This window comes from Streptomyces sp. NPDC046925, from assembly GCF_040644915.1.
Taxonomy (GTDB): Bacteria; Actinomycetota; Actinomycetes; order Streptomycetales; family Streptomycetaceae; genus Streptomyces.
The window spans coordinates 965,101-1,022,771 of sequence record NZ_JBEYWZ010000003.1; the positions used below are offsets into that span (position 1 = coordinate 965,101).

Sequence of the window (57,671 nt, forward strand, 5' to 3'; positions counted from 1 at the left end):
GCAGATCTCGTCCGGAGTGACCGCGTTCTTCAGGGACTTGCCCATCTTGCCCAGCTCGCGCTTGACCGGCTCGCCCTCGAAGAAGTACTGGCCGTCGCGCTCCTCGACCTCGGTGGCCTGCACCGGGAAGCCGCGGCTGTCGCGGTAGACGTAGGCCTGGATCATGCCCTGGTTGAACAGCTTGTGGAACGGCTCGCTGGACGAGATGTGCCCCAGGTCGAACAGGATCTTCGACCAGAAGCGGGCGTACAGCAGGTGCAGCACGGCGTGCTCGGCGCCGCCCACGTACAGGTCGACGCCGCCCGTCGGCTGGCCTTCGCGCGGGCCCATCCAGTACTGCTCGATGTCCGGGTCGACCAGCTTCTGGTCGTTGTGCGGGTCCACGTAGCGCAGCTCGTACCAGCATGAACCGGCCCAGTTGGGCATCGTGTTGGTCTCGCGGCGGTACTTCTTCGGCCCGTCACCCAGGTCCAGGGTGACGTTGACCCAGTCCTCGTTGCGGGACAGCGGCGTCTCCGGGGAGGTCTGCGCGTCGTTCGGGTCGAAGGTGCGCGGGGAGTAGTCGTCGACCTCCGGCAGCTCCAGGGGCAGCATCGACTCGGGCAGCGAGTGGGCGACGCCGTCCTCGTCGTAGACGATCGGGAAGGGCTCGCCCCAGTAGCGCTGGCGGCTGAACAGCCAGTCGCGCAGACGGAAGTTGACGGTGCCCTCGCCGATGCCGCGGGTGGCCAGCCAGCCGGTGATGCGCGCCTTGGCGCCGGCGACGTCCAGGCCGTCCAGCGAGATCTCCGGGTTCGCGGAGTTGACCAGCTTCGCCTCGTAGGAGGAGAAGGCGTCGTCCCACGTCGACGTGTCGGTGCCGCGGCCGTCGGACGGCTCGACCACGCACCGCATGGGCAGATTGAAGGCCCGCGCGAAGGCGAAGTCACGGCTGTCGTGGGCCGGGACGGCCATGATCGCGCCGGTGCCGTAGCCCATCAGGACGTAGTCGGCGATGAAGACGGGGACCTGCTCGCCGCTGACCGGGTTGGTGGCGTAGACGCCGGTGAAGACGCCGGTCTTCTCCTTGGCGTCGGCCTGGCGCTCCACGTCGGACTTGGAGGCGGCGAACGCGCGGTACTTGGCGACCGCCTCGGCCGGGGTGGCGTGCCCGCCGGTCCACACCTCGTGGGTGCCCTCGGGCCAGGCCTGGGGGATCAGCTTCTCGACCAGCTCGTGCTCGGGCGCCAGGACCATGTAGGTGGCGCCGAACAGGGTGTCCTGGCGGGTGGTGAAGACGGTGATCGCGTCGCCCTCGGAACCGGCGGGGAAGTCAACGCGCGCGCCTTCGGAGCGGCCGATCCAGTTGCGCTGCTGCAGCTTGATGGCCTCGGGCCAGTCCAGCCCGTCCAGGTCGTCCAGCAGGCGGTCGGCGTAGGCGGTGATGCGCATGTTCCACTGGCGCAGCTTGGCCTTGAAGACGGGGAAGTTGCCGCGCTCGGACCGGCCGTCCGCGGTGACCTCCTCGTTCGCCAGAACGGTGCCCAGTCCGGGACACCAGTTGACGGGGGCGTCGGAGGCGTACGCCAGGCGGTACTCGCCCAGGACCTCCGCACGCTCCGAGGCGTCCAGCTCGCTCCACGCGCGCGTGGTGCCCGGTACGGCGCGCTCACCGCTGTCGAACTGCGCGACCAGGTCGGCGATCGGGCGGGCCCTCTGCGCGTCGGCGTCGTACCAGGAGTTGAAGATCTGTACGAAGATCCACTGGGTCCACTTGTAGTAGTCCGGGTCGATCGTCGCGAAGGAGCGGCGCTTGTCGTGGCCCAGGCCCAGGGCCCGCAGCTGCGACTTCATGTTCTCCATGTTGGCCTCGGTGGAGGCCCGCGGGTGGGTGCCCGTCTGGACGGCGTACTGCTCGGCGGGCAGGCCGAAGGCGTCGAAGCCCAGGGTGTGCAGGACGTTGTGGCCCGTCATGCGCTGGAAGCGGGCGTAGACGTCCGTGGCGATGTACCCCAGCGGGTGACCGACGTGCAGGCCGGCACCGGAGGGGTAGGGGAACATGTCCATGATGAACTGCTTGGGCTTGGCGACCAGCGCGGCCTGCGCTTCGTCTTCCGCCGCCAGGTCACCGCTCGGGTTGGGCGCCTCGTACGTGCCCTCGGCGTCCCAGAAGTCCTGCCAGCGTGCCTCGATCTCGGCGGCCAGGGCGGCCGTGTAGCGGTGCGGTGCGGCCACCTCGGAGGCGGCAGCAGAATTCGTCTCGCTCATGATCCTCAAAGCTCCATCGATCGTCTCTGCCTGCGGAAATGACCGTCCTGGCCAAATGAAAAAGCCCCTCACACAGGAGGGGACGCCGCGCCGATGCCGACCGCGATTTTCCGGCGGTCGGGACTGATCAGCGCGGCCCGCTAAGCAGAAGGCGTACGGCACGCATGGCGTCAGGGTACCGCAGCGCTCGCGCGGCCCGCGACGAGGTTCCACCGCGCGGACCCCGGCTCACCGGAGGCCCGGAACCCTACCTTTGGCCAAAGGTTACTCCGCGTACCGACCGCTATCGGGGCAACACCAAGATCGAGTCGCTTTTAGATAACGACGCAATAACTCAAACCTCGTACTCACTGGTATGCGGCCACTTAGCATGCGGCGATCGAGCCATTTCGGAGTCGCCCCCATGAACCCTCTGAATCCTCATCGCAAGAGCCGCACCGACAGCTCCGCCCGCACCGACCGCAAGAGCCGTACGTTCGCAGCCTTCCCCGAACCGAGCAGAGCCACGCGCGGAGTCGTGACCACCGCCGCGCTGCTGCTGATACCCCTGATAGTCGTCCTCGGGAGCGACGCCTTCCGCGCCGCCCTCGACTTCACCACCGGCGTCCTGTCCCTGGTCTCCCTGACCGCCGCCGTCGTCTGGGGCCTGGTCGCCACGGACCGCCTCTTCCTGCACTCCCGTCAACGACTGCTCGCCCAGGCCGTGCACCGGGCCACCGCCGTCGCCTCCATCGGGTTCCTGCTGCTCCACGTCAGCGTCAAACTCGCGCTCGACCACGTGTCTCCGGTCGGCGCCCTCATCCCCTTCGGGCTCGGCTTCTCGGGCAGCGACGGCCTCATCGGCCTCGGCTCGCTCGCCGGGCTCCTGATGGTGGTCACGGCCGTCACGGGGGCCCTGCGCAGCGCCTTCGCGTCACCGGCCCAGGTCGCGTCGCGCTGGCGGGCGCTGCACATGCTCGCCTACCCCGCCTGGTGTTCGGCGCTGGTCCACGGCCTGTACGCGGGACGCGCGCCCAAGCCGTGGGTGATCGTCATGTACTGCCTCTGCCTGGTCGCCGTCGCGGGTGCGGTCGCGTTGCGCGCGGCTCCACTGCCGATCAAACGGAAGGTGGCCGCCCGGGTCCTGGCACTCCTCCAGCCGGAGAGCAGGGCGGGCGGCAGGGAGCCCGTCCGCCGGGACACCGCCCGCTCCCCGCTCCCCGGCACCGCCGCCGCTCCCGGCAGCGACCCCGACCCGACGCCGGACCCCCCGGTGGTCGGCATCGCCGCGGCCTACCGGGTCCTGGCCTCCACCGACCAGCCCACGCAGGTCGTGCAGAGCAGCGATCCCGCGCCCCGCTGGCCGTCCCCGTCCCCGCCTCCCCCGGCCGAGGCCCCGCACGTCCCGTACGACACCACCGCGTACGACACCACTGTTTACGACACCTCGTACGACACCCACAGCACGGCGTACGACTCCGAACCCGCCTCCTACCGCTCGCACGACACCGCGTACGACCCGCAGTACGACGCGGCCCACAACCCCCCGTACACCCCTCCGTACGAGGCCCCTTACCAAGCCCCGTACGACAGCGGCCCCGCCACTGAACCGCTGCCCCATACCTTCCAGGCGCCGAGCTCGGGCGAGCCCTGGAACGCCGCCACCGGAGGACCCAAGTGAACGCGTCGCTGCCCGACGTCCCCGAAGTCCGCGTCGTCGGGCTTCCGCTCCTGACCTCGGGCTTCGATCTGGTCGAGCGCCTCGATCTGGCGATGCACCTCAAGGTGCACGGCCCGCTCGAACCCATGGCGGGCGAGTCCCTCGCCGGCCTCTCCGAGGCGATCTCGCTGCGCGGCAGGGGCGGCGCGGGCTTCCCCTTCGCCAAGAAGCTGCGCTCGGTCGCCGACGCGGCGATACGCCGCGGCGTGCGCCCCGTGGTCGTCGTCAACGGCAGCGAGGACGAACCCGCCTGCCGCAAGGACACCGTCCTGATCAACCGCGCCCCGCACCTCATCCTCGACGGCGCCCTCCTCGCCGCCGAGGCGCTGGGCGCCCGCACGCTGGTCGTGGGCGTCACCCGGGACTCCACCGAGTCCTCGATGCTCGCGGCGCTCGCCGAGCGCGGACTGACCAACCGGCGCGGATCGAGCATCCGCGCGCGCGTGCAGCGCAATCCGGTGCGCATGGTGACCGGAGAGTCCTCGGCCCTGGTGCGCTCCGCGGACGGCGGCCCCCCGATGCCTCCGGGGCGCAAGGTGCGCACCTCCGACTCCGGAGTGGGCGGCGCCCCCACCCTCCTGTCCAACGCGGAGACCTTCGCCCAGCTCGCGATCGCCGCCCGGATCGGCCCCGACCGCTACTGCCGCACCGGCCTGCGGGAGGAGCCCGGCACGGTACTGCTCACCGTCTCCGGAGCCGTAGCACGCCCCATGGTCGTCGAGGTCCCCACGGGAGTGCCCCTGCGGTACGTCCTTCAGCTGGCCGGCGCCCCGCCACTCCCCCAGGGCGTCCTGACGGGCGGCTATCACGGCAAGTGGCTCGACGCGGTGACCGCTCATGACGCGGTCGTCTCACGCGCCTCCCTGGAGGCCTGCGGCGGCGCGCTCGGCGCGGGCGCGATCCTGCCGATCGGCCCGGCGACCTGCCCGCTCGGGGAGTCGCTGCACGTGGCGAACTGGCTGGCGTCCGAGAGCGCGGGCCAGTGCGGCCCCTGCTACCTGGGCCTCCCCGCGGCGGCCCGCGGCCTCGCGGACGTCCTGGACGGCGGCGGACCCACCGCCCTGGAGGCGCTGCGCGAGGTGACACGGGCCGTGAAGCGGCGCGGAGCCTGCAAGCACCCGGACGGCTCCGCGGCCTTCATCGAATCCAGCATCTCGGCGTTCACCGACGACCTCGCGGCGCATGTCCTGGGCGGCGGCTGCGGCCGCCCCGTGGAGGGCGTCCTGCCGCTCCAGGAGGAGGCACCGCAGGCCGAGGCCCCCAGCGGCCGCAGGCTCGCCGTCGACTGGACGCTCTGCCAGGGCCACGGCCTCTGCGCGGACATCGTCCCCGAGCTGATCCAGCTGGGCCCCGACGGCTTCCCCTCGGTGGCGGAAGCGTCCGTACCGCGCTACTCCGAAGCGCGTGCCGCACGTGCCGTACGCCGCTGCCCCGCGCTCGCGCTGCGCATCGAGGAGGACCCGTCCCGGCCCGCGCCGCGCACGGCGCTGCCCCTCGCCCTCCCGCCGGGCCGCGGCCGTGGCCGCAGGGCACTCGGCAGCGGACGGCAGTGACCTGCCGGGTCACCCGATAGAAGACACATGCAATTAGAAGACACACGAAAGCGGGCCACCCGATCCGGGTGGCCCGCTCTCATTTCCTGTGGAGCTAAGGAGAATTGAACTCCTGACCTCCTGCATGCCATGCAGGCGCTCTACCAACTGAGCTATAGCCCCTTGCTTGTCCGCCCGGTTCCCCCGGCGGCTTCGCCAACATTACACGGTCATCCCCATGCTCCACCAAATCGTTTCCGGTCTGTACGGATACGGCCGGTACTGTCAGCCTTCGTGACCGTGATCGCGCTTGCCGGCGCCCGCCGCCGCGTGCCCCTCGCCGCCGGGGCATGCCTGCTCTCCTTCACGGCCTTCTGGCTCGCACAGCGCGCCGCGGACGTCTCGATGATCGACCTGATGGTCTACCGGGCCGAGGGCGAGACCGTGCGCGCGGGCGGCGACCTCTACGCGCTGCGCACCACCGAGGCCCATCTGCCCACCACCTACCCGCCGTTCGCGGCCCTGCTGTTCACCCCGCTGACGCTCCTGGCCACGGCGGACATGCGCACACTGGCGACGCTCGGGAATCTGCTCCTCCTGGTGGCGTTCGCGCACCTCGCCCTCCGCCTCGCCGGGCCGGTCACACGTACCGGACCGCTTGCGGACACGGGGCACGCGCGCGTGGAGGCCGCCCTGTGGGTGTCAGCGCTCGCCGTCTGGGCGGAGCCGGTGTGGACGACCCTGCGGTACGGCCAGATCAATCTGCTGCTCGCCGTCCTGGTCCTGTGGGATCTCTCCCGGCGCCCCGGCCACCGCTGGGCGGGCATCGGCATCGGCATCGCCGCGGCGGTCAAGCTCACGCCCGCGCTCTTCGCGGTGTTCCTGCTGCTCACCGGGGCCGCCGAGGCGGCACGCGGCGGTCACTGGCGCGCGCCCGTCCGCCACGCGTGCGTGGCAGCCATGACGTTCGCCGGTGTGACGCTGGTCTCGGCCGCCGTCCTGCCGTACGACTCCTGGCGCTTCTGGACCCGGATGGTCTTCGAGGCGGGCCGGGTCGGGCTCACCGAGGACACCGCGAACCAGTCGCTGCGCGGGGTCCTCGCGCGGCTCCTGCACACCGGCGAACCCGGCGCCCCGTGGGTGGCGGCCGCGGCGGCGGCAGGCGTCCTCGGGCTCACGGCGGCGGTGCGCGCGGCGCTGCGCGGGGAGCACGCACGGGCCGCGGTGGCCTGTGCGGCGACGGCTCTCCTGGTCAGCCCGGTGTCGTGGTCGCACCACTGGGTGTGGTGCGTACCGATGGCGCTGCTCCTGTGGACGGAGGCGGTACGCCGGGGCGGCCGGGCGCGCTGGGCGGCCACCGGAGCCGTGGTGCTCGTCTTCTGTTCGTACGCCCTGTGGTGGGTTCCTCATGGCGAAGGAAGGCTTGAACTCGACCAGAACTTTGGCGAGATGACGCTGTCCGCCCTCTACGTAGGGACAGCTTTGGCGTTCCTGCTGCAAGAAATCGGACGAAAAGAAGCCGGACGACGGACCCGCCCGGCCGGGCTCAGGCCGTGGCGAAGGAGTAGAAGCGCTTGAGCGTGCAGTGTTCGTCGAGCAGCCGACCGTAGATCGGCTCCCCTTCGAGCTCGCGGTACGTCTCGATGGGGTCGCCCTTTATGATCAGCGCCCGCGCGCACTCCTCGCACCAGTACTGGTAGTCCGGGTTGACCGGTTCCATGTCGCGGACGATCGGCGTACCACTGCCGCACCAGTCGCACTTCCGCCTGTGTGCACCCATCGATCAGCTCCAGCTGCGGCCGCAGGCCGTGCACACGTACGAGACACCGCCGTTGTCGCCGAGTACTTGGGCGACATGGGACGAACCGCAGGACGGACAGGTGAGCAGAGGGGTGATCGCCTCGGAGGGAACAAAGAGAGCGGCAGCGCGGCGTGGCGCGGCCACTGCGACGAGGCCGGCGGCCTCATCGAGGATGCTCGCAGGCATCGCTCTCCCTCCCGTCGGGTCACATTCGGTGGTCTGGTGCGGTCCCCTTCCGGCTGTCCGATTCTGCCATGGTCCGAGCGACCCGGTCAGCGACGCAGTCGTACCAGTCCGGACACGGCACCCAGTGCGGCCGCCCCGGCCAGGGCGTATGCGCACACCAAGAGCGCGTCCGCCGATGAATACGCCCCCGGAGCCCCTTGAGACTCAAGTCGGTTGAGGAAAAGTGCGCCAAAACACGCGACGCCGATCAACTGGCCGAGCTGAGCGACCGTCGAGAGGAGCCCGCTGGCGTCGGCGGCGTCCTCGGGCCGCACCGTGGAGAGCGCCCGGGTGAGCGTCGGACTGAACCCGAGGGAGAGCCCCGCACCGATGCCCACGAAGGCCGCATAGAGCCACAGTCCGCCCTGGCCGCCGTCCCGCAGCAGCAGACCCACCGCGACCGACGACACCGCGGTGAGCACGAACCCGCCGGGGATCAGTGCCCGTTGGAGCGCCGCGGGCCAGCGCCGCCAGGTCAGGCCGACCGCGCCGAAGACCACGGCGGTCGGCGCGAACGTCAGACCGGCCCGCAGCGCGCTGTAGCCGAGCCCGCCCTGGACGTGCAGCGTGAGCACGAACAGGAAGCCCGCGTTGACGGCCATCACGGCGGCGATCCTGAAGACCGCGAGGCCCATGCCGGGGATGCGCAGGACCTGCGGCGCGATCAGCGGCGCGCCGCCGCTGCGGGCGAGCCGGGACTCGTATGCGCAGAAGAGCGCGAAGAGCACCGCCGCCGAGCCCAGCGAGAGCCAGGACCACAGCGGCCAGCCCTCCTGCTGGCCGAGCACCAGCGGCACGGTGAGCAGCGAGACGGCGGCACCGAGCAGCACGAGTCCCGGCAGATCGAGCCCACGCGCCCGCCGCCCCGGCTTCCCGGGCTCCCCCGACTCCGCACGCTCCCCTGACCTCCCGCGCTCCCCCGGCTGCCGGGAAGCGTCACGCGGCAGCACGCGCCCGGCCATGATCAGCAGGACCGCGCCGACCGGCACGTTCACCAGGAACACCGGACGCCATCCCGTGCCGAACAGATCGGCGCTGACCAGGATTCCGCCGATCACCTGCCCCGCTGCGGCGCCGACGGCGAGCACGGCCGCGTACGCGCCGAGCGCCCTGGTCCGCGCCTCGCCGGTGAAGTTGCGCTGGATCAGGCTGAGCACCTGCGGGATGAGCAGCGCGGAGCCCGCGCCCTGCAACAGCCGGAAGGCGATCAACTCTCCCGTGCCCTGGCTGAGTCCGCAGGCGAGCGAGGCGACGGTGAAGACGGCGAGGCCCGTGAGGTAGAGGCGGCGGTGCCCGAGGCGGTCGCCGAGCCGCGCGCCGGTGATCAGGAGCACGGCGTACGTGATGGTGTATCCGGCGATCACCAACTGCAACCCGGCGCCCGAAGCGCCCAGTTCGCTGCGGATGGTGGGCGCGGCGACATTGACGATGAAGACGTCGAGCAGCGCCATGAACTGCGCGGCGATGACGACCGCGAGCACACGGCCGGGGCGATTGTCAGTGCCGGGGGCTTTACTGAATGCGGGACGTGAGCCAGGGGGATCCGTGGCGGTGGACGGGGTTGTCGTTGTCATGGCACCGAGCGTGGCGGCGAGTTGGTACGGGTAACGAGAGCCCGCTGATGCTGGTACTGACAGCACCTGGCAAAGCCCGGGCGCCGGGCGGACGATGGGGGACGTGACCGTGACGGGGGATGACACGCGGATGGGGACGACGACGCAGCGACGCAGGCCGGAGCTCGCCGCCTTCCTGCGGGCCCGCAGAGCCAGGGTGACGCCCGCCGACGTGGGCATGCCGCCGGGCCTGCGCCGCCGTACCCCCGGCCTGCGCCGCGAGGAGGTCGCCCAGCTCTCCGGAGTCGGCGTGACCTGGTACACGTGGCTGGAGCAGGGCCGCCCGATCAACGCATCCGCGCAGGTCCTGGACGCCGTGGCGCGCACGCTGCGCCTCGACAGGGCGGAGCGCGAGCATCTGTACCACCTGGCCGAGGTGCCGTACGAGCCGGTGCGCAGGACCGTCTCTCCCGCGGCCGTCGGCCCGGAGATCCAGGGCATCATCGACGCCCTGGACCCGCATCCGGCGGTGGTCTACAACGCGCGGTACGACATCCTCGCCACCAACCCCGCCTACCGCGATCTCTTCTTCGTCCCCCAGCTGGAGTCCTTCGGGGCGCCGAACGTGCTGTGGACGCTGTTCATCGCGCCCGACCCCGTCTGCCCGCTGGTCTTCCGCGACGAGGAGCTGCCGGTGATGGTGGCGACGCTGCGCAGTGCGTACGGACGGCATGTGGGCGAGCCCGCCTGGGAGGACTTCATACGCCGCCTGTCCGCCGCGAGCGCGCACTTCGCCGAGCTGTGGGAGAGCGGCGACGTGGCGCCGCCGGGACCGCGCGTGAAGACCTTCCGACACGAGGCGGTCGGTGAGCTGCGGATGACGTCGGTCTCGCTGTCCATCAACGGCATGCCGGAGTGCCGGATCGTCGCCTACACCCCGGACGACGAGGTGAGCCGGCTGCGGGCGGCCGAGCTGCGCGCGCTCAGGCCCCCGGAAGCGGAAAGGTCTCCGGAAGCGGAAGGGTCCCCGGAAACGGAAGAATCCCGCCCTCTGATGAGGACGGGATCCTGATTGTGGAGCTAAGGAGAATTGAACTCCTGACCTCCTGCATGCCATGCAGGCGCTCTACCAACTGAGCTATAGCCCCGTGTGTTCTGTCCCGCTCGGCGGGCGAACAAGAAGAACTTTAGCCTGCGCCGGGCCGGAATGTGAAATCCGGGTGACGGAGCCTCCGGGGGACCCTCTCAGGCCCTCCGACCAGCGGCTCTCGCCACCCGCCCGGCCCCGGCTAATCGTCGTCGCCGAGCACCGGCTCGGGCAGCGTGCCGGCGTTGTGCTCGAGGAGGCGCCAGCCCCGCGCGCCCTGGCCGAGGACGGACCAGCAGCAGTTGGAGAGCCCGCCGAGGCCCTCCCAGTGGTGGGACTCCAGGCCGAGGAGACGGCCGATGGTGGTGCGGATCGTGCCGCCGTGGCTGACCACCACGAGCGTGCCGTTCTCCGGCAGCTTCTCGGCATGGCGCAGGACGATCGGCGCGGCCCGGTCGGCGACCTCGGTCTCCAGCTCGCCGCCGCCGCGACGCACCGCTTCGCCGCGCTTCCACGCGGCGTACTGGTCGCCGAAGCGCGCGATGATCTCGTCGTGCGTCAGGCCCTGCCACTCACCGGCGTAGGTCTCCTGGAGGCCCTGTTCGTACGTGACGTCCAGGCCGGTCAGGGCGGCGAGCTCGCCCGCTGTGGCCGCCGCCCGCTTGAGGTCGGACGCCACGATGGCGTCCGGCTTCAGCGAGGCGAGCAGCCGGGCGGCGCGCCTGGCCTGCGAGACGCCGGTGTCGGTCAGCTCGATGTCCGTGGAGCCCTGGAAGCGGCGCTCCAGGTTCCAGGACGTCTGGCCGTGCCGCCACAGGATGATCCGGCAGCCGCGGCTGGTCACCGAAGCTCACCGTCCAGGTCGGCTGCCTCCTCCGCGGCGCGCTGCTCGGCGTGCTCGGCGGCCTTGCCGCGGGTCGCGACGGCGTCCGCGGGGAGCTCGATCTCGGGGCAGTCCTTCCACAGGCGCTCAAGAGCGTAGAAAACGCGCTCCTCGCTGTGCTGGACGTGCACCACGATGTCCACGTAGTCCAGGAGGACCCAGCGGGCTTCGCGGTCGCCCTCGCGGCGCACCGGCTTGACGCCGAGGTCCTTGTTGAGCCGCTCCTCGATCTCGTCGACGATCGACTTGACCTGGCGGTCGTTGGGCGCGGAGGCGAGCAGGAAGGCGTCCGTGATCGACAGCACGTCGCTGACGTCGTACGCGATGATGTCGTGCGCGAGCTTGTCGGCGGCCGACTGCGCGGCGACCTTGATGAGCTCGATGGAGCGGTCCGTGGCGGTCACAGTTGAGCTTTCCTTCAGGTGGTCAAGACACACCAAGGGTCTCACGGACCGCCGACAGCACCCCCGGCGATCGTCCGATCGCCCTGTCTGCTGCGTCACCCCGGCCGGGAAGAGCCCCGGCCGGGGCGGGTGCGGTCATCCCGTCTTGTAGTCCTGGCCGAGGACGACCGAGACGTCCGCGTTGGCCGCGGTCTTGCCCTTGCGGACCGCGCTGTCCGGCAGGTCGAGGGTCTTGGCGACCTCGACGGCCTGCGCCTTCTTGTCCGCGTCGGCGTAGGTGACCTGCGACGTCGGCTGGGCGGACGAGCCCGCGCCGCTGTCGACGAAGGTGTAGCCGCCGTTGACCAGCGAGATCCGCGCTTCCTGCCCGGCGCCCTTGGTCCCGGACGCGTTCTTGACGCCGACCCGTACGGCCGCGCCCTTCTCCGGGTTCTTGACCGCGCCGCCCAGGACGCTCTTGACGACGCTCGCCCCGGCCTTCTCCGAGAGCGTCCCGTCCTGCTGGACCGGGAGCAGCTGCGTGGCGTAGTCGCCGCCCTTGGCACGGTCGGCGAGCTTGGCGAGGAAGGCGCCGAGGTCCTGCTCCTTGAGCGAGGGGTCCAGGATCTGGGCGAGGGACTGGACGGTGGTCGTCGCGGCCTGCGGGTCGGACGAGAGCTTGCGCAGGACACCCTGCATGACCTGCCCGAACCGGGTCAGCTGGGCCGTCTCGGACTCGCCGGACGCGCGGTAGGTGGCGTAGGCGACGGCCATCGGGCCGCTCAGGGTCTGCTGCTCGCCCTTCTTCACGAGGGGCGCCTGGCCCTTCTTGGCCTTGGGGTCGGGCACGTCGGCGTCCGTGTCGACGTCGATGTTGCCGACCAACTCGACGAGGTTGTTCAGGTACGGGGTGTCGAGCCGCCAGGTGCCCTCGACCTGCGTGCCGAGCAGGCTGTCGATCGATTCGCGGGTGCCGGTCGAGCCGTCGTCGTCGACGGACTTGCCGAGCGTCGTGCCCGCGCCCTCGTCGTTCGTCACGGAGAGGGAGTTGGGCAGCAGGACGGTGGTGCCGCGCTTGGCCGTGGTGTTGTTCACCAGGAGCGCCGTGGAGGTGCCGCCCCCCTTGGTGTTGTGCAGGTGGACGACGATCACGTCGCGGTTCTGCGGTCCGGCGGCCGCGGCGGCGTCGCCGGACGCGTCGTCCGACAGGCCGGGCAGCTTGCCCGCGTACCAGAGGTAGCCGACGCCGCCCGCGATCACGAGCGCGAACACCACGACGAGGGCGACCACCCGGGAACGCCCGCGCCGCTTGGCCTCCTCGCGCCGCTCGGTGCGGCTCTCGGTGAACTTCAGCCAGTCGATGACGTCTTCGGACTCTTCGTCCGGCTCTTCGATGAAGGAGAACTGCTGGGTCTCGTACGCCGGATCGCGCTCCGGCGCACGCCGGGGCTCGGCCTCGCGCTCGGGCCCCGACTCCGGCTCCGGCTCCGGCTGGCGCGACTGCTGCGGAATCCAGCCGGTCTCGGTCTGCTGGGCGGCCTGCGGCTGGTGCTGGGACTGCGGCTGGTGCTGCGGCTGGGACTGGGGCTGGGGCTGCGGGGCCTGCTGAGGCTGCTGCTGGCCGTAGGTGCCGTACGGGTCGGCGTCGTACGAAGGCTGCGAGGTGTGCGCCGGGTCGTACGGCGGAACGGGCGCCTGCTGCCCCGTCGCGTACGGGTCGTAGCCATACCCCTGAGGCTGCTGGGGCTGCTGATGCTGCTGCTGGGCCTGGGCCCCGTACTGGTCGTACGAAGCCGAGGGCTGCACCTGCTGGTACACCGGCTGGCCGTACTCGTCGTACCCGACGACCTGGTACTGGTCAGCCGCGTACTCGCCCGCGTACGGGTCGCCGCCCGCATACGGGTCGTACTGTCGGTCGTTCACCGGTGCCCCTCTCGGCTCAATCGCCGCGGTACAGCTCGCGCTTGTCGATATAACGCACCACACCGTCCGGCACCAGGTACCAGACGGGATCCCCCTTGGCGACCCGCGCACGGCAGTCCGTGGACGAGATGGCGAGGGCGGGGACCTCCACGAGGGAGACACCGCCTTCGGGAAGCCCGGGGTCGGTCAGCGTGTGGCCGGGCCGGGTGACCCCGATGAAGTGCGCAAGGGAGAACAGTTCATCGGTGTAGCGCCAGGTGAGGATCTGGCCGAGGGCGTCGGCGCCCGTGATGAAGAAGAGGTCCGTGTCGGGATTGAGCGTGCGCAGATCGCGCAGCGTGTCCGTCGTGTAGGTCGGGCCGCCGCGGTCGATGTCGATGCGGCTCACCGAGAACTGCGGGTTCTCGGCCGTCGCGATGACCGTCATCAGATAGCGGTCCTCGGCCGGGGACACCGTCTTGTCGCTCTTCTGCCAGGGCTGCCCGGTCGGCACGAACACCACCTCGTCGAGGTGGAACTGCGCGGCGACCTCCTGGGCCGCCACCAGGTGTCCGTGGTGGATCGGGTCAAACGTTCCGCCCATGACGCCCAGGCGGCGCTTGCCCTTGCTGGCCGGGCCGGTACCGGGACCGGTAGGCATGTCCTGCTCTCCCATGCGTGCAGACCCTACCGGCCCGGTGGACGGGCTCTGTTTCAGCGTCCGTTCGGCGGACGGGCTCAGCGGTCCCGGCGGACGGGCTCAGCGGTCGCGGCGGACGGGCTCAGCGGTCGCGGTTGAAGCGCGTGGTGAGCCACAGCAGCAGCATGAGCACGACGAACGCGCCACCGCCGGTGAGGAGAGGACTGAGGCTTTCGTGGCGGCCACCGTGCTCGCCGCCCTCGGAGGCGAGAGTGACCAGCTGGGCGGCGGTGCTGTGGAGGCTCATCGTCGGCAAGACCTATCCGGAGGTGGGCGGGACAAAGACTTCCGGGCCATCGTATGCGGGGGCACCGGCAGAGCTCACGCCGACTCAGCCGTTCCGGTCCGCGCGGTCGTCGTCGCCGCTCTTGCCGGGACGGTTCTCACCGCTCTCGGAGGCCTTGTGCCCGGCGTCCGCCCCCTGGCGGTAGCCCCGCAGCAGGAACCACGCGACCAGCACGCAGCCGACGACCATGACGATCAGCACGACACGCAGCAGATTGCCCGCCCCCTGCTCCTTGGCGGCCAGGGCGGCCGCCTCCGTGACCCAGTGGTGGGCTGCGGCGCTGTGCTCCATGACGGCCATGAGGGGCGACTCCATTCGCTGTGCTGCCCTGTCACGGTATCTCCGCCTAGGCTGGGACCCACCTCGGGGGCATGACTGGACGAGCATGGGGGATGGGGAATGACCGACGACAACGACCACGGCCGGCACGACGGTGGCCACGAGCGGGACGGCGGCCACGAGAACGTGCCGAGCAGGCAGCGCAGGCGCTTTCCCGGTATCTCGTCACGGGCGTACGAGCACCCGGCGGATCGTTCCGCCCTGGTGGCCCTGCGCAGGCTCAGCGGCTTCGACACCGTCTTCAAGGCGCTCAGCGGGCTGCTCCCCGAGCGGAGCCTGCGCCTCTTGTTCCTCTCGGACTCCGTACGGGTCTCCGACGCGCAGTTCGCGCACCTGAACACCATGCTGCGGGACGCCTGTTACATCCTGGACCTGGAGAAGGTCCCGCCGATGTACGTGAACATGGACCCGAACCCGAACGCGATGTGCATCGGCCTGGACGAGCCGATCATTGTGGTGACCACCGGCCTGGTCGAGCTGCTCGACGAGGAGGAGATGCGGGCGGTCGTCGGCCACGAGGTGGGCCACGCGCTCTCCGGCCACTCGGTGTACCGCACGATATTGCTCTTCCTCACCAGCCTCGCCCTCAAGGTGGCCTGGATCCCGCTCGGCAACCTCGCGATCATGGCGATCGTGACCGCTCTGCGCGAGTGGTTCCGCAAGTCCGAGCTCTCGGCGGACCGCGCCGGGCTCCTGGTGGGCCAGGACCTCAAGGCGTCGATGCGCGGCCTGATGAAGATCGCGGGCGGCAATCACCTGCACGAGATGAACGTGGACGCGTTCCTGGAGCAGGCCGAGGAGTACGAGGCCGGGGGCGACCTGCGCGACTCGGTCCTGAAGATCATGAACGTCCTGCCGCGTACGCACCCCTTCACCACCGTGCGCGCCGCCGAGCTGAAGAAGTGGGCCGCGACCCGCGACTACCAGCGGATCATGGACGGCCACTACCCCCGGCGCGACGAGGACCAGGACACCTCGGTGTCGGACTCCTTCCGCCAGTCGGCCTCCAGCTACGCGGACGACATGCGCACCAGCAAGGACCCGCTGATGAAGCTGGTCAACGACATCGCGGGCGGCGCGGGCGACCTGGGCGGCAAGCTGCGCGGGAAGTTCACCGGGCAGAACGGCCGGCCGGGCGGCGACCAGGGCAGCGGCCCCGCCGAGGAGAAGTAGCCCCGGCCGGGCAGACGCCTGGGAGCCGGGCAGACACCTCAGAGCGAAGGCTGGGCGGCCGCTAGAGCGAAGGCTGGGCGGCCGCCGCGAGCGAGCCGCAGAGCGCCGTGGCATTACCCGTCGCGTACGGGTCGGTGCCCGCGGGGCCGCCCGCCTTCGCCTTCTGGCCCGCGAGCAGCGGCCGCAGCTGGTTGACGGCGTCGGCGGAGCAGGCGAGCGGGCCCGCCTGCATGTACGACACGAGCAGCTCGGCCTGGCGCATGCGCAGGTCGTCGCGGTCGAAGCGGAACTGCAGCTCGCGGCGGACGGTGAACAGCGAGGCCTTGACGTGCTCCCCCTTGCCCGCCGGGCGCAGGGCGTAGACGAAGGTGTGGTCCGTGGTCACTTCGAGGGTGTTCTTGTCCGTCTCGGTGGCGTGCAGCGTGCCGTGGACGCGGATGCCGGTCGAGGCCAGGGCCGTCTTCGTCGGGTCGAAGCGCACCAGCCAGCCGGTGGGCGCGTGCCGCCCGTCCGCCTCCGGGTGCGCGAAGCTGTCGTCGAACTGGTCGAGCTGGCGCGGGTCGAGCAGGATCCGCGCGGAGCGGACGGTGCCGCCGGTGAGGACGTCCGGGTCGAGCGAGGATTCGACGAGATAGTCCTTGGCGGTGGTCAGCGCGGTCATCACCTGGCCGTCCGAGAAGTGCGAAGTGCGCCGCGCGGACGGGAGGTTGATGCCCGAAGCGCCCACCCGGAACTGCGCGGCCGGGCTGTGCGCGAACAGATCGGCCGGCTTCTCGGCGCCGGGCACGGCCCCCGGCGGGGCGAGCGGTATGACCGTCATCCGCAGCGGTTCGGGGCGTGATTCGGCCGGGGTCTGGTACGGGTGGCGTACGCCCATGTAGATCGCGGTGCCGAAGGCGACGGCGATCAGCAGGACGAGGATCACGGCCTGTTTGGAGAGGTGCCGGTGGCGCGCGGGCAGGCGCCGCACCGCATGCGTGTGATCACTCATGCGCTCCTGTGCGGAGTACTCCTGGAGCCGCGCGGCGCGGACGAACGACTCGTCGAAGACGACGGATCGGTACTCGTCCTCACCGCCCGCGGGAGCGCCCTCGGGTGTCCCCTCAGGTGGTTCTCCTGGCCCGCCCATACCTTCAGGGTAGGTCTCCGCGCCGTCGGGTAAACGCCCTGGTACACGACAAGTTCCGACAAGTTCTTCTGATGACTTCTCACGGAACGCGCGGCGACGCGGACACCGGCGGCGGGCCGTACTCCGCGGAGGCGGACGGCTCCGTGGACACGGGAGGCGGGATCGGGTCCTGGCGGCCCGTCGACGCGCCGCGGTAGACCGCGGCGAAGGCGAGCGCGACCATGCCGATGCCCATCACGAGGGCAAGCATCCAGGCGACGGGGCGGTGCCAGCGGTTGTGGCTCTTGTAGCCGCCCCTGCGGCCGTACCCGTCCTCGGTGAACTCCCGTTCGTACACGTCGTCGAGGTCGGGGTCGTGGCCGAAGTCGCCGCTGTCGTCGGGGCCGAAGCCTTCGTCGTAGAGGTCGTCCTCCGGCGATTCACGGCCCGATCCGCGGGTGCGGGCCCGGCGGTTCTCCGCCTCGGAGGCCTCGGCGCGCGCCTGGGCGGCGGCCAACAGCCGCTCCACGGCGGTGGGTTCATGAACCTTGGCGGACTGGACGAAGTCCTCGTCGAAGACCACGGAGGCGAACTCTTCGTCCGCACCCCCGTGGTCGCGGTCGTCGTCGGGCTCCCAGCCGTCGGGAAACGACGGCGTGCCCCCCACGTCCTCCGGCACCCTTCCAGCGTAGACCGGAAGGGGCAATCTGGGCAGACGGTAAGGGAATTCAGCCCGTGCGGGAATTCAGCGGGTGTGGCCGTCGCCGGTGACGATGTACTTCGTCGACGTCAGCTCGGGAAGGCCCATCGGGCCCCGCGCGTGCAGCTTCTGCGTGGAGATGCCGATCTCGGCGCCGAAGCCGAACTGGCTGCCGTCCGTGAAGCGCGTGGAGGCGTTCACGGCGACCGTGGTGGAGTCCACGAGCTGGGTGAAGCGGCGCGCGGCCTGCTGCGAGGTGGTGACGATCGCCTCGGTGTGCCCGGAGGTCCACAGGCGGATGTGCTCGACGGCCTGCTCCAGGGAGTCGACGATGCCCGCCGCGATGTCGTACGAGAGGTACTCGGTCTCCCAGTCCTCGGTGGTCGCGGGCACGACGGTGGCCTTCGAGCCGCCTGCGCTCTCCACGTACCCGATCACTCGCTCGTCGGCGTGCACCGTGACCCCGGCCTCGGCGAGGGCGTCCAGGGCGCGCGGCAGGAAGGCGTCGGCGATGTCGGCGTGCACCAGGAGCGTCTCGGCGGCGTTGCAGACGCTGGGGCGCTGGGCCTTGGAGTTGATGAGGATGTCGACGGCCATTTCCAGGTCGGCGTCGGCGTCCACGTACACGTGGCAGTTGCCGGTGCCGGTCTCGATGACCGGGACGGTGGACTCCTCGACGACGGTCTTGATCAGCGAGGCGCCGCCGCGCGGGATGAGGACGTCGACGAGACCGCGGGCGCGCATCAGCTCGCGCACGGAGTCGCGGTTCTCGCCCGGCACGAGCTGGACGGCGTCGGCGGGAAGACCCGCTCCGTGGACGGCGTCGCGCAGGACCCGGACGAGCGCGGTGTTCGATTCGTACGCCGATGACGAGCCCCGCAGGAGCACCGCGTTGCCGGACTTCAGGCAGAGGGCGGCGGCGTCCACGGTGACGTTCGGGCGGGCTTCGTAGATGATCCCGACGACGCCGAGGGGCACCCGGACCTGGCGCAGGTCGATGCCGTTCGGCAGGGTCGAGCCGCGGACGACCTCGCCGACGGGGTCGGGCAGCGCCGCCACGTCGCGCACGTCGGCGGCGATGGCGCGGACCCGCTCCGGGGTGAGCGTCAGGCGGTCCACGATGGACTCGCTGGTCCCGGCCTCGCGGGCGCGGGCGGTGTCCTTGCCGTTGGCCTCGACGATCTCGGCGGTGCGCACCTCAAGGGCGTCGGCGATCGCCAGGAGCGCGTCGTCCTTGGCGGCGCGCGGCAGCGGCGCGAGCGTCGCGGCGGCACCGCGGGCGCGGTAGGCGGCCTGGGCGACGGGCGAGAGGTTGTCGTACGGCAGACCCGAGAACAGCGGAGGGAGGGACGTCATGCCCGCAGCGTAATGCGGGCCGGGCGTGGTCCACCCGCCGTTTCAGCAGCCGAGACCGGCGCTCTCACGTCGGCTCAAAAAGGGTGCACGCCCACGGGGGTCGCGGGAAGCGGACCGTACCCCTCCGCGATCCGGTGGTGGTAGGTGTCGCGGTCGATGACTTCGAGCCCCACGATCTCCCACGGCGGGAGCTGCGCGCTCTGCCGGTGCTCGCCCCAGAGCCGGAGCGCGACCGCGGCGGCGTCGTGCAGATCGCGGGCCTCTTCCCAGTACCGGATCTCCGCGTGGTCGGGGGCATACCTGCTGGTCAGCAGAAAGGGATGGTCGTGCGCAAGCTGTTCCAGGCCGCGCCTGACCTCGTTCAGCGGGGCCTTCGCCCCCGACACGCTGAGGGTGACGTGCCAAAGACGGGGCACGTCCGCCGTCCTGCCCTCCCGGCTCTCGTCCGTCTCGCCCGCCGCTCGCGTGTCACCGGTGTACGTCGCCCCCGCGGCAACGCTGGTCAGGGACCGCTCGGCCGGCGCACGGGACGACGCTCCCGGGCGCACTCGTCTCACGACGGCCTCCTCTACGCAATGGTGGTGCGGATACGCAATGGTCGTACGGAAGTGTCTGGAACAAAGTTGAGCAGGCCAAGCGCCCCCGCGGGGCCGTTTTGGGGAGTTTCACCTCGCAGGGGCCGGTCGGCGCCCGGCGTTCGCGCCTGTTTTCGGCCGGGGGCCACCGGGGCCGCCGTGACGCCGGGGAGAGCAGAGCCCCCGACGCGGGGACGCGAGGGGCTCAGCCGTGCAGCAGGGCCAGGTCGTCGCGGTGCACCACTTCCCGCTCGTACGCCGGTCCGAGCTCGCGTGCCAGCTCCCGGGTGGAACGGCCGAGGAGCTGCGGGAGCTCCTTGGCGTCGAAGTTCACCAGGCCGCGCGCCACGGCACGCCCCGCGGTGTCCCGCAGCTCGACGGGGTCGCCCGCCGCGAAGTCGCCCTCGACCGCCGCGATCCCGGCCGGAAGCAGCGACTTGCGCCCCTCGACGACCGCGCGCACGGCCCCGTCGTCGAGCGTGAGCGCGCCCTGCGGCTCGGAGGCGTACTGGAGCCACAGGAGCCGGTCGGCGGTGCGGCGGCCCGTGCGGTGGAAGTACGTGCCGGTGTCGCGGCCCGCGAGGGCGTCGGCGGCCTGGCTCGCGGAGGTCAGTACGACCGGGATACCGGCGGACGCCGCGATGCGCGCGGCCTCGACCTTGGTGACCATGCCGCCGGTGCCGACGCCCGCCTTGCCCGCGCTGCCGATCTGGACGTGCGCTATGTCGGCGGGACCGGTCACCTCGGAGATCCGGGTGGTGCCGGGCTTCGCGGGATCGCCGTCGTAGAGGCCGTCCACGTCGGAGAGCAGGACCAGGAGGTCGGCGCGGACCAGATGGGCGACCAGGGCGGCGAGCCGGTCGTTGTCGCCGAAGCGGATCTCGTCCGTCGCCACGGTGTCGTTCTCGTTCACGACGGGCAGCGCGCCCATCGCCAGGAGCTGGTCGAGGGTGCGGGACGCGTTGCGGTGGTGGGCGCGCCGTGCCATGTCGTCGGAGGTGAGGAGCACCTGCCCGACGCGTACGCCGTAGCGCGCGAAGGAGGCGGTGTAGCGGGCCACGAGAAGCCCCTGGCCGACGCTGGCGGCCGCCTGCTGCCTCGCCAGGTCCTTGGGGCGCCTGCGCAGGCCCAGCGGCGAGAGCCCGGCGGCGATGGCGCCGGACGAGACGAGCACGACCTCGCGCTCCCCGCCGCTGCGGCTCTTGGCGAGCACGTCAACAAGGGCGTCAACGCGGTCGGCGTCCAGACCTCCCGACGCGGTGGTCAGGGACGAGGACCCGACCTTGACGACGATCCTGTGGGCCCCTGCGATGCCCTGCCTTGCCCCAGCCACGTACTTCCCCAATGATCCCGAAGATCCCATTCCCTGCCGGACCAGCCAATCTACGCCAGTGCCCGAGTGTGGTGCCCACGCATTTCGAGGGACGGACCGCAGCCGCCTCCGAGGGAAAACCACGCCAGAAGGTTCAGTACCTTTGCCCCTTTATCCGGTGATTGTCGTCACGGAAGATTGCTACAGGGCCACCGCACGTCATACGGTCAGTGGTCGACTTCCCCGACGTTTGAGCAGTCCCCCCATCCGATCCCCCGCCAGGAGCCCAAGCCCGTGCCCTCTGCCGGACTCGCCCCCCGCCGCATCGTGCAGCTGACAGCGCTGTTCGCGATGTTCGCGCTCTTCACGGCCCAGCTCGTCAGCGCGCTGGTCCCGTACGTACCGGTGTTCATCGCCGCGTCCGCGGCGAACCTCGCGCTCGACGTCTATCTGCAGTACAAGCAGCCGGGGCTCCTCTCCCTCCTTGGCAAGATCCGTTTCGATGTCACCGTCAGGCAGCTCCTGCGCGACATGCTGATCCTGGTCGGCCTGCTGCGCATCGACGGCATCGAGCCGCTGGCCGAGCAGTCGCCGCTGACCATCTCGCTGCTGGCCTACTACTTCCTGCACTTCGGCTGCCAGGCCACCGCCATACTGGTGCGCCGCGCCCGCCAGCTGCCGATCGTCACGCGCAACATCGACGCGTCCGCGCTGCACCTGACGGCGGCCCCGCCGCGGATCCTCTCGCGCCGCCAGGCCCACCGCCTCCTGACGTTCTCGATCCCCGCCACGGCAGGCCTCCTTGCCACCGCGGGCACCACGGACGCGTACTGGGGCGGCATCGGCCTGGGGATCTCCATCGCCCTGATGGGCCTCGGCGCGATCTACCTCGCCACCTGGCTGCTCCCCAAGAAGCGCGCGAAGAACGACCAGAAGGTCATGGAGTGGCTGGACAACTGGCTGGCCGACTACCAGCCGTCCGTCGCCATGTACTTCTCGGGCGGCTCGACGTCCGCGTACCAGGCGAACATGTGGCTCTCGACGCTCTCCAAGCTCGACGGCAACCCGCTGATCGTGCTGCGTGAGCGCTTCATGGTGCAGAAGATCGACGCGACGGACGTCCCGATCATCTGCTTCCCGAAGGTCGCGACGATGTTCTCCCTGGAGACCTCGACGCTGAAGATGATGCTGCACCCGGCGAACGCCGCGAAGACCTCGCAGGTCCTGCGCATCCCCACGATCAAGCACGCCTTCATCAACCACGGCGAGAGCGACAAGCTGTCCTCCTGCAACCCGTACGCGAAGGCGTACGACGAGGTGTGGGTGGCGGGGCCCGCCGCGCGCGACCGCTACCAGGCCGCCGACGTCGGCGTCGAGGACAAGGACGTGGTCGAGGTCGGCCGCCCCCAGCTGTCCCCGATCCTGCGCTCCACGGGCGCCCCCACCGGCGCGTTCACGACCGTCCTGTACGCCCCCACCTGGGAGGGCTGGGACGGCAACCCCGGCAACACGTCGGTCACCCTCGCGGGCGAGAACATCGTCCGGCACCTCCTCGCCGACCCCGGCGTACGGCTCATCTACAAGCCGCACCCGATGACCGGCTCGCAGGACCCGCGCGCGGGCGCCGCCAACGAGCGCATCAAGACGATGATCCGTGAGGCCGCCGTCAAGCGTTCCGGCGAGCGTCCCGGCCAGGACGCCCTGGCCGAGCTGGCGCGCCGCACCGCCGACCTGGACCGGCTGACCTCGACCGCGTTCCGCAAGAGCGTGGACGAGATGGAGCGCATGATGCTCCAGGGCACGCCGGACGGCGACCAGCAGGCGGCCGTCGCCGAGGCGACGGCGGCGTGGGAGGCGGCGTACTGGGCGTCGTTCCCCGAGTGGGAGCACCAGATCATCACCACCGCGCGCCCGGCGATCTTCTCCTGCTTCAACCAGGCGGACCTGCTGATCAGCGATGTCTCCTCGGTCGTCTCCGACTGGCTGACGAGCGAGAAGCCGTACGCGGTCGCCAACACGTCCGGCATGTCCGAGGCGGACTTCCGCGCGGGCTTCCCGACGGTGAGCGCGGCGGCGATCCTCTCGCCGACCGCCGAGGGCGTCCCGGAGCTCCTGGAGGCCGTGCGCTCCCCGGAGCTCGACACGCACGCCGAGGCCCGTGCAGCCCTCAAGGAGCACCTCCTGGGCCCCTCGGACCCGCCGTCGCTGGTCCGCTTCAACGAGGCGGCCCTCGCGCTCTCGGCCAAGGCCGACGAACGGCGCATCCGCATGGCCACCCGCATCGACGCGGAGATCCCCGGCCAGCGCGCCGCGGAGGAGGCAGCGGAGGAAATGGAATCCGACCCGACGGAACCGAACCCGAACGGCGCAGAGGACTCCGTCACGGCGTAAGGGGCGGCCCGTAAGGGGCGCGGGGAACTGCGCGACAAGCCCCCACGCACCCGCACGGTGTACGACAGACAGAAGGGCCCCCGGAGCTAGAGCTCCGGGGGCCCTTCTCATGCACCGCTCAAGGCGCTCCCGCCTAGAACGGCTCGAAGTCGTCGTACGCCTGCTCCGCCTCGTCCCGCTCCGCGTCCCGGTCCCGGCGGCGCTGGGCGGCGGGCCGGGGCGCGTCGAGGCGGTGGTCCTCGCCACGACGGCCGAGCATCTCCGCGCCGGCCATCACCGTCGGCTCCCAGTCGAAGACGACCGCGTTGTCCTCGGGGCCGATGGCGACGCCGTCGCCAGTGCGCGCGCCCGCCTTCATCAGCTCTTCCTCGACGCCGAGGCGGTTCAGCCGGTCGGCGAGGTAGCCGACGGCCTCGTCGTTGTTGAAGTCGGTCTGCCGCACCCAGCGCTCCGGCTTCTCGCCGCGCACGCGGTAGATGCCGTCGTCGCCGAGCTTGACGGTGAAGCCCGCGTCGTCCACGGCCTTGGGCCGGATGACGATACGGGTCGCCTCCTCCTTGGGCTTGGCGGCACGCGCCGCGGCCACGACCTCGGCGAGCGCGAAGGAGAGCTCCTTGAGCCCCTTGTGCGCCACGGCCGACACCTCGAAGACGCGGTAGCCGCGGGCCTCCAGGTCGGGGCGGACCAGGTCCGCGAGGTCCTGGCCGTCCGGTACGTCGATCTTGTTGAGGACCACGACCCGCGGACGGTTCTCCAGGCCCGCGCCGTACTGCCGCAGCTCCTCCTCGATGATGTCGAGGTCGGAGGCGGGGTCACGGTCGGACTCCAGGGTCGCCGTGTCCAGGACGTGCACCAGGACGCTGCACCGCTCGACGTGCCGCAGGAACTCCAGGCCCAGGCCCTTGCCCTGGCTCGCGCCCGGGATCAGGCCCGGCACGTCGGCGATCGTGTAGACGGTCGAGCCCGCCGTGACCACGCCGAGGTTGGGGACCAGCGTCGTGAAGGGGTAGTCCGCGATCTTCGGCTTGGCCGCGCTCAGGACCGAGATCAGCGAGGACTTGCCCGCGCTCGGGTAGCCCACCAGGGCGACGTCCGCGACCGTCTTGAGTTCGAGGACGACGTCACCGGCGTCGCCGGGCTCGCCCAGCAGGGCGAAGCCGGGCGCCTTGCGGCGGGCGGAGGCGAGCGCCGCGTTGCCCAGGCCGCCGCGGCCGCCCTGCGAAGCGACGTAGGTCGTGCCCTGGCCCACCAGGTCGGCCAGGACGTTGCCCTGCTTGTCGAGGATGACGGTGCCGTCCGGCACGGGCAGGACCAGGTCCTGGCCGTCCTTGCCGGAGCGGTTGTCACCGGCACCGGGGGCGCCGTTGGTGGCCTTGCGGTGCGGGGAGTGGTGGTAGTCGAGCAGGGTCGTGACCGACTGGTCGACGACCAGGATCACGTCACCGCCACGGCCGCCGTTGCCGCCGTCCGGGCCGCCGAGCGGCTTGAACTTCTCACGGTGGACGGAGGCACAGCCGTGGCCCCCGCTACCCGCGGCGACGTGCAGCTCGACGCGGTCCACGAAGGTGGTCATGGGATGTGCCTCCAGAAACTTACGGAATGTCTATCTAGTAACACGCGAAAGGCGGACCCGCTTCCCGACAGGGAAGTGAGGTCCGCCCTCGCGAAGAACCTTGTTCTACGGAAGCCTGATTCAGGCGACCGGAACGATGTTCACGACCTTGCGGCCACGGTGGGTGCCGAACTCCACCGCACCGGCGTCCAGCGCGAACAGGGTGTCGTCCTTGCCGCGGCCGACGCCCGAGCCCGGGTGGAAGTGGGTGCCGCGCTGGCGGACCAGGATCTCACCGGCGTTGACGGTCTGACCGCCGAAGCGCTTCACACCGAGCCGCTGAGCATTGGAATCGCGCCCGTTCCGAGTGGACGATGCGCCCTTCTTGTGTGCCATCTTGTCTCAGTCCCTTACTTCGCAGCCGTGGGGATACCGGTGATCTTGATCGCCGTGTACTGCTGACGGTGACCCTGACGACGGCGGTAGCCGGTCTTGTTCTTGTAGCGAAGGATGTCGATCTTCGCGCCCTTGTGGTGGTCCACAACCTCGGCCTGGACCTTGATGCCCGCCAGGACCCACGGGTCGCTGGTCACGGCGTCACCGTCGACAACGAGCAGGGTCGAGAGCTCGACCGTGTCGCCAACCTTGGCAGTGGAAATCTTGTCAACCTCAACGATGTCGTCGACAGCAACCTTGTGCTGGCGACCACCGCTGCGCACGATGGCGTACACGCGGATCTCTCTCTCGCTCGGAACGGGACCCCCGCAGTCCAGCCGCCCGCATGCGCGGTCGGCCTCTTCCGAGCGCCGGGGGCGCCGGAAGGAAATCAGGTTTACGGGGATAGGACGCGTCTATTGACACGCCGACGGTCAAGATTACGGGGCTCACCCGGAAGGGTCAAACCGGCTTCTCGCCGTCCGGCGGCAGAGGCTTGACACCCTTGCACAGATCGGTGGTGTCGGCCTTGCCCGGCCAGGCCACGGCCCGTACGCGGTCGAAGTGCTGGCGGTACGCGTCGTGCACCGAATCGTCGTCGACCTTCACGATCGCCTCGTCGTTCTCGCGCAGGGCGGGCGCCGTGTAGTTCTGCGAGCCGGTGAAGGAGATCTTGTTCTGCTTGCCGTCGTACTTGCCGTCGATGAGCAGGTACTTCGAGTGGATGATGTAGGGCGTCACCAGCTTGGTGCCGGGGTGCAGCGGGTCCCGGTCGTCGTTGTAGCAGCGCATCGTGGGCCCGCCGGACTTGTGCAGCGCCTCCCAGGTGCCGGGGGTGCCGCCCTGGCTCTTGGCGCTGTCGGTCTCGGCGTAGAGGATGCTCACCGTGCAGCCCGCCTTCTTGAGCGAGACGAGCTTGTCGGCGATCTGCTTCCGGGTGATCTTGAAGATCGAGGCGCGGACGTTCGTGTGCCGGGCCACCCCGGCCGCGTCCTTGTAATTGCACTGCACGTTGTTCAGGACCGAGTACATCGTGTCGGTCTCGTTGACCGTGCCGGAGCGCGGGAAGAAGTACGCCTTGTAGAGGCCGTCGCTGACCGTGCGGTAGTCCCAGTTCCGCCAGTCCTTGCGGATCATGTCGGCGAAGTAGTCGGCGTAGGCCTCGTACATCGTCGGGTTGTTCGGGAGTTGCAGCGCGTCGTTGAAGAACTTCGTGTGCGCGGAGGGCGTCGAGTTCGACGTGGTCTGCACGACGACGTCCCTGGCGCCCTCGACCTGCGAGAACAGCCAGAACTTGTTGTGCATGATCGACTTGCCGTACTTCGGATCGCCCAGGCAGGACTTGTCCGCGGGGCAGAGCGTCACGAAGGACGACTTGCTCCTGTCGGTGCCGAGTGCCGTCGCGAGCCTGCCGTACGAGGTGTTCGTGGGGCGGTCGCTCCTGCTGGTCTCGTCGAGCACCATCTGCACGTGCACGCCGCGGTTCCTGGCCGCCACGAGCGCGTCGACGACCGAGGCCTCCCACACGTGGTAGACGGCGACCTTGATGGTCGATCCCGGCACCGCGGTGTTCGTCAGCTCGATCAGGCGCGTCCTGATCGCGTACTGCTGCTCGGAGGTGCCCAGCGGATCGTTGAAGATCGGCGCCTCGGTGAGGGGCGGATCGGCCTCGGCCTCCCCCGCCGCTCCCGCCGTCCCCGCCGCGCTGACGGTCTGGATGCCCGCCGCCGACAGGATCGTGGCCAGTGCGACGGCCTGGCGTCCGCCCTTGACCGGTTTCTGGGCACGGTGACGTCCCGTGCCTCTCAGGCGACCGTGCGCCATCGTCCAACCCCTCCCCTGACGTGACCGGAACGTCTCCCCAGACGCCACGGCCACGTGCCTGTTCATCAACCGCATGAGTTTTACAGGTACTTCACTGTGTTCCAAGTTCCACCAACGAGATGCCCCCGGCGCGGTGAGATCACCGCACCGGGGGCACCCGGACATACGTACGGACTACGAAGGAGGGGGTCAGCCCTCGTCGGCCGCGGAGGCCTTGACGCCGGCCGGCGCCTGCTCCGCCGCGGCGGTCTTCTTCGTCGTCTTCGACGCCTTCTTGGCCGTCGTCTTCTTGGCGGCCGTCTTCTTGGCCGCGGTCTTCTTGGCGGCCGCCTTCTTCGCGGGCGCCTTCTTGGCGGCGGTCTTGCGCGCCGTCTTCTTGGCCGGAGCGGCTTCCTCGGCGGGCGCGTCGGCGTCCGCCGCGGGCTGCTCCGGGGCCTGAGCCGCCTTTTCGGCCGACGGGACGACCAGGACGGCCGCCTCGGCGGACGCGGTCGGCGCGGTGGCCTTGCGGACCGCACGGCGGCGCGGACGGGCCGGGGCGGCGTCGGCGGTGGCCTCGGCCACCGGCTCGGCCGCGACCGGCTCGGCGACGGGCTCCGCCTTGGGCGCCTCGGCGACGATCACCTCGGCGGCTTCCGGCTCGGCCTTCGGCGAACCCGCGGGCGCGGTGGCCTTGCGGGTCGCACGACGGCGCGTACGCCCCTTGGGGGCCGCGTCGTCCACGGGCGCCTCGGGAGCGGCGTCGACGACGGCAGCCTCCTCGGCGGGCACGACAGGCGCCTCGACGACCGGGTCCTCGGCGGCCGGAGCCTCGGCCGTTGCGGCCTGCCGGGACTTGGACCGCTTCTTCTCGGCCTTCTCCGCCTTGGCCGGCTTCTCTGCCTTCTCCGGCTTCGGGGCGGACTCCGCGACGGGCGCGGCCTCCGCCTTCGGGGCGCCGGCCGGAGCCGAGGCCCGACGGGTCGCCCTGCGGCGCGAGCGGCCACCGCGGGACGCCGCGGCCTCGGCCTCGGAGGCGCTGCTGTAGAGCTCCTCGTCCGGCACGAACTCGGGCGCGGGGAGCGCCAGCGGGGCGGCGGCCTCCGCGGCGACCTCGGCCTCGGTCTCGGTCTCCGCCTCGTCCGCGGTCCCTGAGGTCTCGTGGCCCTCGTGCTCGTGCGTGTGGTCATGACCCTGCTCGGAGCCGCCGCGCCCGCGCTTCTTGCGCTTGCCGCCGCCACCGGCGGAGGCCGGCTGCTCCATGTGCACGATCACGCCGCGGCCGTTGCAGTGGACGCAGGTCTCGGAGAAGGACTCCAGGAGGCCCTGGCCGACCCGCTTGCGGGTCATCTGCACGAGACCCAGCGAGGTGACCTCGGCCACCTGGTGCTTCGTACGGTCACGGCCCAGGCATTCGAGCAGGCGCCGCAGGACCAGGTCGCGGTTGGACTCGAGCACCATGTCGATGAAGTCGATGACGACGATGCCGCCGAGGTCACGCAGGCGCAGCTGGCGCACGATCTCCTCGGCCGCTTCGAGGTTGTTCCTCGTCACGGTCTCTTCGAGGTTGCCGCCCTGACCGGTGAACTTGCCGGTGTTGACGTCGACGACGATCATCGCCTCGGTCTTGTCGATCACCAGCGAGCCGCCGCTGGGCAGCCAGACCTTGCGGTCCAGGGCCTTCGCCAGCTGCTCGTCGATCCGGTACGTCGCGAAGACGTCGACCTCGGACGTCCACCGCGAGAGGCGGTCGGCCAGGTCGGGGGCGACGTGCGAGACGTATCCGTGGATGGTCTCCCAGGCCTCGTCACCGCTGACGATGACCTTCGAGAAGTCCTCGTTGAAGATGTCGCGGACGACACGGACGGTCATGTCCGGCTCGCCGTACAGGAGGCTCGGCGAGCTCGTGGAGGCCGCCTTCGCCTTCTTCTGGATCTCTTCCCACTGCTGCTGGAGACGCTCGACGTCACGGCGCAGCTCGTCCTCGCTCGCGCCCTCGGCCGCCGTGCGCACGATGACGCCCGCGTCCTCGGGGACGATCTTCTTGAGGATCGTCTTCAGACGCGCGCGCTCGGTGTCGGGCAGCTTGCGGCTGATGCCGGTCATCGAGCCCTCGGGCACGTAGACCAGATAGCGGCCGGGCAGCGAGACCTGCGAGGTCAGGCGGGCGCCCTTGTGGCCAATCGGGTCCTTCGTGACCTGCACGAGGACCGACTGGCCGGACTTGAGGGCCGACTCGATGCGGCGGGGGCCGTTGGCCATCCCGAGCGCCTCGAAGTTGACCTCACCGGCGTAGAGCACCGCGTTGCGGCCCTTGCCGATGTCGATGAAGGCGGCCTCCATGGACGGCAGCACGTTCTGGACCTTGCCCAGGTAGACGTTGCCGACGTACGAGGTGGCCTGCTCCTTGTTGACGTAGTGCTCGACGAGCACGTTGTCCTCGAGGACGCCGATCTGGGTGCGCTCGCCGTTCTGGCGGACGACCATGACGCGCTCGACGGCCTCGCGGCGCGCCAGGAACTCGGCCTCGGTGATGATCGGGACGCGGCGGCGGCCCTGCTCGCGGCCTTCGCGGCGGCGCTGCTTCTTGGCCTCGAGACGCGTCGAGCCCTTGATGGACTGGACCTCGTCGGCGCCGGTGCCGGGCTCGCGCTCTTCCTTCTTGCGCGGCTCACGGACCTTGACGACCGTGCGCTCCGGGTCGCCGTCACCGGCGTCCGCGTCACCGGAGTCACCGGCGCGACGGCGACGGCGACGACGGCGACGGCTGCTGCTCGATCCTGCGCCCGCGCCGTTGTCGTCGTCCTCGTCGGACTCGGCGGCGTCCTTGGTGTCCTCGGTGTCGTCGGCGGCCTTGGCGTCCTCGGCGGCGTCCGTCTCGGAATCGGCGTCGGATTCCTGCTGGTCGCCGGAGTCGTCGGCGGACTCACCGCGGCGGCGGCGACGGCCACCGCGACGACGGCGGCGGCCGTGGCGCTCACCGGAGTCGTCGGACTCGTCGTTGTCGTTCTCCGCGGCGGTGTCCTCGGCCTCTTCGGCTTCGGGCGCCTCGGCCTCGGCGGGCTGCGCGGCGGCCTTGGCGGGCTCGCGCTCGGCGGCGGGCTGTTCGTCGGTGGCCCGACGGCGGCGGCGACGGCGCGGCCCGGTCTCCTCCTCCGCCACCGGTGCGGCGGCGACGGGCTGCTCGGCCTCGACCTCTTCGACGGGCTCGTCGGCCGCTTCGGCGGCGGCAGCGGCAGCGGCGCGCTCCGGGGTCTGGAACATCGGCTCGGCGAACACCGGCGCCTGGAAGACGGCGACGGCGGGCCGCGCGGGCTTGCGCCCGGAGTCGTCGTCGGCGTCACCGGCGCGCGCCTTGCGGGCCCGGGACGGGGCGGGCGCCGAGAATCCGGCGGCGGCCTTGCGGGTGGCACGGCGGGGCCGGCGTCCGCGGGGCGCTGTGTCCTCGGCGGCCTCGGCGGGCTCGGCGTCGGGGGTCTGTGCGCTCTCCGCGGGCTCGGCGGCGGCCTGGGGAGCCTCGGCGGGCTCAGTGGCGGCAGCGGCCTCGGCGGCGGGCGCGGACGAAGCACGGGTCGCGCGGCGGCGGGTGCGGCGCGGGGCGGCGTCACCGGACTCCGGCTGCGCCTCGGGCGCGGCCTCGGCGGCGGGCGTCTCGGCGGCGGTCTCAGGAGCGGTCTCGGCGGCCACGGGCGTCTCAGCGGCGGTCTCGGCACCCTGCGGCGCACCGGCAGGAGCCGAGGCGCGGCGCGTGGCACGACGGCGGCGCGGGGCGGGAGCGGCTTCCTCGGCGGGCTCGGCGGCGGTCTCGGCCACGGCCGCGACAGGCTCGGCGGCAGGGGCCTCGGCGGGCGTCTCGGCGACGGTCTCGGCACCCTGCGGCGCACCGGCGGGAGCCGAGGCGCGACGGGTGGCACGGCGGCGGCGCGGGGCGGGAGCGGCTTCCTCGGCGGGCTCCGGCTCCGGAGCGGCGGCCTTGGCGGGCTCTTCGGCGGCGGGGGTGGCCGGTATGGCCGGAGCGGTGCCCTCGGCGGCTCCACCGGGCGGTCCCGCGGGCCGCGACGCCGCACGGCGCCTGCGGCGCGGCGGCAGGGTGTCGCTGGGTGTGTTGTTGTCCGAGCCCTCAGTGGGTTCGTTCGGCTCAAGCATGCGGGCGGTTCTCCCGTCACGCTCCCGGGCGCCGCGCCTTGTCCGGTGATGTCCGCGGCTCTCGCTCACCTACGCGGGGCCGCCATCCGGGGGCGTGGGCGCCGCACGGGAGCTCTATGTGTCTGTCTCGCCGGTTCCGTACGCCCAAATGCGGACGGCCTGGCGAAAGTCTCGGTCAGTGCGCTGCCCGACCCAGGTGGCTCCCGAGTACGAGGGCGGCGCTTCGACGCGCGTCCCTACGCGGGACCTTCCGTCGCCGGCGTCTTCGCGGCGGCTGCGGCGGCCCCTTGGTTCTGAAGCGGGGTCGTGGCTGCCTCGCGGTCGGGCGCGAGCGGGTCGGTCACCGTGCCGGTCTCGTCGTCAAGAAGCCCCTGCGCCAGCCTGGTCACCGCTGCGGGGACCGGCGGCGCCAGGTCGGCAACAGCTCGGAGGCCGGACAGGACGTCGTCGGGTCGTACGGCAGGTGTCACGTGCCGAACAACCAGCCGCAGTATCGCACAGGGCTGGTCGGTCGGCCTATCAGCGTCGTGAGCAATCGCCTCGTCAGAGGCGATGGACTCAAGATTCACGACGGCTTCGCGGGCATCGAACGTCCGCATGCCGTTCTTCGTGCGCCGCTGGACCTCGACGGTCTCCGCGGCCCGGAAGGCCTCGGCGGCACGCTGTGCGTCGGCGGGCTCCACGCCGTTCAGGCGCAGCTCCCAGACGGACGCGGTGAGCCGGTCGGCGAGTCCCGAGGTGCGGGACTCGACGGCGTCGACGATGTCGAGGCCGGTCGGCATCGACTCGTCGAGCAGCTCGCGCAGCTTGTCGGGGTCACGCGGCTCGGTGAGCGCGATCTCCAGGTACTCGGCCTCACTGCCCGTGCCGGTGGGTGCGGCATTGGCGTACGACACCTTCGGGTGCGGTGTGAACCCCGCCGAGTACGCCATGGGCACCTCGGCGCGGCGCAGCGCCCGCTCGAAGGCGCGCTGGAAGTCACGGTGGCTGGTGAACCGGAGGCGGCCGCGCTTGGTGTAACGCAGTCGGATGCGCTGCACCGCGGGAGCGGGCGGCGGGCCTACGGGCTGTCGCTTGCCCAGTGTTCTAGTCCTTCGTGAGTGCGGTCGTACTGCTACCTAGAGTACGTGTCCCCGGCGTGTCCGGTTCCCGCCGGGCCACCGGCACCGCCACGGGCTCCGCCGCGGCCGCCCCCACCGGGACCCGCTCCTTGGGCGCCCCGAACAGCATCCGCCGTACGTCGGCCCGCGCCTCCCGCACGCTCTGGCGGGCGGCGGCGAGGGCCTGACGGGTGGCGCGGCCCGCGTCCTTGACGGCCTGTGCCGCGGGGCGCCAGACCCCGTCACGCAAGACGTGGCCGACGGGAGTGAGGACCGCGCGGTACACCCAGCGCACGGGGTCGACGAAGAGCCACCTCAGGAGCCTGCCGAGGAAGCGGCCCACGACCAGCGAAATGTGTCCGGCGATCCGCCAGGCGTGTCCGAGTGCGTCGGAGATCTCCCGTGCGACGACCGCGATGCCCCGCCCGACGGGCGCGAGCACCCAGCGCCACAGGGCGACGGCGGGTACGACGAAGATCCAGCGCCCCAGGGTCCCGAGGACCACCCCGATGCCCCGCGCGAGCCAGGCGATCGCGTGACCGACCGGCGTGAGGACGGACGCGTACAGCCAGACGGCGGGAATCACGAGGAGCACGTGCCCGAGCCACGCCAGCCCCTTGCCGACCGGCACCAGCACATAGCGCCAAAGCCCCACCCACGGCCAGACGAACACCGCCTTGAGCAGCCACACCAGAGCGGCGCCGATGCCGCGCCCGGCCGCCGTGGCCCCCGCGGCGATGCCCCGCGCGAGCCAGGCGATCGCATGCCCGACCGGCGTGAGGACGGACGCGTACAGCCACACGGCGGGAATCACGAGGAGCACGTGCCCGAGCCACGCCAGCCCCTTGCCGACCGGCACCAGCACATAGCGCCAGAGCCCCACCCACGGCCACACGAACACCGCCTTGAGCAGCCACTCCGTGACGGTGGTGACGCCGAGCGCGATCGGCGTGATGACGCGCTCCATCAGCCACTTCAGTGGCGTCACGATCAGCGTCCGGCCCAGCCAGGCGAACGCGCGCCCCACGGGCCGCAGTCCCCTCAGGTACAGGAAACGGCCGCACACGGCGAGCGCGTCCCACACCAGGCGCACCGGCACGACGAGCACGAGCACCACGATCCGCACCGGGATGCGGATCGCGACGGCGAGACAGCCCTCGGCCTGCGGTGGTGGTGCGGCGGGGGGCTGCTCCGGCCCGCGCTCGTCGAGCGGGGGCCGCTTTTCCAGGTCCATGCCGTCCTAGACGCGTCGGTGGCGGGTGCTGGTTCGGTCCGGGCGGCGGTCGGTCGCCGTAAGTCGCCGTCAGTCGCCGGTCGGGATCCAGTAACGCAGCTTTCCGCCGCGTTCGTCATCGAACGCGCCGCCCGCCGCCTCGATCACCTTGCGCGAGCCGGTGTTGTCGGTGTCGCAGGTGACGAGGACCGAGGTCAGGCCGAGCGCGCGGGCGTGCGGCAGGCTGCCGATCAGCATCGCCGTGGCGTGGCCGCGGCGGCGGGCGGAGGGGCGTACGTCGTAGCCGATGTGACCGCCGTACTCGCGCAGGAAGCGCGTGGCGATGTTGTGGCGGATGGCGAGACGGCCGAAGTAGTTGCTGCCGTCCGCGTACCAGAGGGTCGTCACGGGGACGGAGAGCGGCTCGGCGGGATGTACGGCGTCCTTGACCTCGGCCACATAACGCTCGAAGACCACCGGGTCGTGCCACTTGTCGCCGTAGTCGCGCAGGGTGCGGCCGAGCGTGGTGTCGTCGTCATCGCCGCCGCGGCCCTCGGCACGGAACTCCTCCATCGCGGCGACGAAGGAGAGGTGCACGCGGCCGGAGGGCGGGGCCAGGCGGGCCGCACCCGCCCGCGCCACCGGCTCCGGCCGCGTCACTTACTTCACCACCGACAGCGGCAGGAGCTTCTTGCCGGTCGGGCCGATCTGGATCTCGGTCTGCATCTGCGGGCACACGCCGCAGTCGAAGCAGGGGGTCCAGCGGCAGTCCTCGACCTCGGTCTCGTCGAGCGAGTCCTGCCAGTCGTCCCAGAGCCAGTCCTTGTCGAGACCGGAGTCCAGGTGGTCCCAGGGCAGGACTTCCTCGTACGTGCGCTCACGCGTGGTGTACCAGTCGACGTCCACGCCGAAGGCGGGCAGCGTCTTCTCGGCGCAGGCCATCCAGCGGTCGTAGCTGAAGTGCTCGCGCCAGCCGTCGAAGCGGCCGCCGTCCTCGTACACCGCGCGGATGACGGAGCCGATGCGGCGGTCGCCGCGCGAGAGCAGGCCCTCGACGATGCCGGGCTTGCCGTCGTGGTAGCGGAAGCCGATCGAGCGGCCGTACTTCTTGTCGCCGCGGATCTTGTCGCGCAGCTTCGTGAGGCGGGCGTCCGTCTCCTCGGCCGACAGCTGCGGGGCCCACTGGAAGGGGGTGTGCGGCTTGGGCACGAAGCCACCGATGGAGACCGTGCAGCGGATGTCGTTGCCCGCGACCTCGCGGCCCTTGGCGATGACGTTCGCCGCCATGTCCGCGATCTGGAGGACGTCCTCGTCGGTCTCGGTGGGCAGGCCGAGCATGAAGTACAGCTTGACCTGGCGCCAGCCGTTGCCGTACGCGGTCGCGACCGTGCGGATCAGGTCCTCTTCGGAGACCATCTTGTTGATGACCTTGCGCATCCGCTCGCTGCCGCCCTCGGGGGCGAACGTCAGACCCGACCGACGGCCGTTCCTGGTCAGCTCGTTGGCGAGGTCGATGTTGAAGGCGTCGACGCGGGTCGAGGGCAGGGAGAGGCCGATCTTGTCTTCCTCGTACCGGTCCGCGAGACCCTTGGCGACGTCCGCGATCTCCGTGTGGTCCGCGGAGGACAGGGAGAGCAGGCCGACCTCTTCGAAGCCGGTCGCCTTGAGGCCCTTCTCCACCATGTCGCCGATGCCGGTGATGCTCCGCTCCCGCACGGGGCGCGTGATCATGCCGGCCTGGCAGAAGCGGCAGCCGCGGGTGCAGCCTCGGAAGATCTCCACGGACATGCGCTCGTGGACGGTCTCCGCGAGCGGCACGAGGGGCTGCTTGGGGTAGGGCCACTCGTCCAGGTCCATGACGGTGTGCTTGGACACGCGCCACGGGACACCGGACTTGTTCGGTACGACGCGGCCGATCCGCCCGTCCGGGAGGTACTCGACGTCGTAGAACCCGGGGACGTAGACCGAGCCGGTGCGCGCGAGACGGAAGAGGACTTCCTCGCGGCCGCCGGGGCGGCCCTCGGCCTTCCACTCGCGGATGATCGCCGTCATGTCGAGCACGGCCTGCTCGCCGTCGCCGATGACCGCGCAGTCGATGAACTCCGCGATGGGCTCGGGGTTGAAGGCGGCGTGGCCTCCGGCGAGGACGATCGGGTCGTCGACCGTGCGGTCCTTGGACTCCAGCGGGATGCCCGCGAGGTCGAGGGCGGTGAGCATGTTCGTGTAGCCGAGCTCGGTGGAGAAGCTGAGCCCGAACACGTCGAAGGCGCCGACGGGGCGGTGGCTGTCCACGGTGAACTGCGGGACCTTGTGCTCCCGCATCAGCTCTTCGAGGTCGGGCCAGACGCTGTACGTGCGCTCGGCGAGGACGCCCTCGCGCTCGTTCAGTACCTCGTAGAGGATCATGACGCCCTGGTTGGGCAGCCCGACCTCGTACGCGTCGGGATACATGAGCGCCCAGCGGACGTCGCACTCGTCCCAGTTCTTGACGGTGGAGTTGAGCTCTCCGCCGACATATTGGATGGGCTTCTGGACGTGCGGGAGAAGCGCTTCCAGGCGTGGGAAGACGGACTCGACAGGCATCTCGGCGTCTCTCATGAGCTGGCAGGGGTGACCATCAAGCGTACCCCGGCGGTCAGCTGCTCAGAGCCGCCCGCAATTTCGCCTTGGACGCCTTGGCCCACACCCCCGGAAGTTCCCGCTCCCGGTCCGCCGCCGCTGCCTCCTCCTGGCCGTACAGAAGACCCCAGGTGAAGGCGGTCTCGCCCGCGAGGTGGGCCTGTATGGCCAGGGTGCGCAGGGCGTCGCGGGCGACGACGCTGTCCTGGTGGTCGCCGAGCACGCTCTGGACGGCCTTCATCCGCTTGGCGAACCGCTTGGCGGGCTTGCCGAGCGCGGGCGTCGCCGCCTCGCCCGCGTAACGGGCGCGCTTGGCGGCCTTGCGGGCCTCGTGCATGGCCACGTCCCGCTGCTCGCCCGGCGGCAGATCGAGGGCGTGCTCGACGCGGGCCGCGAGGCGGCGGTAGTCCTTGAGCACGGCCTTGGGGAGCGCCTTGCCCACGGGTGCGTCGGCGGCCGGGAGCAGCGGCGGGGCGGCGAGCAGGGCCTCGACGGACTCCAGGAGCGCGAGGTACCGCTTGCCGTCGAGCAGGGCGAGCGTCCTGCGCCGGGAGCCGCTGCGGCGGGCCACGGTCCAGATGCGCAGGCGTCCGCGCACGGGGCCCAGGAGCAGTGTCCTGGGCACGGCGCCGATGCGGGACGTGAGCCGCTCGGTCAGGACCTCCTGGTCACGGTCGACGCCGAGCTCTCCCGCGAGCCACTTCAGCTCGTCGCCGATCGGGTCGGTGACCGTGCGGTCCAGGATCTTGCGGAACGACTTGAAGGCGCTGCGCATCCGGCGCGTGGCGACCCGCATCTGGTGCACGGAGTCCGGCAGGTCGCGGCGGACGTCGGGGTCGAGGGCGATGAGGGCGTCGCGCTGGGCGCGGAGGTAGGCGAGGACGTGGTCGCCCGCGGTCCCGGTCCCTTCGCCGACGGCCTCCTTGACGGCCTCGGCGACGGCTTCCTTCTTGCCTGCCTTCTTGTCGGCCTTCCTGTCGGCCTTCTTGTCGGCCTTCTTGTCGCTCTTCCCGCTCCTGACCGCGCGCGCCTCGTTCTCCCGGGGCGGGGCGTCCGCCGTCTCCGCCAGCGCCCTGCTCAGCTTCGACGGCAGGTCGGAGCGGCGCACGCCTGCCTTCTTCAGCTTCTTCTCGACCTTGTCGAGCAGTGCGGGATCGCCGTCGTCCGCGAGCTCCACCTCGACCTCGGACCACTCGGCGGTGGCGCCGCTCCCGGTGAGCCGTTCGGCCACCACTCCGTCGATGCTGACCTCGGCGAGCAGCGCGCCCCGCTCGTCGACGAGGTGGCGCAGATCCCTGGCCGACAGCAGGCGCACGACGGGGATCAGCTCGGCCTCGCGTACCCGCGAACGGACGAGGCCGAGCAGCGAGCGCGGCACGTCCGGCGAGAGCGGGGCGTGGATCTCGTCCCGCACCCCGTCCGCGAGCGCCACCGGCAGTTTCAGGTGCCAGCCCGCGTCGGCGCCGCCGGTGCGGTGGCGCAACGTGACGGACGATGCGGCGAGGCGCTGATCAGGGGTGTCCCAGTAGGTGGCGTCCAACTCGACGACGCCTTTGTGGACGACATCCGCGACCCCGGCCACACCGGTCAGGTCGGGCAGTGCCGCGTCCGCACCGACGTCGTACTTCCGCTCGATCTCGCGCTTCGTCTCCGCCATGAACCGAATCTAGACGCGATCGCAGGCGCGCGGCAGACCTCCGACCGGCCTAGGCCGACATCGGCCGCTGCACCTTGATCGACTGCAACAGGCCGACGGCCACCCAGACCGCGAACATCGATGATCCTCCGTACGAGACGAAGGGCAGCGGCAGACCGGCCACCGGCATGATGCCGAGCGTCATGCCGATGTTCTCGAAGGACTGGAAGGCGAACCAGGCGATGATCCCGGCGGCGACGATCGTGCCGTACAGCTCGGTCGTCTCGCGTGCGATGCGGCAGGCCCGCCAGAGCAGGACGCCGAGCAGGACCAGGATGAGGCCCGCCCCGGCGAAGCCGAGCTCCTCGCCCGCCACGGTGAAGACGAAGTCCGTCTGCTGCTCGGGCACGAACTGCCCGGTGGTCTGCGAGCCCTTGAAGAGGCCGGTGCCCGAGAGCCCGCCGGAGCCGATCGCGATGCGCGCCTGGTTGGTGTTGTAGCCGACGCCCGCCGGGTCGAGCGCGGGGTTGGCGAAGGCCGCGAAGCGGGCGATCTGGTAGTCGTCGAGGATGCCGAGCTGCCAGACGGCGACCGCGCCCGCCGCGCCCGTGCCGAGGAGCCCGAAGACCCAGCGGTTGGAGGCGCCCGATGCGAGCAGCACACCGAGGACGATCATCGCCATCACCATGACCGACCCGAGGTCGGGCATGAGGAGCACGATCAGTATCGGTACGGCGGCCAGGGCGAGGGCCTGGAGGACCGTGCGGTGGTCGGGGTGGTCCCGGTCGCCCGCGTCCACCCGGGCCGCGAGCAGCATCGCCATGCCCAGGATGATCGTGATCTTGACGAACTCGGAGGGCTGCAGCGAGAAGCCGCCGCCGAGCACGATCCACGCGTGCGCGCCGTTGATGGTCGCGCCGAGCGGGGTGAGCACGAGCAGGACGAGGAAGACCGAGATGCCGTAGAGGATCGGCACGGCCGTGCGCAGGGTGCGGTGGCCGAGCCAGATCGTGCCCGCCATCAGGGCGATGCCGATGCCGGTGTTCATGACGTGCTTGATCAGGAAGGAGTACTGGTCGTCGCCGACCAGTTCCGTGCGGTTGCGCGTCGCCGAGTAGACGAGCGCGGAGCCGATCACGGAGAGCGCGATCGCCGAGAGCAGTATCGGCCAGTCCAGCCTGCGCACCAGCGAGTCGCGGGCGAACACGCGGGAGGCCATCGAGGAGCGCTCGGGCCCGTATCCGGAGACGGAGAAGCCATTGTTGCCGGCCACTAGTCGCGCCTCCCGTTCGCGGGCGCGCCCGCCAGTTCCTGCGGCTGCTCCGAGGGCTTGGGGGCCTCGGGCTTGTACGGCTTGATCTTCGGGGAGTCGATCGAACCGTCGGTCTCGATCTTCGGCAGGTTCTTCTGCGGCTGGGGCAGCAGCGCCTTCTTGACGTTCTGCTTGCCTTCGTCGTCCAGGCCGTAGATGCCGTCGTAGATCTTGCGGACGGCGGGTCCCGACGCACCGGAACCCGTACCGCCCTGGGAGATCGTCATGACGATCGAGTAGTCCTTGGTGTAGGTCGCGAACCACGAGGTGGTCTGCTTGCCGTGGACCTCGGCCGTACCCGTCTTGGCGTGCATCGGGATCTTGTCCTGCGGCCAGCCGCCGAACCGCCAGGCGGCCGTTCCCTTGGTGGCGACGTCGGCGAGGGCACCGTCTATGTCGTCGCGGGTCTTCTTGTCCATCGGCAGCTTGCCGTGGGACTTCGGCGCGATCTCCTGGACCTGCTTGCCGTCGGCGCTGATGATCGCCTTGCCGACCGTGGGGTTGTAGAGGGTGCCGCCGTTGGCGATGGCGGAGTAGATCGTCGCCATCTGTATCGGCGTGACGAGGGTGTCGCCCTGCCCGATGGAGTAGTTGACGGAGTCACCGGCGCGCATCTTCATGCCTTCGAGGCAGTTCTCGTACGCGATCTTCTCGACGTAGTCACCGCCCTTCTTGCCCTGCTTGCACCAGCCGTCCTTGTTGGCCTTCCAGTAGTCCTTCTTCCACTGGCGGTCCGGGACGCGTCCGGTGACCTCGTTCGGCAGGTCGATGCCGGTCTCCTTGCCGAGGCCGAACTGGTGGGCGGTCTTGTAGAACCAGTCCTTGGCGTCCTTCTTCGGCTTGTTGCCGCCGTCCTTGGCCCACTGGTCGTGCGAGAGCTTGTAGAAGACGGTGTCGCAGGAGACTTCGAGCGCCTGGCCGAGGCTGATGCTGCCGTGGCCCTGGGACTCGAAGTTCTTGAAGGTCTGGCCGCCGATGGAGTACGAGCTGGGGCAGGGGTAGCTGCCGTTGAAGTCGTAGCCCGCGTTGACCGCCGCCGTCGTCGGGATGACCTTGAAGATCGAGCCGGGGGCCGCCTGGCCCTGGATGGCGCGGTTCAGGAGCGGGTAGTTGGACTTCTTGCCGGTGAGCTGCGTGTAGTCCTTGCCGGAGATGCCGCCGACCCAGGCGTTCGGGTCGTAGCTCGGGTTGGACGCCATGGAGACGATGCGTCCGGTCTTGTTCTCCATGACGACGACGGCGCCCGCGTCGGCCTTGTAGTTCTCGTTGGTGTTCTTGTCGAACTCCTGGCGGGCCTTCTTCATCGCGTCGTTGAGCCAGTACTCGGACAGCGCCTGCACGCGCGCGTCGATGCTGGTGACGACGTTCGCGCCGGGCTGTGCCGGGTCGTCCTTGGCCTTGCCGATGACGCGGCCGAGGTTGTCGACCTCGTAGCGGGTGACGCCGGCCTTGCCGCGCAGCTGCGCGTCGTACGTGCGCTCGAGGCCGGAGCGGCCGACCTGGTCGGAACGCAGGAACGGCGAGTCGGTGTTCTCGGCCTTCTTGATCTCGTCGTCGGTGACGGGCGAGAGATAGCCGAGCACCTGGGCGGTGTTGGACTTGCCGGGCGCGGCATAGCGGCGTACGGCGGTGGGCTCGGCGGTGATGCCGGGGAAGTCCTCCGCGCGCTCACGGATCTGGAGTGCCTGCTTGGGCGATGCCTCGTCCGTGATCGGGATCGGCTGGTAGGGCGAGCCGTTCCAGCAGGGCTGCGGGGTCTTGGAGTCGCAGAGGCGGACCTTGTCGGAGACTTCCTTGGTGGTCATGCCGAGGACGTCGGCGAGCTTGGCGAGGGCCGCCTTGCCGTCGTCCTTCATCTTCATCAGGTCGGTGCGGGACGCGGAGACGACGAGGCGGGTCTCGTTGTCGGCGATCGGGACGCCGCGGGCGTCGAGGATCGAGCCGCGTACGGCGGGGTCGACGACCTGCTGGACGTGGTTGCCGGAGGCTTCCTCCGCGTACTCCTCGCCGTTGCGGATCTGGAGGTACCAGAGCCGGCCGCCGAGGGTGAGGAGGAGGGAGAGCACAAGGATCTGGATGACGATGAGGCGGATCTGGACTCTTGGGGTCCGTCCGGTCTCGGGGATGTTGGTCACTGCTTTCCTCCCCCTCTCAGTATGTGTACGAGTAGTACGTGTACACGACCGACCTGTGTGCGCGGCCGATCGCGTACGAGGCCAACTGCGCTGCGGTCACAGGCGCTTGACCCCCTTGATGCGTCCGGCGCGCGCGACGCGTGCCTTGGCCGCCTTCATGCGCATGCCCCCGCGCTGGTTGCCGATGCGCAGGCCGGTGCCGGAGGAGAGCCAGCCGGCCGAGACGTCCGTGGCCTTGGTCGCCGGAGAGGTCTCCCCCAGGGGGTCGTTCTCGGCGCGCCGGGCGAGCGCGATGATCAGCGGCACCGTGAACGGCGCGAGCAGCAGGTCGTACAGGGCGGCCGTGAAGAGGAGCCCGCCCAGGCCCACGTGGCGGGCGGCGGTGTCCCCGACGAGGGAGCCCACGCCCGCGTAAAGCAGGGTCGAGCCGATGGCGGCGCCGACGACCACGACGAGCGGCCCGGTGGCGGACCGCAGGCGCCCGGTCTCCGGCTTGGCAAGGCCCGCGAGGTAGCCGATGACGCACAGGACCAGGGCGTACCGCCCGGCCGCGTGGTCGGCGGGAGGGGCCAGGTCGGCCAGGAGCCCGGCGCCGAAGCCGATGAGGGCGCCGCCCACATGGCCGTAGACCAGCGCGAGGCCGAGCACCGTGAGCAGCACCAGGTCCGGCACCGCGCCCGGCAGCTGCAGCCGGGCCAGGACGCTGACCTGGATGACCAGGGCGACGACGATCAGGGTGGTGGAGAGCAGGATTCGGTTGAAGCGCATGGTTCCGGTGCTCCTACTGCTCGTTGCCGTTGTCGGCGTCGTCGGCCGGGGGCTGCCCTGACGGCGTGGCCGTCACGGTGACCGTCGGGGTCGGCTTCGGCTTGGCGGGCTTCTTCGGCAGGACCGTGTCGCGCGGGTCCTCACGGGGCGCTTCGACGACGACACCGACGATGTCCAGCTTGGTGAAGCCGACGTACGGCTTGATGTAGATGTTGCGCGTCAGGTCGCCGCCGGACGGGTCGACGCGGACGACCTCGCCGACCGGTACGCCCGGCACGAACGGCTTGTCCTTCTGCGAACCGAAGGTGACGAGCCGGTCGCCCTTCTTGATCTTCGCCTTGCCGTTGAGCATCTGCACCGAGAGCGGGCGGTCGCCCTGGCCGGTGGCGAAGCCGAGTTCGTCGGTCTTCTCCATGCGGGTGCCGACGGTGAAGTCGGGGTCGTTGGCGAGCAGGACGGTCGCGGTGCTCGGGCCGACCGTGGTGACGCGGCCGACCAGGCCGTCGCCGTTCAGGACGGTCATGTCGCGCTTGAGTCCGTCGTTGGCGCCCGCGTCGATCGTGACGGTCCAGGAGAAGCCCTGGGCCGCTCCTATGCCGATGACTTCGGCGCCCTTGATGCCGTACTGACCGGCGCCGGCGCTCTTGAGCATGCTGTCGAGCTGTCTGACCCGGCTGCGGTTGCGGTCGTCGCTGCCGAGCTTCGCCTTCAACGCTGCGTTCTGACGCTCGAGTTCCGCGATCCGGTCGTGCCGGTCGCCGGAGTCCCGTACCGCGCCGATGGCGTTGCCGATCGGGTCGACGGCGGACGACACGCCGTCCTCGACCGGGCCGAAGACCGTGGCGGCGGCCTGGCGGGCACCGTCGACCGGTGAGTCCTCGCCACCGCGGATGTCCACCGTGATCAAAGCGAACGCGATGGCGATCAGCAGCACCAGGAGCAGCCGGCTCTCTCGTGTGTCCCTCACGTGCGGCGGCCGTGCCTTCCTCAGTTGGAAATCCTTGGAATTATGAACAACTGCATTTGTCCGAGCAACTGTGCGTATGTCTAAGCAACTGTGCGTATGTCTGAGCAAATCTATGCAATCCGATTCCGCGGCGTCTGCGGACGCCGCGGAATTGTTATGCCTTGCCCTCTAAACCCTCTATATCAACGATCCGCCGCACGAGGTGACAGGCACTCGTACGGCGGACACCCTTTCAGCGGGTTCACGCCACTCTCAGCGGCGCGGCGACGCGTCCAGGACCTGCTGGAGCGCCTCGAACTCCTCGACGCACTTGCCGGAGCCGAGTGCCACGCTGTCCAGCGGGTCCTCGGCGATGTGGATCGGCATGCCCGTCTCGCGACGCAGACGCTCGTCGAGGCCGCGCAGCAGGGCGCCGCCTCCGGTGAGAACGATGCCGCGGTCCATCACGTCACCGGAAAGCTCCGGCGGGCACTTGTCGAGGGTCGTCTTGACCGCGTCCACGATCGCGTTGACCGGCTCCTCGATGGCCTTGCGGACCTCGGCGGCGGAGATGACGACGGTCTTGGGCAGTCCGGAGACCAGGTCACGGCCGCGGATCTCGGTGTGCTCGTCGGCGTCCATGTCGTACGCCGAACCGATGGTGATCTTGATCTGCTCGGCCGTGCGCTCACCGAGGAGGAGGGAGTACTCCTTCTTGATGTGCTGGATGATCGCGTTGTCCAGCTCGTCGCCCGCGACCCGGATCGACTGTGCCGTGACGATTCCGCCGAGGCTGATGACGGCGACCTCGGTGGTGCCGCCGCCGATGTCGACCACCATGTTGCCCGTGGCCTCGTGGACCGGCAGGCCGGAACCGATGGCCGCGGCCATGGGCTCTTCGATGATGTGCACCTGACGCGCGCCGGCCTGCGACGAGGCCTCGATGACGGCGCGGCGCTCGACTCCGGTGATGCCGGAGGGCACACAGACGACGACACGCGGACGGGCGAGGTAGCGCCGCTTGTGGATCTTCAGAATGAAGTAGCGGAGCATCCGCTCGGTGATCTCGAAGTCGGCGATGACGCCGTCCTTCAGCGGTCGCACGGCAACGATGTTGCCCGGCGTGCGACCGATCATCTTCTTGGCTTCGGCGCCGACAGCGAGGATGCCACCGGTGTTGGTGTTGATGGCGACGACGGACGGTTCGTTGAGAACGATCCCCCGACCCCTGACGTACACCAGCGTGTTGGCGGTCCCGAGGTCGACAGCCATGTCACGGCCGATGAACGACATGTTGTTCCCCATGAGGATGCGTCTGGCCTTCCCTGGAGCGTCTGATGGCTTTTTAGGTAGGCGAGGTGGGTGCTGTGTGGCGTGGAGGCTTACATCGTAGTCTCGCCTGCACGAACACGGCGCTAGGGTCTTCGCCATTGTCAGCAGATGATGCACCGCCTCGCTCTTGGAGACGTGCCATCGGAGGCACGGGTTCCCCCAATTGGGGCGCATATGCCAAGGGGCGGCCGGTTTTCTCGGCCACCCCTGGTCAGGGCCGTGCCCTGCTGACTAGGCGTCAGAAGTCTTTACGGAACTCTTTACCTGTGTCCGCCAGGCGAGACCGCGCGGGCCGCCGGACGGCCCCGCGGAGGCTCAGACGGCGGCCGGGAAGAAGATCTTCAGCTCGCGCTCGGCGGACTCCTCGGAGTCCGAGGCGTGGATCAGGTTCTCCCGGACGATGGTGCCGAAGTCACCCCTGATGGAGCCGGGCGCGGCGGCGATCGGGTCGGTCGGACCCGCGAGGGCGCGCACGCCCTCGATGACACGCTCACCCTCGACGACGAGCGCGACGACCGGACCGGAGGACATGAAGGCGACCAGCGGCTCGTAGAAGGGCTTGCCCTTGTGCTCGCCGTAGTGCTGCTCCAGCGTCTCCTGGTCGAGCGAGCGCAGCTCGAGCGCGGAGATCGTCCAGCCCGCCTTGCGCTCGATACGGCCGATGATCTCGCCGATCAGGCCACGACGGACGGTGTCGGGCTTGAGCAGGACGAGAGTGCGCTGGGTCATGTGCGGCTCCAAGCATTTTTTCTACGAGCGTGTGGGTTGACCGGCACGATACCGGCACCCACTACACCGCGTTACCTCCGGCCCCGGAAGCCCGCCCGCCGGGCAGGGACTACGCCCCCGCCTCTGCTCCCGACTCTGCCTCCGCCTGCGCCGCGAACCTTGCCTTCGCCTCGTCGATCTTCTGGCCGAAGTGGATCGAGGCCCACCACAGGGCCGCGAACACCGCGCCCATGAAGAACATGATCGGCACGATGAACCCGCTCGCGATGAGCGCGATCTGCAGCGCCCAGCCCAGCTGCACCCCGCCGGGCCGGGTGATCATTCCGCACAGCAGGACGCTGAACAGCATCGCGATGCCGCAGACCGTCCAGACCGTGCCCATCGACAGGTCCGGGTCCTTCATGGCGACCAGACCGGCGAAGCCGATGACGAAGAACTCGCCGATCAGCGTCGAAGCACAGAGCGTACGCACAGGAGTCAGCCCCTCCCCAGGAGCAGTCGGGCCTCGCCGACGGTGATGACGGAGCCGGTGACCACGACGCCGCCGCCCGCGTACTCGCCCTCTTCCTCGGCGAGGGTGATCGCGGCTTCGAGCGCGTCCGGCATGCGCGGCTCGACCTGGACGCGGTCGTCGCCGAAGACCTCGACGGCGAGCCCGGCCAGCGTGTCGGCGTCCATCGCGCGATGGCTGGAGTTCTGCGTGACGACGACCTCGGCGAAGATCGGCTCGAAGGCTTCGAGCAGCCCCTTCATGTCCTTGCCGTCGCTCGCCGCGACCACGCCGATCAGGCGGCTGAAGTCGAAGACCTCGCTGATCGCCTCGGCGGTGGCGCGGGCGCCCGCCGGATTGTGCGCGGCGTCCAGGACGACGGTCGGCGAGGTGCGCACGACCTCCAGGCGGCCCGGCGAGGAGACCGAGGCGAAGGCCTTGCGGATGGTGTCGATGTCCAGCGCCCGCGCGTGCTGCGAGCCGATGCCGAAGAAGGCCTCCACCGCGGCGAGCGCCACGGCGGCGTTGTGCGCCTGGTACGCGCCGTGCAGGGGCAGGAAGATCTCTTCGTACTCCCCGCCGAGACCGCGCAGGGTGAGGAGCTGGCCGCCGACCGCCATCGCGCGGGAGACGATGCCGAACTCCAGGCCCTCGCGGGCCACCGTCGCGTCGACCTCGACGGCCTTCTTCAGGAGCACCTGCGCCGCGTCCACCGGCTGCTGGGCCAGGATGACCGTGGCGTCCGGCTTGATGATGCCGGCCTTCTCGGCGGCGATCTCGCCCGGCGTGTTGCCCAGGCGGTCGGTGTGGTCCAGGTCGATGGGCGTGACGACGGCGACGGAGCCGTCGATCACGTTCGTCGCGTCCCAGCTGCCGCCCATGCCGACCTCGACGACGGCGACGTCCACGGGGGCGTCCGCGAAGGCCGCGTACGCCATGCCCGTGAGCACCTCGAAGAAGGAGAGCCTGTACTCCTCCTTGGCGTCGACCATCTCCACGTACGGCTTGATGTCGTTGTACGTCTCCACGAAGCGCTCGGCCTCGATGGGGGCGCCGTCCAGGCTGATCCGCTCGGTGATCGACTGGACGTGCGGCGAGGTGTAGCGACCCGTGCGCAGCTCGAAGGCGCTGAACAGGGCCTCGATCATGCGGGCCGTGGACGTCTTGCCGTTCGTGCCGGTGATGTGGATCGAGGGGTACGCGCGCTGGGGCTCGCCCAGAACGTCCATCAGCGCGGAGATCCGGCTGACGGAGGGCTCCAGCTTCGTCTCTCCCCAGCGGCTCGCGAGCTCCGTCTCGACTTCGCGGAGCGCCTTGTCGATCTCCGGGTCGGTGGGGCGGGAGGGGATGTCGCCCTGGGGCGGGCCCGCCTGGGTGCGCAGGGTGCGGCTGCCCGCCTCGATCACGGCGAGGTCGGGGTCGCGGTCGGTCTCGGCTCCGACGATCTCGTCGAAACGGTCGTCGCGGTCGTCGCGGTCGGGGTGCTCGCTGTCAGGCGGGGGGAGGTCACTCACGTACGCCAGTCTACGGACGGGGTGTGACAGCCGCCGCCGGGACCTCTCGGGACTTTGGTCCCGGTCGATTCGGGACCAAAGTCCCGCCGATCCGTTCGATCGCCGGGCAAACTTGGCGATCATGGACATAGGCATCGACCTCGGTACAGCGAACACCCTTCTCTACGTCCGCGGGCAGGGCATCGTGCTCAACGAACCGTCCGTGGTCGCCGTCAAGGAGGGCGCGAAGACAGCCCTCGCCGTCGGTACGGAGGCCAAGGAGACGATCGGCCGTACGCCGGGTTCCATCACCGCGATCCGCCCCCTGCGGGACGGCGTGATCAGCGACTACGAAGCCGCCGAGGAGATGATCCGGCACTTCGTGCGCAAGGCGGTTCCGGGCCGCCGCCCCCGTACGCGGATGGTGGTGTGCGTGCCGAGCGGCGTCACGCCGGTCGAGCGGCGGGCCATCGTGCACGCGGCGCAGCGGGCGGGGGCGCGGGCCGTGCACCTGGTGGAGGAGCCGATGGCCGCGGCGATCGGGGCGGGGCTCCCGGTGGCCGATCCGCGGGGGTCGATGGTGGTCGACATCGGCGGCGGGACGAGCGAGGTCGCGGTGATCTCCCTGGGCGGGGTCGTCACCTCGCAGTCGCTGCGGGTGGGCGGGGACCGCCTGGACGAGGCGATCACGAACTACGTGCGCAAGGAGCACGGGCTGCTCATCGGGGAGCGGACCGCGGAGGACATCAAGGTCGCGATCGGCTCGGCGTGGCCGGTGCCGGGCGACGACGCGCTGGAGTCGCGGACGTTCACCGTGCGGGGGCGCGAGAAGGTGCGCGGACTGCCGAAGACGGTGGAGCTCACGGTGCGCGAGGTGCGGGCGGCGCTCGACGAGCCGGTGGAGGCGGTGATCGCCGCGGTGAAGACGACGCTGGAGGTCTGCCCGCCGGAGCTTTCGGGCGACGTCATGGAGCACGGCATCGTCCTGACGGGCGGCGGCGCGCTGCTCCCCGGCCTCGACCTGCGCATGGCGTCGGCCACCGGAATCCCGGTGTTCGTGGCCGACGACCCGCTGGACAGCGTGGCGATGGGCTGCGGCAAGTGCGTGGAGGACTTCGACGCACTGGAGCGGGTGATGTCGGCCGCGTAGGCCCGCGCCGGGCGGGGCCGCCCACCCCACCCCGCCCGAATTATCGTATGTATGACCTTTGTTGGGTCGGGTCCAGGGCAACGGCGTGGCGGCCCGCGAAAGGGTGCCACCGGGGGTCAAATCACACCATGTGGTATGCCCAGAATCCCGGCCGACGGACCCGTCAACTGCTCGGTGACGGCGCGGTCCTGCTCTGGACCGCGCTGTGGACCGCCGCCGCCGTCGTCGCCCACCGGCTGGCCGGTCTGCTCACGCGCCCCGCGCCGGAGACCCCCGCCCCGTCCATCGGCGACCCGTCCCGCCTGCCCCTGGTCGGCGAGCGCGTCGACTCCGTCCTGCGGATCGCCGCCGACGCCGCGGGCGCCGGGGACCCGGCGACCGTCCGCGCGGCGGTGATCGTGGGCGCCGTCGTCGTCTTCCTCGTCCCCGTCGGCCTCGTGCTCAACAGCTGGCTCCCCCGCCGCCTGCGCTGGATCCGCCAGGCGGCCGCCGCGAGGGACCTCGCCGCGAGCCCCGACGGCCGCGAACTCCTTGCTCTGCGCGCGCTGCTTCGCCCCCTGGACGAGGTCGCACGGACCGCGTACGAACTCCCCGACGCCACCGCGGGCAGCCTCGCCGAGGGCTGGCGGGGCGGCGACCCCGAGGTCATCGACGCGCTCGCCGAGGCGGAACTGGTGCGCCTGGGCCTGCGCATCCCCGAGCAGGTCTACATCCCCGTGCAGGAGACGGGACCGGAGAACGGGACAGGGCCCATGGAACCGGTCGGTTCCATGGGCCCTGTCTCCACGGCATGAGACGGCGCGGCTAGGCCTGCGGAAGGCCGTCCAGCTGGGCCTGGAGGCGGCTGATGTCGGCGTCCGCCTTGGTGAGGCGGCCCCGGATCTTGTCGACCACGTTGTCCGGCGCCTTGGCCAGGAACGCTTCGTTGCCGAGCTTGGCCGTGGCCTGCGCCTTCTCCTTCTCGGCCGCCGCGAGGTCCTTGGCGAGGCGCTTGCGCTCCGCCGCGACGTCGATCGTGCCGGACAGGTCGAGCGCGACCGTGGCGCCCGAGACCGGCAGCGTGGCGGTGGCTGCGAAGCCCTCGCCCTCCGGCTGGAGGCGCAGGAGCTGGCGGATGGCCGCCTCGTGCGGGGCGAGCGCCGTGCCGTCCAGGGTCAGGCGGGCCGGGACCTTCTGGCCCGGCTGGAGGCCCTGGTCGGCGCGGAAGCGGCGGACCTCGGTGATGACCTGCTGGAGCGTCTCGATCTCCTGCTCGGCGCCGCTGTCACGGAAGCCGCTGTCGGTCGGCCACTCGGCGATCACGAGGGACTCGCGGCCCGTGAGCGTCGTCCAGAGCGTCTCCGTGACGAACGGGACGATCGGGTGCAGCAGGCGCAGCGTCACGTCCAGGACCTCGCCGAGGACCCGCCCTGAGACCTTCGCCGCGTCGCCGCCGCCCATGAACGTCGTCTTGGACAGCTCGACGTACCAGTCGAAGACCTCGTCCCACGCGAAGTGGAAGAGGGCGTCCGACAGCTTGGCGAACTGGTAGTCGTCGTAGAACGCGTCGACCTCGGCGACCGTCGCGTTCAGCCGGGACAGGATCCAGCGGTCCGTCGCCGAGAGCTGCTCCGCGGGCGGCAGCTCGCCCTCGATCGTGGCGCCGTTCATCAGCGCGAAGCGCGTGGCGTTCCAGATCTTGTTGGCGAAGTTCCGCGAGCCCTGGACCCAGTCCTCGCCGATCGGCACGTCGACGCCCGGGTTGGCGCCGCGGGCCAGCGTGAAGCGGACGGCGTCCGAGCCGTACTTGTCCATCCAGTCGAGCGGGTTGACCGCGTTGCCGAAGGACTTCGACATCTTCTTGCCGAACTGGTCGCGGACCATGCCGTGCAGCACGATCGTGTGGAACGGCGGGGTGCCGTCCATCGCGTACAGGCCGAACATCATCATCCGGGCGACCCAGAAGAAGAGGATGTCGTAGCCGGTGACCAGGACGGAGTTCGGATAGAACTTCGCCAGGCTGTCGGTCTGCTCGGGCCAGCCGAGCGTGGAGAACGGCCACAGGCCGGAGGAGAACCAGGTGTCCAGGACGTCGGAGTCCTGGGTCCAGCCCTCGCCGGTGGGCGCCTCGTCGTCGGGTCCGACGCAGACGACCTCGCCGTTCGGGCCGTACCAGACCGGGATGCGGTGGCCCCACCACAGCTGGCGCGAGATGCACCAGTCGTGGAGGTTGTCGACCCAGTCGAAGTAGCGCTTCTCCATCTCCTGCGGGTGGATCTTGACCTTGCCGTCGCGGACCGCGTCACCGGCGGCCTTCGCGAGCGGGCCGACCTTGACCCACCACTGCATCGACAGGCGCGGCTCGATGGTGGTCTTGCAGCGCGAGCAGTGGCCCACCGAGTGCGTGTAAGGACGCTTCTCGGCGACGATGCGGCCCTCGGCGCGCAGGGCGCCGACGATGGCGGAGCGGGCTTCGAGCCGGTCCAGGCCCTGGAAGGGACCGGGCACGGTGATGACCGCGTGCTCGTCCATGACCGCGATGTTCGGCAGGTCGTGGCGCTGGCCGATCTCGAAGTCGTTCGGGTCGTGCGCCGGGGTCACCTTGACGCAGCCCGTGCCGAACTCGGGGTCGACGTGCTCGTCGGCGACGACCGGGATCGAGCGGTCGGTCAGCGGCAGCTTGATGAGCTTGCCGACGAGGTGCTTGTACCGCTCGTCGTCAGGGTGGACGGCGATGGCGGTGTCACCGAGCATCGTCTCGGCGCGGGTGGTGGCGACGACGACGGTCTCGTCGCCCTCGCCGTACTTCAGGGAGACGAGCTCGCCGTCGTCGTCCTGGTACTCGACCTCGATGTCGGAGATCGCGGTCAGACAGCGCGGGCACCAGTTGATGATGCGCTCGGCGCGGTAGATCAGCTCGTCGTCGTAGAGCTTCTTGAAGATGGTCTGGACGGACTGGGACAGGCCCTCGTCCATCGTGAACCGCTCGCGGTCCCAGTCGACGCCGTCGCCGAGGCGGCGCATCTGGCCGGAGATCTGCCCGCCGGACTCGCCCTTCCACTTCCAGACGCGCTCGATGAACTCCTCGCGCCCCAGGTCGTGGCGCGACTTGCCCTCCTTGGCGAGCTCGCGCTCCACGACGTTCTGCGTGGCGATGCCGGCGTGGTCCATGCCCGGCTGCCAGAGCGTCTCGAAGCCCTGCATGCGCTTGCGGCGGGTGAGGGCGTCGATGAGCGTGTGCTCGAAGGCGTGGCCCAGGTGCAGGGAGCCGGTGACGTTCGGCGGCGGGATGACGACGGTGTACGGAGGCTTCTCGCTCGACGCGTCGGCGGAGAAGTAGCCGCGTTCTACCCAGCGCTCGTACAGCGTCCCCTCTACCTCGGCCGGCGCGTACTGGGTCGGCAGTTCGGTGGTGGGCGCTGGATTCTGCTGCTGAGTCTTCTCGGTCACCGCTCCAGTTTAGAGGTGTCACGGACCCGTCCCGAAACCGGATTCTTGAGTAACGGTTGCCGCCCGATCCCCCACGAGGCTCTGGTGTCGGTCAGGATGTCGGCATCACATAAGCGTTCGGAGGGGAACCCACGCAATGAGCTACAACCAGCCTGGCCCGTACGGCGGGCAGCAGCCCCAGCAGCCCGGTCCTTACGGGCAGCAGCCGGGTCAGCCTGGCCCCTACGGCCAGCAGCCGCAGGCCCCTCAGCCCGGCTACGGCTACCCCCAGCAGCCCCCGCAGGGCGTCCCCCCGCAGCAGGGCGGCTACAGCCAGCCCCAGCAGCCGGGCCCGTACGGCCAGCAGCAGGGCCCCTACGGGCAGGTCCCGCCGCCCCCGCCGGCGGGTGGCGGCGGCAAGAAGACCGGCCTGATCATCGGCGCGGTCGTCGCCCTCGTCGCGATCGGCGGCGGCGTCTGGTGGTTCACGGCGGGCAAGGACGACAGCTCCTCGTCGGCCGGCAACTCGGCGGTGGCGGATGACGGCAAGCACAAGCTGGTCACGCCCGAGACGGTGCTCTCCGAGTACAAGAAGCAGGCCGGCGGCAGCGACGGCTTCAACGACGACGACATGGCCAGGGCCGAGAAGGACGGCGTCAAGAACGGCAAGCCCGTGGACGCCGAGTACCAGTCGGGCGACAAGAGCAACCCGCTGGCGCAGAAGATGATCAAGTTCATGGGCGTCTACGGCGACATCGACGACCCGTCCAAGGTCGTCGACGGCATGTTCGACAAGATGAAGACCGAGTCGGAGAAGGAGGACGCGTCCACCTCCACGGGCAAGCTGATCGGCAGCCCGAAGAGCTTCGACGCGGACGGCGCGGTCCTCAAGTGCCAGGAGACGGAGGTCAAGGGCGGCGGCTCCGGGCCCAAGTCGATCCGTATGCCGGTGTGCATCTGGGGCGACAACAGCACCCTCGGCATCGTGATCCCGGTGGACATGGCGAGCGCCATGACCGGCAAGGGCGCCTCCCTGGACGATGCCGCGGACACGACGACGAACCTCCGCAAGGAAGTACGCGTCAAGGCCTGATTTCTCGCCCGATGTCCTGACGGCGTCACCTCGCACGCAGCAGCCCCGGTCACTTCGGCCGGGGCTGCTTCCGTCAGGATGTCGGCATCACATAAGCGCACTCACGGGGGAACCCACTCATGAGCTACAACCAGCCCGGCCCTTATGGCCAGCAGCCCCAGCAGCCCGGCCCCTACGGCCAGCAGCCGCCCGCCCCGCAGCCCGGATACGGCTACCCGCCGCAGGCCCCGCAGCAGCAGCCCGGCTACGGCTACCCCCAGCAGCAGGCCCCCTACGGGCAGCAGCCCCAGGCCCCGTACGGGCAGCAGCCGCAGGCTCCCTACGGGCAGGTCCCGCCGCCTCCGCCGCACGGCGGCGGCAGCAAGAAGACCGGCATCATCATCGCCTCCGTGGTCGCGGTCGTCGCGGTCGCCGTCGGCGGCTACTTCGTCTTCGCGGGCGGTGACGACGACAAGGGCAAGAGCGGCGGCTCCTCGAACGTGGCGGGCGGCGGAGGCGGCGACACCGGCGTCAAGGACGACGGCCCGCACAAGCTGACCACTCCGGCGACGGTCCTCTCCGAGTACAAGCTGAGCAAGGAGGCCGGCGGCGGGAGCGGCATGACCTCCAGCGACATCCGGGAAGCCGAGAAGCACGGCGTGAGCAACGCCGAGGACGTCGCGGGCCAGTACCAGTCGGGCACCGAGGACAACCCGCTGTCGCAGAAGATCCTGCAGTTCAACGGCGTCTACGGCGACATAGCCGACCCGGAGAAGGTCGTCGACGCGATGTTCGACGAGGCGGAGAAGAACGCGCAGGAGGGCGGCAGCGCCAGCAGCGGCGAGAAGATGTCGCTGGTGGGCACCCCCAAGACGTACAACCCGGCCGGGCTCGACGGCGCCGTCCTCAAGTGCCAGGAGATGAAGCTCGACTTCGGCTCCTCCTCGTCGGCCGGCGCCAGCCAGGGTCCGAGCGAGATGTCGATGGCCACCTGCATCTGGGGCGACAAGAGCACGCTCGGCATCGTGATCACCACGGACGTGGCGAACGCGATGGCCGGCAAGAGCGCCGACCTCGACGAGGCCGCGGAGAAGACGGCCAAGTTCCGCAAGGAAGTCCGCGTCAAGCTCTGACGGCCCGAGGAGAACCCACGCAATGAGCTACAACCAGCCTGGCCCGTACGGCGGTCAGCAGCCCCAGCAGCCCGGCCCCTACGGGCAGCAGGGGCCCTACGGCGCCCCCCAACAGCCGCCCGCCCCGCAGCCCGGATACGGCTACCCGCAGCAGCCCCAGGGCCCCTACGGGCAGCAGCCCCCGGGTCCGTACGGGCAGCAGCCGCATGCCCCCTACGGGCAGGTTCCGCCGCCTCCCCCGCAGGGCGGCGGCGGCAAGAAGGCCGGGATCATCGTCGGTGCCGTCGTCGCGATCGCCGCGGTCGGCGCCGGGGTGTGGTGGTTCACCGCGGGCAAGGACGGCGGTTCCGTCGCCGACGACGGCAAGACGTACACGCTGACGACGCCCGCGTCCGTCCTCGGCGGCGAGTACAAGAAGTCCGACTCGGCCGGTGGCGGCGGCGGTATGTCGTCGAGTGACCTCAAGGACCTGGAGGAGCGCGGCGTCAGCGGCCCCAAGGACGTCCACGCCGCGTACAACTCCGGCTCGGGCACGACCATGAAGAGCCTCAACTTCTCCGGTGTGTACGGCGAGATCGACGACCCGGAGAAGGTCGTGGACGGCATGTTCGCCGAGATGAAGAGGAAGTCCAAGGAGGAGCCCGGCAGCGTGACGCTCATCGGCAGCCCCGAGGAGTTCACCCCGGACGGCTTCGACAACGGCGTGATGAAGTGCCAGAAGGCCGAGTTCAGGCTCGGCGCCCCCGACGAGGCCGAGCAGGAGGGCGTCCCCAACACCTTCCAGACGCCGATGTGCATCTGGGGCGACCACAGCACGGTCGCCTCCGTCGGGCACTCCGACGCGAGCGCCACGGCGAGCGGCAAGGACATCTCCCTCGACACGGCCGCGGATCTGGCCGCCAAGCTCCGCGCCGACGTCCGCACCGAGGCCAAGTAGCCCCGCACGGCGACACGTTGAAGGGGGCGTCCCGCGATCACTCGCGGGGCGCCCCCTTCGTCGTACGCGACGGGCTGCCGCCTAGGCGGACTTCATCTCGCCCGACCCGGAACCCCGCGCGTCGCGCGGCACCAGCGTCGGGTTGACGTTCGAGTGGACGACGTCCGCCGTGATGACCACGCGGGCCACGTCCTTGCGGGACGGGACCTCGTACATCACCGACTGGAGGACTTCCTCCATGATGGCGCGCAGGCCCCGCGCGCCGGTCTGGCGCAGGATCGCCTGGTCGGCGATGGCCTCCAGGGCCTCGCGCTCGAAGTCCAGCTCCACGCCGTCGAGTTCGAAGAGGCGCTGGTACTGCTTCACCAGGGCGTTGCGCGGCTCCACCAGGATCTGGAGCAGGGCCTCGCGGTCCAGGTTGTGGACCGAAGTGATCACGGGAAGGCGGCCGATGAACTCCGGGATCATCCCGAACTTCACCAGGTCCTCCGGCATGATGTCCTCGAACCGGTCCTTCTCCTGGAGCTCGCGCTTGGAGTGGATCGTGGCGCCGAAGCCGATGCCCTTCGCGCCCGCCCGCGACTCGATGATCTTCTCGAGGCCGGCGAAGGCGCCGCCCACGATGAAGAGCACGTTCGTCGTGTCGATCTGGATGAACTCCTGGTGCGGGTGCTTGCGTCCGCCCTGCGGCGGAACGGAAGCCGTGGTGCCTTCCAGGATCTTCAGCAGAGCCTGCTGGACACCCTCGCCCGAGACATCGCGGGTGATCGACGGGTTCTCGCTCTTACGGGCGACCTTGTCGATCTCGTCGATGTAGATGATGCCCGTCTCGGCCTTCTTGACGTCGTAGTCAGCGGCCTGGATGAGCTTCAGGAGGATGTTCTCGACGTCCTCGCCGACATAGCCCGCCTCCGTGAGCGCCGTCGCGTCCGCGATGGCGAACGGGACGTTCAGCATGCGGGCGAGCGTCTGCGCGAGCAGCGTCTTGCCGGAGCCGGTCGGGCCGAGCAGCAGGATGTTGGACTTCGCGAGTTCGATCGCGTCGTCACGGCCCTGCGCGCCGCCGGTCTCGCCGGCCTGGACCCGCTTGTAGTGGTTGTAGACCGCTACCGAGAGGGCTTTCTTCGCGGGCTCCTGGCCCACGACATACCCCTCGAGGAATTCGTAGATCTCGCGAGGCTTGGGGAGTTCCTCCCACCGCACCTCGCTCGTCTCCGCGAGCTCTTCCTCGATGATCTCGTTGCAGAGGTCGATGCACTCATCGCAGATGTACACACCGGGACCTGCGATGAGCTTCTTGACCTGCTTCTGACTCTTCCCGCAGAACGAGCACTTGAGCAGATCGCCGCCGTCACCGATGCGTGCCACGAGGTGCTTCCCCTTCGCCTGGGAGACGCCACGTTCAGCGACTCCTGGTGCCTCATATCCGACGGTACCTTGCCTGGCCCCCCGTTCGGGCCCCCCTTGGCACGGTTCACTTTGCCGTGGACCGTGCCAAGGAACGGCAGATGCTACAGCCCTGCGTCAGACGACCGACGAATTGTTCATCTTCCGGGTGGAGATGATCTGGTCGACCAGGCCGTACGACAGGGCGTCCTCGGCAGTGAGGATCTTGTCGCGCTCGATGTCGTCGCGGATCTTCTCGATCGGCGTCGTCGAGTGCTTGGCCAGCATCTCCTCCAGCTGCGAGCGCATCCGGAGGATCTCGTTCGCGGCGATCTCCAGGTCGGAGACCTGACCGCGGCCCGTCTCGCTGTAGGGCTGGTGGATCAGGACGCGGGCGTTCGGGAGCGCCATGCGCTTGCCCGGCGTACCGGCCGCGAGGAGCACCGCTGCGGCGGACGCGGCCTGACCCATGCAGACCGTCTGCACGTCGGGCTTCACGAACTGCATCGTGTCGTAGATCGCCGTCAGCGCCGTGAAGGAGCCGCCGGGGCTGTTGATGTAGATCGAGATGTCACGGTCGGGGTCCATCGACTCCAGGCACAGGAGCTGCGCCATGACGTCGTTGGCGGACGCGTCGTCGATCTGCACGCCGAGGAAGATCACGCGCTCCTCGAAGAGCTTCGCGTACGGGTCGTACTCACGGACGCCCTGCGAGGTGCGCTCGACGAAGCGCGGGATGACGTAGCGGGACTCGGCGGTCGGGCCGGTGTACTCGGCCTGGGCGCGCTCGTAGAGGCCGCTGCCGGGGAAGTTCTTCATCTCTGTAGGTCTCCTGAGGAGCGTGGGCTTGGGTCGGCTTCGGAAGGGCTGAGCGGTGAGGCTCAGGCTCCGGTGCCGCCGCCGCCCGGCATGCTGGCCGCGTTGGGCATGATGTCGTCGATGAGGCCGTACTCCTTGGCCTCCTGCGGGTCGAACCAGCGGTCGCGGTCCGAGTCGCGGGTGACCTGCTCGACGGTCTGACCCGTGTGGAACGCGGTGAGCTCGGCCATCTTCTTCTTCGTGAGAAGGAGACGCTCGGCGTGGATCTTGATGTCCGACGCGGAGCCCGCGAGTCCGGCGGAGGGCTGGTGGATCAGGATCTCGGCGTTCGGCAGCGCGAAGCGCTTGCCGGGCGTACCGGCGCTGAGCAGGAACTGGCCCATCGAGGCCGCCATGCCCATCGCGATCGTCACCACGTCGTTCTGGATGTACTGCATGGTGTCGTAGATCGCCATGCCGGCCGTGATGGATCCACCGGGGCTGTTGATGTAAAGGAAGATGTCCTTGTCCGGCTCTGCGGCAAGGAGCAGCAACTGCGCGGTGATCTTGTTGGCGATGTCGTCGTCCACGGCCTGGCCGAGGAAGATGATCCGCTCGCCGAGCAGCCGGTTGTAGACCTGGTCGCCGAGGCCACCACCGATGGAGGGGTCGCCGGCGGCGGAGGGCATCAGATTCGTCACGTATCCACCTGCTCGTCTTACGACGGCGCCGGGCCGTCTCACGTCTTCTTCTGAGGCTTGGGACCCCGCGTGCTCGCCGCTCCGGGACGGCTTCGGGGACTCCCCTGCCCTCGTATTCATGGACC

General features: G+C 70.3%; 48 protein-coding genes and 2 tRNA genes (1 of these 50 running past the window's edge). 11 read left to right on the forward strand and 39 right to left on the reverse strand.

The genetic code is table 11. The features are described 5' to 3' along the window. A protein-coding gene (leuS, locus tag ABZ906_RS17545; protein WP_361382927.1) for a leucine--tRNA ligase crosses the window boundary here: on the reverse strand, window positions 1-2,247 show its 5' portion. 654 nt of this gene lie to the left of the window's left edge; 2,247 of the gene's 2,901 nt are visible here — the first part of the coding sequence; it begins with the start codon at window positions 2,245-2,247; its stop codon lies beyond the left edge, outside the window. Window positions 2,248-2,650: 403 nt separating this feature from the next. On the opposite strand from leuS, the gene ABZ906_RS17550 reads away from it, so the two are divergent. Then, on the forward strand, window positions 2,651-3,907 hold the full coding sequence (locus ABZ906_RS17550; protein WP_361382930.1) for a ferric reductase-like transmembrane domain-containing protein: 1,257 nt from the start codon (window positions 2,651-2,653) through the stop codon (window positions 3,905-3,907). Then, window positions 3,904-5,499 (forward strand): NADH-ubiquinone oxidoreductase-F iron-sulfur binding region domain-containing protein, encoded by a 1,596-nt coding sequence (locus ABZ906_RS17555; RefSeq protein WP_361189089.1) that lies wholly within the window; start codon window positions 3,904-3,906, stop codon window positions 5,497-5,499. Before ABZ906_RS17550 ends, ABZ906_RS17555 begins: the two co-directional genes overlap by 4 nt. Window positions 5,500-5,588: 89 nt before the next feature. Here ABZ906_RS17555 and ABZ906_RS17560 read toward each other — a convergent pair. Then, window positions 5,589-5,661, reverse strand: a tRNA-Ala gene (locus tag ABZ906_RS17560). Window positions 5,662-5,772: 111 nt separating this feature from the next. Between ABZ906_RS17560 and ABZ906_RS17565 the strand changes: the two genes are divergently transcribed. After that, the gene (locus ABZ906_RS17565) at window positions 5,773-7,056 is read left to right on the forward strand and encodes a glycosyltransferase 87 family protein (protein ID WP_361382933.1); all 1,284 of its coding nucleotides are present in this window, start codon (window positions 5,773-5,775) and stop codon (window positions 7,054-7,056) included. Here the strand turns inward: ABZ906_RS17565 and ABZ906_RS17570 are convergent. The 3 genes from ABZ906_RS17570 to ABZ906_RS17580 form a co-directional block, all read right to left on the reverse strand. Beyond that, the gene (locus ABZ906_RS17570) at window positions 7,025-7,258 is read right to left on the reverse strand and encodes a hypothetical protein (RefSeq protein ID WP_016643127.1); all 234 of its coding nucleotides are present in this window, start codon (window positions 7,256-7,258) and stop codon (window positions 7,025-7,027) included. The genes ABZ906_RS17565 and ABZ906_RS17570 overlap by 32 nt on opposite strands. Before the next feature lie 3 nt (window positions 7,259-7,261). After that, the gene (locus tag ABZ906_RS17575) at window positions 7,262-7,465 is read right to left on the reverse strand and encodes a hypothetical protein (RefSeq protein ID WP_361189085.1); all 204 of its coding nucleotides are present in this window, start codon (window positions 7,463-7,465) and stop codon (window positions 7,262-7,264) included. An 86-nt stretch (window positions 7,466-7,551) separates the two neighbouring features. Then, the gene (locus ABZ906_RS17580) at window positions 7,552-9,078 is read right to left on the reverse strand and encodes an MFS transporter (protein WP_361382936.1); all 1,527 of its coding nucleotides are present in this window, start codon (window positions 9,076-9,078) and stop codon (window positions 7,552-7,554) included. Window positions 9,079-9,208: 130 nt separating this feature from the next. Here ABZ906_RS17580 and ABZ906_RS17585 point away from each other — a divergent pair, with 130 nt between their 5' ends. Next, a complete protein-coding gene (locus ABZ906_RS17585) occupies window positions 9,209-10,129 on the forward strand; it encodes a helix-turn-helix transcriptional regulator (RefSeq protein WP_361383284.1) in 921 nt (306 codons plus the stop codon). Window positions 10,130-10,132: 3 nt separating this feature from the next. On the opposite strand, the gene ABZ906_RS17590 is transcribed toward ABZ906_RS17585, so the two are convergent. The 7 genes from ABZ906_RS17590 to ABZ906_RS17620 all read right to left on the reverse strand — a co-directional run bounded on the left by ABZ906_RS17590 (window position 10,133) and on the right by ABZ906_RS17620 (window position 14,598). Continuing rightward, window positions 10,133-10,205 (reverse strand) — tRNA-Ala (locus tag ABZ906_RS17590). Window positions 10,206-10,346: 141 nt separating this feature from the next. Further along, window positions 10,347-10,988, reverse strand: coding sequence for a histidine phosphatase family protein (locus ABZ906_RS17595; RefSeq protein ID WP_361189079.1), 642 nt, complete (start codon window positions 10,986-10,988; stop codon window positions 10,347-10,349). Next, entirely contained in the window at window positions 10,985-11,431 is a 447-nt protein-coding gene (gene rsfS, locus ABZ906_RS17600) for a ribosome silencing factor (protein WP_190080469.1), read from the reverse strand. The genes ABZ906_RS17595 and rsfS overlap by 4 nt, the downstream gene beginning before the upstream one ends. Window positions 11,432-11,566: 135 nt before the next feature. Then, window positions 11,567-13,333 (reverse strand): LCP family protein, encoded by a 1,767-nt coding sequence (locus ABZ906_RS17605; protein ID WP_361382939.1) that lies wholly within the window; start codon window positions 13,331-13,333, stop codon window positions 11,567-11,569. Between the two features lie 16 nt (window positions 13,334-13,349). Then, window positions 13,350-13,988: a nicotinate-nucleotide adenylyltransferase gene (nadD, locus tag ABZ906_RS17610; protein ID WP_361189070.1), complete on the reverse strand. Its 639-nt coding sequence runs from the start codon at window positions 13,986-13,988 to the stop codon at window positions 13,350-13,352. 106 nt (window positions 13,989-14,094) lie between these two features. Further along, window positions 14,095-14,259, reverse strand: a complete 165-nt coding sequence (locus tag ABZ906_RS17615; RefSeq protein WP_361189067.1) for a hypothetical protein — start codon at window positions 14,257-14,259, stop codon at window positions 14,095-14,097. Between the two features lie 84 nt (window positions 14,260-14,343). Next, a complete protein-coding gene (locus ABZ906_RS17620; protein ID WP_361383304.1) occupies window positions 14,344-14,598 on the reverse strand; it encodes a hypothetical protein in 255 nt (84 codons plus the stop codon). A gap of 99 nt (window positions 14,599-14,697) precedes the next feature. Between ABZ906_RS17620 and ABZ906_RS17625 the strand changes: the two genes are divergently transcribed. Next, on the forward strand, window positions 14,698-15,810 hold the full coding sequence (locus ABZ906_RS17625) for a M48 family metallopeptidase (RefSeq protein WP_361382942.1): 1,113 nt from the start codon (window positions 14,698-14,700) through the stop codon (window positions 15,808-15,810). A 61-nt stretch (window positions 15,811-15,871) separates the two neighbouring features. Here the strand turns inward: ABZ906_RS17625 and ABZ906_RS17630 are convergent, their stop codons facing one another. From ABZ906_RS17630 to proB, 5 genes are all read right to left on the reverse strand, one after another. Continuing rightward, window positions 15,872-16,939, reverse strand: a complete 1,068-nt coding sequence (locus tag ABZ906_RS17630) for a hypothetical protein (RefSeq protein ID WP_361189063.1) — start codon at window positions 16,937-16,939, stop codon at window positions 15,872-15,874. 79 nt (window positions 16,940-17,018) lie between these two features. Next, on the reverse strand, window positions 17,019-17,597 hold the full coding sequence (locus ABZ906_RS17635; RefSeq protein ID WP_361382945.1) for a hypothetical protein: 579 nt from the start codon (window positions 17,595-17,597) through the stop codon (window positions 17,019-17,021). Between the two features lie 66 nt (window positions 17,598-17,663). Continuing rightward, entirely contained in the window at window positions 17,664-18,974 is a 1,311-nt protein-coding gene (locus ABZ906_RS17640) for a glutamate-5-semialdehyde dehydrogenase (protein ID WP_361382948.1), read from the reverse strand. A 74-nt stretch (window positions 18,975-19,048) separates the two neighbouring features. Beyond that, entirely contained in the window at window positions 19,049-19,531 is a 483-nt protein-coding gene (locus ABZ906_RS17645) for a hypothetical protein (protein WP_361189056.1), read from the reverse strand. A gap of 223 nt (window positions 19,532-19,754) precedes the next feature. Then, window positions 19,755-20,882, reverse strand: coding sequence for a glutamate 5-kinase (proB, locus tag ABZ906_RS17650; protein WP_361382951.1), 1,128 nt, complete (start codon window positions 20,880-20,882; stop codon window positions 19,755-19,757). A 273-nt stretch (window positions 20,883-21,155) separates the two neighbouring features. Between proB and ABZ906_RS17655 the strand changes: the two genes are divergently transcribed. After that, on the forward strand, window positions 21,156-23,252 hold the full coding sequence (locus ABZ906_RS17655; RefSeq protein ID WP_361382954.1) for a hypothetical protein: 2,097 nt from the start codon (window positions 21,156-21,158) through the stop codon (window positions 23,250-23,252). A 133-nt stretch (window positions 23,253-23,385) separates the two neighbouring features. Here ABZ906_RS17655 and obgE read toward each other — a convergent pair whose 3' ends face one another. The 18 genes from obgE to ABZ906_RS17745 all read right to left on the reverse strand — a co-directional run bounded on the left by obgE (window position 23,386) and on the right by ABZ906_RS17745 (window position 46,982). Further along, window positions 23,386-24,825 carry a GTPase ObgE gene (gene obgE, locus ABZ906_RS17660; RefSeq protein WP_361189051.1) on the reverse strand — a complete coding sequence of 480 codons (1,440 nt, stop codon included), beginning with the start codon at window positions 24,823-24,825 and terminating at the stop codon, window positions 23,386-23,388. Between the two features lie 120 nt (window positions 24,826-24,945). Then, the gene (rpmA, locus tag ABZ906_RS17665; protein ID WP_030564037.1) at window positions 24,946-25,200 is read right to left on the reverse strand and encodes a 50S ribosomal protein L27; all 255 of its coding nucleotides are present in this window, start codon (window positions 25,198-25,200) and stop codon (window positions 24,946-24,948) included. A gap of 14 nt (window positions 25,201-25,214) precedes the next feature. Next, window positions 25,215-25,535 (reverse strand): 50S ribosomal protein L21, encoded by a 321-nt coding sequence (gene rplU / locus ABZ906_RS17670; RefSeq protein WP_055566950.1) that lies wholly within the window; start codon window positions 25,533-25,535, stop codon window positions 25,215-25,217. A 166-nt stretch (window positions 25,536-25,701) separates the two neighbouring features. Beyond that, on the reverse strand, window positions 25,702-27,063 hold the full coding sequence (locus ABZ906_RS17675) for a phospholipase D-like domain-containing protein (RefSeq protein ID WP_361382957.1): 1,362 nt from the start codon (window positions 27,061-27,063) through the stop codon (window positions 25,702-25,704). Between the two features lie 189 nt (window positions 27,064-27,252). Next, complete coding sequence (locus ABZ906_RS17680; protein WP_361382960.1) at window positions 27,253-31,188, reverse strand: Rne/Rng family ribonuclease; 3,936 nt, start codon at window positions 31,186-31,188, stop codon at window positions 27,253-27,255. Window positions 31,189-31,424: 236 nt separating this feature from the next. After that, window positions 31,425-32,228: a TIGR03936 family radical SAM-associated protein gene (locus tag ABZ906_RS17685; protein ID WP_361189043.1), complete on the reverse strand. Its 804-nt coding sequence runs from the start codon at window positions 32,226-32,228 to the stop codon at window positions 31,425-31,427. Between the two features lie 46 nt (window positions 32,229-32,274). Further along, entirely contained in the window at window positions 32,275-33,522 is a 1,248-nt protein-coding gene (locus ABZ906_RS17690; protein ID WP_361382963.1) for a hypothetical protein, read from the reverse strand. 69 nt (window positions 33,523-33,591) lie between these two features. Beyond that, window positions 33,592-34,074: a GNAT family N-acetyltransferase gene (locus tag ABZ906_RS17695; RefSeq protein ID WP_361383286.1), complete on the reverse strand. Its 483-nt coding sequence runs from the start codon at window positions 34,072-34,074 to the stop codon at window positions 33,592-33,594. 87 nt (window positions 34,075-34,161) lie between these two features. Beyond that, complete coding sequence (locus ABZ906_RS17700) at window positions 34,162-36,084, reverse strand: TIGR03960 family B12-binding radical SAM protein (protein ID WP_361189037.1); 1,923 nt, start codon at window positions 36,082-36,084, stop codon at window positions 34,162-34,164. A gap of 52 nt (window positions 36,085-36,136) precedes the next feature. Beyond that, window positions 36,137-37,777 carry a CYTH and CHAD domain-containing protein gene (locus ABZ906_RS17705; protein ID WP_361382966.1) on the reverse strand — a complete coding sequence of 547 codons (1,641 nt, stop codon included), beginning with the start codon at window positions 37,775-37,777 and terminating at the stop codon, window positions 36,137-36,139. 49 nt (window positions 37,778-37,826) lie between these two features. After that, window positions 37,827-39,029, reverse strand: coding sequence for a rod shape-determining protein RodA (gene rodA, locus ABZ906_RS17710; protein WP_361189033.1), 1,203 nt, complete (start codon window positions 39,027-39,029; stop codon window positions 37,827-37,829). Further along, entirely contained in the window at window positions 39,029-41,203 is a 2,175-nt protein-coding gene (gene mrdA, locus ABZ906_RS17715) for a penicillin-binding protein 2 (RefSeq protein ID WP_361189030.1), read from the reverse strand. Before mrdA ends, rodA begins: the two co-directional genes overlap by 1 nt. A 96-nt stretch (window positions 41,204-41,299) precedes the next feature. Further along, window positions 41,300-41,971, reverse strand: coding sequence for a rod shape-determining protein MreD (mreD, locus tag ABZ906_RS17720; protein WP_361189028.1), 672 nt, complete (start codon window positions 41,969-41,971; stop codon window positions 41,300-41,302). 13 nt (window positions 41,972-41,984) lie between these two features. After that, window positions 41,985-42,938 (reverse strand): rod shape-determining protein MreC, encoded by a 954-nt coding sequence (gene mreC / locus ABZ906_RS17725; RefSeq protein ID WP_361189025.1) that lies wholly within the window; start codon window positions 42,936-42,938, stop codon window positions 41,985-41,987. A 252-nt stretch (window positions 42,939-43,190) separates the two neighbouring features. Beyond that, a complete protein-coding gene (locus tag ABZ906_RS17730) occupies window positions 43,191-44,210 on the reverse strand; it encodes a rod shape-determining protein (protein WP_160505014.1) in 1,020 nt (339 codons plus the stop codon). Window positions 44,211-44,564: 354 nt separating this feature from the next. Continuing rightward, window positions 44,565-44,978 carry a nucleoside-diphosphate kinase gene (ndk, locus tag ABZ906_RS17735; RefSeq protein ID WP_361189022.1) on the reverse strand — a complete coding sequence of 138 codons (414 nt, stop codon included), beginning with the start codon at window positions 44,976-44,978 and terminating at the stop codon, window positions 44,565-44,567. A 109-nt stretch (window positions 44,979-45,087) separates the two neighbouring features. Next, window positions 45,088-45,450 carry a DUF4233 domain-containing protein gene (locus tag ABZ906_RS17740; RefSeq protein ID WP_361189020.1) on the reverse strand — a complete coding sequence of 121 codons (363 nt, stop codon included), beginning with the start codon at window positions 45,448-45,450 and terminating at the stop codon, window positions 45,088-45,090. Window positions 45,451-45,455: 5 nt separating this feature from the next. Continuing rightward, the gene (locus ABZ906_RS17745) at window positions 45,456-46,982 is read right to left on the reverse strand and encodes a folylpolyglutamate synthase/dihydrofolate synthase family protein (RefSeq protein ID WP_361189017.1); all 1,527 of its coding nucleotides are present in this window, start codon (window positions 46,980-46,982) and stop codon (window positions 45,456-45,458) included. Between the two features lie 121 nt (window positions 46,983-47,103). Between ABZ906_RS17745 and ABZ906_RS17750 the strand changes: the two genes are divergently transcribed. Beyond that, a complete protein-coding gene (locus ABZ906_RS17750) occupies window positions 47,104-48,111 on the forward strand; it encodes a rod shape-determining protein (protein WP_361189015.1) in 1,008 nt (335 codons plus the stop codon). Between the two features lie 128 nt (window positions 48,112-48,239). Beyond that, window positions 48,240-48,905 (forward strand): hypothetical protein, encoded by a 666-nt coding sequence (locus ABZ906_RS17755; RefSeq protein ID WP_361189012.1) that lies wholly within the window; start codon window positions 48,240-48,242, stop codon window positions 48,903-48,905. A gap of 10 nt (window positions 48,906-48,915) precedes the next feature. On the opposite strand, the gene ABZ906_RS17760 is transcribed toward ABZ906_RS17755, so the two are convergent. Beyond that, window positions 48,916-51,540 carry a valine--tRNA ligase gene (locus tag ABZ906_RS17760; RefSeq protein ID WP_361382969.1) on the reverse strand — a complete coding sequence of 875 codons (2,625 nt, stop codon included), beginning with the start codon at window positions 51,538-51,540 and terminating at the stop codon, window positions 48,916-48,918. A gap of 136 nt (window positions 51,541-51,676) precedes the next feature. Here ABZ906_RS17760 and ABZ906_RS17765 point away from each other — a divergent pair, with 136 nt between their 5' ends. From ABZ906_RS17765 to ABZ906_RS17775, 3 genes are all read left to right on the forward strand, one after another. Next, window positions 51,677-52,612, forward strand: coding sequence for a hypothetical protein (locus ABZ906_RS17765; protein WP_361189007.1), 936 nt, complete (start codon window positions 51,677-51,679; stop codon window positions 52,610-52,612). Between the two features lie 119 nt (window positions 52,613-52,731). Continuing rightward, complete coding sequence (locus ABZ906_RS17770; protein ID WP_361382971.1) at window positions 52,732-53,724, forward strand: hypothetical protein; 993 nt, start codon at window positions 52,732-52,734, stop codon at window positions 53,722-53,724. A 22-nt stretch (window positions 53,725-53,746) separates the two neighbouring features. Beyond that, window positions 53,747-54,661 carry a hypothetical protein gene (locus tag ABZ906_RS17775; RefSeq protein WP_361382973.1) on the forward strand — a complete coding sequence of 305 codons (915 nt, stop codon included), beginning with the start codon at window positions 53,747-53,749 and terminating at the stop codon, window positions 54,659-54,661. An 81-nt stretch (window positions 54,662-54,742) separates the two neighbouring features. Here the strand turns inward: ABZ906_RS17775 and clpX are convergent, their stop codons facing one another. The 3 genes from clpX to ABZ906_RS17790 form a co-directional block, all read right to left on the reverse strand. Next, window positions 54,743-56,029 (reverse strand): ATP-dependent Clp protease ATP-binding subunit ClpX, encoded by a 1,287-nt coding sequence (clpX, locus tag ABZ906_RS17780; protein WP_361189001.1) that lies wholly within the window; start codon window positions 56,027-56,029, stop codon window positions 54,743-54,745. A 156-nt stretch (window positions 56,030-56,185) separates the two neighbouring features. Further along, window positions 56,186-56,866: an ATP-dependent Clp protease proteolytic subunit gene (locus ABZ906_RS17785; protein WP_361188999.1), complete on the reverse strand. Its 681-nt coding sequence runs from the start codon at window positions 56,864-56,866 to the stop codon at window positions 56,186-56,188. 62 nt (window positions 56,867-56,928) lie between these two features. Continuing rightward, complete coding sequence (locus ABZ906_RS17790; RefSeq protein WP_190080566.1) at window positions 56,929-57,534, reverse strand: ATP-dependent Clp protease proteolytic subunit; 606 nt, start codon at window positions 57,532-57,534, stop codon at window positions 56,929-56,931. Window positions 57,535-57,671: the final 137 nt, after the last annotated feature.

Excerpts from the sequence above, each read along its gene's own strand:
- ABZ906_RS17550 (WP_361382930.1), top strand. The coding sequence starts at position 2,651 with ATGAACCCTCTGAATCCTCATCGCAAGAGCCGCACCGACAGCTCCGCC.
- ABZ906_RS17570 (WP_016643127.1), bottom strand. The coding sequence starts at position 7,258 with ATGGGTGCACACAGGCGGAAGTGCGACTGGTGCGGCAGTGGTACGCCG.
- ABZ906_RS17575 (WP_361189085.1), bottom strand. The coding sequence starts at position 7,465 with ATGCCTGCGAGCATCCTCGATGAGGCCGCCGGCCTCGTCGCAGTGGCC.
- ABZ906_RS17580 (WP_361382936.1), bottom strand. The coding sequence starts at position 9,078 with ATGACAACGACAACCCCGTCCACCGCCACGGATCCCCCTGGCTCACGT.
- ABZ906_RS17585 (WP_361383284.1), top strand. The coding sequence starts at position 9,209 with ATGGGGACGACGACGCAGCGACGCAGGCCGGAGCTCGCCGCCTTCCTG.
- nadD (WP_361189070.1), bottom strand. The coding sequence starts at position 13,988 with ATGGGAGAGCAGGACATGCCTACCGGTCCCGGTACCGGCCCGGCCAGC.
- ABZ906_RS17615 (WP_361189067.1), bottom strand. The coding sequence starts at position 14,259 with ATGAGCCTCCACAGCACCGCCGCCCAGCTGGTCACTCTCGCCTCCGAG.
- ABZ906_RS17620 (WP_361383304.1), bottom strand. The coding sequence starts at position 14,598 with ATGGCCGTCATGGAGCACAGCGCCGCAGCCCACCACTGGGTCACGGAG.
- ABZ906_RS17625 (WP_361382942.1), top strand. The coding sequence starts at position 14,698 with ATGACCGACGACAACGACCACGGCCGGCACGACGGTGGCCACGAGCGG.
- ABZ906_RS17630 (WP_361189063.1), bottom strand. The coding sequence starts at position 16,939 with ATGGGCGGGCCAGGAGAACCACCTGAGGGGACACCCGAGGGCGCTCCC.
- ABZ906_RS17640 (WP_361382948.1), bottom strand. The coding sequence starts at position 18,974 with ATGACGTCCCTCCCTCCGCTGTTCTCGGGTCTGCCGTACGACAACCTC.
- obgE (WP_361189051.1), bottom strand. The coding sequence starts at position 24,825 with ATGACCACCTTCGTGGACCGCGTCGAGCTGCACGTCGCCGCGGGTAGC.
- rpmA (WP_030564037.1), bottom strand. The coding sequence starts at position 25,200 with ATGGCACACAAGAAGGGCGCATCGTCCACTCGGAACGGGCGCGATTCC.
- ABZ906_RS17675 (WP_361382957.1), bottom strand. The coding sequence starts at position 27,063 with ATGGCGCACGGTCGCCTGAGAGGCACGGGACGTCACCGTGCCCAGAAA.
- ABZ906_RS17680 (WP_361382960.1), bottom strand. The coding sequence starts at position 31,188 with ATGCTTGAGCCGAACGAACCCACTGAGGGCTCGGACAACAACACACCC.
- ABZ906_RS17690 (WP_361382963.1), bottom strand. The coding sequence starts at position 33,522 with ATGGACCTGGAAAAGCGGCCCCCGCTCGACGAGCGCGGGCCGGAGCAG.
- ABZ906_RS17695 (WP_361383286.1), bottom strand. The coding sequence starts at position 34,074 with ATGGAGGAGTTCCGTGCCGAGGGCCGCGGCGGCGATGACGACGACACC.
- ABZ906_RS17700 (WP_361189037.1), bottom strand. The coding sequence starts at position 36,084 with ATGCCTGTCGAGTCCGTCTTCCCACGCCTGGAAGCGCTTCTCCCGCAC.
- ABZ906_RS17705 (WP_361382966.1), bottom strand. The coding sequence starts at position 37,777 with ATGGCGGAGACGAAGCGCGAGATCGAGCGGAAGTACGACGTCGGTGCG.
- mreD (WP_361189028.1), bottom strand. The coding sequence starts at position 41,971 with ATGCGCTTCAACCGAATCCTGCTCTCCACCACCCTGATCGTCGTCGCC.
- ABZ906_RS17730 (WP_160505014.1), bottom strand. The coding sequence starts at position 44,210 with ATGTCGTTCATCGGCCGTGACATGGCTGTCGACCTCGGGACCGCCAAC.
- ndk (WP_361189022.1), bottom strand. The coding sequence starts at position 44,978 with ATGACCCAGCGCACTCTCGTCCTGCTCAAGCCCGACACCGTCCGTCGT.
- ABZ906_RS17750 (WP_361189015.1), top strand. The coding sequence starts at position 47,104 with ATGGACATAGGCATCGACCTCGGTACAGCGAACACCCTTCTCTACGTC.
- ABZ906_RS17755 (WP_361189012.1), top strand. The coding sequence starts at position 48,240 with ATGTGGTATGCCCAGAATCCCGGCCGACGGACCCGTCAACTGCTCGGT.
- ABZ906_RS17765 (WP_361189007.1), top strand. The coding sequence starts at position 51,677 with ATGAGCTACAACCAGCCTGGCCCGTACGGCGGGCAGCAGCCCCAGCAG.
- ABZ906_RS17770 (WP_361382971.1), top strand. The coding sequence starts at position 52,732 with ATGAGCTACAACCAGCCCGGCCCTTATGGCCAGCAGCCCCAGCAGCCC.
- ABZ906_RS17775 (WP_361382973.1), top strand. The coding sequence starts at position 53,747 with ATGAGCTACAACCAGCCTGGCCCGTACGGCGGTCAGCAGCCCCAGCAG.
- ABZ906_RS17785 (WP_361188999.1), bottom strand. The coding sequence starts at position 56,866 with ATGAAGAACTTCCCCGGCAGCGGCCTCTACGAGCGCGCCCAGGCCGAG.
- ABZ906_RS17790 (WP_190080566.1), bottom strand. The coding sequence starts at position 57,534 with ATGCCCTCCGCCGCCGGCGACCCCTCCATCGGTGGTGGCCTCGGCGAC.